The 42156-nt window shown below is 50.1% G+C and carries 40 protein-coding genes, 2 tRNA genes and 3 pseudogenes; 16 read left to right on the forward strand and 29 right to left on the reverse strand.

What is annotated here, in order from left to right; genetic code table 11:
• The first annotated feature begins 62 nt into the window (after window positions 1–62).
• Both F4Z13_04035 and F4Z13_04040 read left to right on the forward strand, forming a co-directional pair.
• Window positions 63–959: a carbon-nitrogen hydrolase gene (locus F4Z13_04035; protein ID MXZ48410.1), complete on the forward strand. Its 897-nt coding sequence runs from the start codon at window positions 63–65 to the stop codon at window positions 957–959.
• A gap of 2 nt (window positions 960–961) precedes the next feature.
• Window positions 962–2017, forward strand: coding sequence for an agmatine deiminase family protein (locus F4Z13_04040; protein MXZ48411.1), 1056 nt, complete (start codon window positions 962–964; stop codon window positions 2015–2017).
• A 24-nt stretch (window positions 2018–2041) separates the two neighbouring features.
• Here the strand turns inward: F4Z13_04040 and F4Z13_04045 are convergent, their stop codons facing one another.
• Complete coding sequence (locus F4Z13_04045; GenBank protein MXZ48412.1) at window positions 2042–2671, reverse strand: methylated-DNA--[protein]-cysteine S-methyltransferase; 630 nt, start codon at window positions 2669–2671, stop codon at window positions 2042–2044.
• A 7-nt stretch (window positions 2672–2678) separates the two neighbouring features.
• On the reverse strand, window positions 2679–3893 hold the full coding sequence (locus F4Z13_04050; GenBank protein MXZ48413.1) for an acyl-CoA dehydrogenase: 1215 nt from the start codon (window positions 3891–3893) through the stop codon (window positions 2679–2681).
• Window positions 3894–4074: 181 nt separating this feature from the next.
• Between F4Z13_04050 and F4Z13_04055 the strand changes: the two genes are divergently transcribed.
• Window positions 4075–5079, forward strand: coding sequence for an LLM class flavin-dependent oxidoreductase (locus F4Z13_04055; protein MXZ48414.1), 1005 nt, complete (start codon window positions 4075–4077; stop codon window positions 5077–5079).
• Between the two features lie 65 nt (window positions 5080–5144).
• Complete coding sequence (locus F4Z13_04060; GenBank protein ID MXZ48415.1) at window positions 5145–5990, forward strand: addiction module toxin RelE; 846 nt, start codon at window positions 5145–5147, stop codon at window positions 5988–5990.
• 6 nt (window positions 5991–5996) lie between these two features.
• Here the strand turns inward: F4Z13_04060 and F4Z13_04065 are convergent, their stop codons facing one another.
• The 5 genes from F4Z13_04065 to F4Z13_04085 form a co-directional block, all read right to left on the reverse strand.
• Window positions 5997–7796 (reverse strand): M3 family oligoendopeptidase, encoded by a 1800-nt coding sequence (locus tag F4Z13_04065; protein MXZ48416.1) that lies wholly within the window; start codon window positions 7794–7796, stop codon window positions 5997–5999.
• A 39-nt stretch (window positions 7797–7835) separates the two neighbouring features.
• Window positions 7836–8381: a hypoxanthine phosphoribosyltransferase gene (gene hpt / locus F4Z13_04070; protein ID MXZ48417.1), complete on the reverse strand. Its 546-nt coding sequence runs from the start codon at window positions 8379–8381 to the stop codon at window positions 7836–7838.
• Window positions 8371–8781: a 2-amino-4-hydroxy-6-hydroxymethyldihydropteridine diphosphokinase gene (folK, locus tag F4Z13_04075; GenBank protein MXZ48418.1), complete on the reverse strand. Its 411-nt coding sequence runs from the start codon at window positions 8779–8781 to the stop codon at window positions 8371–8373. Before folK ends, hpt begins: the two co-directional genes overlap by 11 nt.
• Window positions 8782–8986: 205 nt before the next feature.
• On the reverse strand, window positions 8987–9334 hold the full coding sequence (folB, locus tag F4Z13_04080) for a dihydroneopterin aldolase (protein ID MXZ48419.1): 348 nt from the start codon (window positions 9332–9334) through the stop codon (window positions 8987–8989).
• A gap of 4 nt (window positions 9335–9338) precedes the next feature.
• Complete coding sequence (locus F4Z13_04085) at window positions 9339–10193, reverse strand: SDR family oxidoreductase (protein ID MXZ48420.1); 855 nt, start codon at window positions 10191–10193, stop codon at window positions 9339–9341.
• A gap of 32 nt (window positions 10194–10225) precedes the next feature.
• Here F4Z13_04085 and tkt point away from each other — a divergent pair, with 32 nt between their 5' ends.
• The 3 genes from tkt to F4Z13_04100 all read left to right on the forward strand — a co-directional run bounded on the left by tkt (window position 10226) and on the right by F4Z13_04100 (window position 16768).
• The gene (gene tkt / locus F4Z13_04090) at window positions 10226–12256 is read left to right on the forward strand and encodes a transketolase (GenBank protein MXZ48421.1); all 2031 of its coding nucleotides are present in this window, start codon (window positions 10226–10228) and stop codon (window positions 12254–12256) included.
• A 4-nt stretch (window positions 12257–12260) separates the two neighbouring features.
• Window positions 12261–13976, forward strand: coding sequence for a hypothetical protein (locus tag F4Z13_04095; GenBank protein MXZ48422.1), 1716 nt, complete (start codon window positions 12261–12263; stop codon window positions 13974–13976).
• A 236-nt stretch (window positions 13977–14212) separates the two neighbouring features.
• The gene (locus tag F4Z13_04100) at window positions 14213–16768 is read left to right on the forward strand and encodes a hypothetical protein (GenBank protein ID MXZ48423.1); all 2556 of its coding nucleotides are present in this window, start codon (window positions 14213–14215) and stop codon (window positions 16766–16768) included.
• 67 nt (window positions 16769–16835) lie between these two features.
• Here the strand turns inward: F4Z13_04100 and rpiA are convergent, their stop codons facing one another.
• Window positions 16836–17531, reverse strand: coding sequence for a ribose-5-phosphate isomerase RpiA (gene rpiA, locus F4Z13_04105; protein MXZ48424.1), 696 nt, complete (start codon window positions 17529–17531; stop codon window positions 16836–16838).
• A gap of 243 nt (window positions 17532–17774) precedes the next feature.
• Between rpiA and F4Z13_04110 the strand changes: the two genes are divergently transcribed.
• Complete coding sequence (locus F4Z13_04110; protein ID MXZ48425.1) at window positions 17775–18209, forward strand: CBS domain-containing protein; 435 nt, start codon at window positions 17775–17777, stop codon at window positions 18207–18209.
• Between the two features lie 14 nt (window positions 18210–18223).
• Here the strand turns inward: F4Z13_04110 and F4Z13_04115 are convergent, their stop codons facing one another.
• From F4Z13_04115 to F4Z13_04125, 3 genes are all read right to left on the reverse strand, one after another.
• The gene (locus F4Z13_04115) at window positions 18224–20350 is read right to left on the reverse strand and encodes a nitrite reductase (protein MXZ48426.1); all 2127 of its coding nucleotides are present in this window, start codon (window positions 20348–20350) and stop codon (window positions 18224–18226) included.
• Between the two features lie 73 nt (window positions 20351–20423).
• Complete coding sequence (locus F4Z13_04120; protein MXZ48427.1) at window positions 20424–20810, reverse strand: DUF4186 domain-containing protein; 387 nt, start codon at window positions 20808–20810, stop codon at window positions 20424–20426.
• Between the two features lie 9 nt (window positions 20811–20819).
• Window positions 20820–23324, reverse strand: coding sequence for a helicase (locus tag F4Z13_04125; protein MXZ48428.1), 2505 nt, complete (start codon window positions 23322–23324; stop codon window positions 20820–20822).
• 95 nt (window positions 23325–23419) lie between these two features.
• On the opposite strand from F4Z13_04125, the gene F4Z13_04130 reads away from it, so the two are divergent.
• A tRNA-Ser gene (locus F4Z13_04130) sits at window positions 23420–23510 on the forward strand.
• Between the two features lie 239 nt (window positions 23511–23749).
• Here the strand turns inward: F4Z13_04130 and F4Z13_04135 are convergent.
• The gene (locus tag F4Z13_04135) at window positions 23750–24046 is read right to left on the reverse strand and encodes a hypothetical protein (protein MXZ48429.1); all 297 of its coding nucleotides are present in this window, start codon (window positions 24044–24046) and stop codon (window positions 23750–23752) included.
• Window positions 24047–24659: 613 nt separating this feature from the next.
• On the opposite strand from F4Z13_04135, the gene F4Z13_04140 reads away from it, so the two are divergent.
• Window positions 24660–25769, forward strand: coding sequence for a Fic family protein (locus F4Z13_04140; GenBank protein ID MXZ48430.1), 1110 nt, complete (start codon window positions 24660–24662; stop codon window positions 25767–25769).
• Between the two features lie 9 nt (window positions 25770–25778).
• Here F4Z13_04140 and F4Z13_04145 read toward each other — a convergent pair whose 3' ends face one another.
• The gene (locus F4Z13_04145; protein ID MXZ48431.1) at window positions 25779–27731 is read right to left on the reverse strand and encodes a VacB/RNase II family 3'-5' exoribonuclease; all 1953 of its coding nucleotides are present in this window, start codon (window positions 27729–27731) and stop codon (window positions 25779–25781) included.
• A 114-nt stretch (window positions 27732–27845) separates the two neighbouring features.
• Between F4Z13_04145 and F4Z13_04150 the strand changes: the two genes are divergently transcribed.
• Window positions 27846–28028 carry a hypothetical protein gene (locus tag F4Z13_04150; protein ID MXZ48432.1) on the forward strand — a complete coding sequence of 61 codons (183 nt, stop codon included), beginning with the start codon at window positions 27846–27848 and terminating at the stop codon, window positions 28026–28028.
• Between the two features lie 38 nt (window positions 28029–28066).
• Here F4Z13_04150 and pilM read toward each other — a convergent pair whose 3' ends face one another.
• From pilM to amt, 8 genes are all read right to left on the reverse strand, one after another.
• Complete coding sequence (pilM, locus tag F4Z13_04155; protein ID MXZ48433.1) at window positions 28067–29074, reverse strand: type IV pilus assembly protein PilM; 1008 nt, start codon at window positions 29072–29074, stop codon at window positions 28067–28069.
• A gap of 93 nt (window positions 29075–29167) precedes the next feature.
• Complete coding sequence (locus F4Z13_04160) at window positions 29168–29533, reverse strand: hypothetical protein (GenBank protein MXZ48434.1); 366 nt, start codon at window positions 29531–29533, stop codon at window positions 29168–29170.
• Window positions 29530–30291, reverse strand: coding sequence for a hypothetical protein (locus F4Z13_04165; GenBank protein MXZ48435.1), 762 nt, complete (start codon window positions 30289–30291; stop codon window positions 29530–29532). The genes F4Z13_04160 and F4Z13_04165 overlap by 4 nt, the downstream gene beginning before the upstream one ends.
• Window positions 30282–30695: a helix-turn-helix domain-containing protein gene (locus F4Z13_04170; GenBank protein ID MXZ48436.1), complete on the reverse strand. Its 414-nt coding sequence runs from the start codon at window positions 30693–30695 to the stop codon at window positions 30282–30284. The genes F4Z13_04165 and F4Z13_04170 overlap by 10 nt, the downstream gene beginning before the upstream one ends.
• A gap of 131 nt (window positions 30696–30826) precedes the next feature.
• A complete protein-coding gene (locus F4Z13_04175) occupies window positions 30827–31270 on the reverse strand; it encodes a DUF3574 domain-containing protein (protein ID MXZ48437.1) in 444 nt (147 codons plus the stop codon).
• A gap of 38 nt (window positions 31271–31308) precedes the next feature.
• Window positions 31309–31381, reverse strand: a tRNA-Phe gene (locus F4Z13_04180).
• A gap of 182 nt (window positions 31382–31563) precedes the next feature.
• Window positions 31564–32658, reverse strand: coding sequence for an outer membrane beta-barrel protein (locus F4Z13_04185; GenBank protein ID MXZ48438.1), 1095 nt, complete (start codon window positions 32656–32658; stop codon window positions 31564–31566).
• A 51-nt stretch (window positions 32659–32709) separates the two neighbouring features.
• Window positions 32710–34056: an ammonium transporter gene (gene amt, locus F4Z13_04190; GenBank protein MXZ48439.1), complete on the reverse strand. Its 1347-nt coding sequence runs from the start codon at window positions 34054–34056 to the stop codon at window positions 32710–32712.
• A gap of 279 nt (window positions 34057–34335) precedes the next feature.
• On the opposite strand from amt, the gene F4Z13_04195 reads away from it, so the two are divergent.
• The gene (locus F4Z13_04195; protein MXZ48440.1) at window positions 34336–35289 is read left to right on the forward strand and encodes a methionyl-tRNA formyltransferase; all 954 of its coding nucleotides are present in this window, start codon (window positions 34336–34338) and stop codon (window positions 35287–35289) included.
• On the opposite strand, the gene F4Z13_04200 is transcribed toward F4Z13_04195, so the two are convergent.
• The 3 genes and pseudogenes from F4Z13_04200 to F4Z13_04210 form a co-directional block, all read right to left on the reverse strand.
• Entirely contained in the window at window positions 35275–35643 is a 369-nt protein-coding gene (locus tag F4Z13_04200) for a hypothetical protein (GenBank protein MXZ48441.1), read from the reverse strand. The two genes, F4Z13_04195 and F4Z13_04200, sit on opposite strands and share 15 nt — an antisense overlap.
• Entirely contained in the window at window positions 35627–36493 is an 867-nt protein-coding gene (locus F4Z13_04205) for an NAD(+)/NADH kinase (GenBank protein ID MXZ48442.1), read from the reverse strand. Before F4Z13_04205 ends, F4Z13_04200 begins: the two co-directional genes overlap by 17 nt.
• Window positions 36490–37612, reverse strand: a pseudogene (locus F4Z13_04210) (peptide chain release factor 2). The gene F4Z13_04205 and the pseudogene F4Z13_04210 overlap by 4 nt, the downstream one beginning before the upstream one ends.
• A gap of 76 nt (window positions 37613–37688) precedes the next feature.
• Here F4Z13_04210 and F4Z13_04215 point away from each other — a divergent pair.
• From F4Z13_04215 to F4Z13_04230, 4 genes and pseudogenes are all read left to right on the forward strand, one after another.
• Window positions 37689–37945 (forward strand): annotated as a pseudogene (locus tag F4Z13_04215) (type II toxin-antitoxin system RelE/ParE family toxin).
• Between the two features lie 17 nt (window positions 37946–37962).
• Entirely contained in the window at window positions 37963–38280 is a 318-nt protein-coding gene (locus tag F4Z13_04220) for a transcriptional regulator (GenBank protein MXZ48443.1), read from the forward strand.
• A gap of 127 nt (window positions 38281–38407) precedes the next feature.
• On the forward strand, window positions 38408–39547 hold the full coding sequence (locus F4Z13_04225) for an alanine--glyoxylate aminotransferase family protein (GenBank protein MXZ48444.1): 1140 nt from the start codon (window positions 38408–38410) through the stop codon (window positions 39545–39547).
• A 57-nt stretch (window positions 39548–39604) separates the two neighbouring features.
• On the forward strand, window positions 39605–40282 hold the full coding sequence (locus F4Z13_04230; GenBank protein MXZ48445.1) for a DUF2461 domain-containing protein: 678 nt from the start codon (window positions 39605–39607) through the stop codon (window positions 40280–40282).
• A 23-nt stretch (window positions 40283–40305) separates the two neighbouring features.
• Here F4Z13_04230 and F4Z13_04235 read toward each other — a convergent pair.
• The 5 genes and pseudogenes from F4Z13_04235 to F4Z13_04255 all read right to left on the reverse strand — a co-directional run.
• A pseudogene (locus F4Z13_04235) lies at window positions 40306–40629 on the reverse strand (helix-turn-helix transcriptional regulator).
• 4 nt (window positions 40630–40633) lie between these two features.
• Window positions 40634–41041 (reverse strand): MAPEG family protein, encoded by a 408-nt coding sequence (locus F4Z13_04240; protein MXZ48446.1) that lies wholly within the window; start codon window positions 41039–41041, stop codon window positions 40634–40636.
• 17 nt (window positions 41042–41058) lie between these two features.
• Window positions 41059–41340 (reverse strand): hypothetical protein, encoded by a 282-nt coding sequence (locus F4Z13_04245; protein MXZ48447.1) that lies wholly within the window; start codon window positions 41338–41340, stop codon window positions 41059–41061.
• A 14-nt stretch (window positions 41341–41354) separates the two neighbouring features.
• Window positions 41355–41699, reverse strand: coding sequence for a hypothetical protein (locus F4Z13_04250; protein ID MXZ48448.1), 345 nt, complete (start codon window positions 41697–41699; stop codon window positions 41355–41357).
• A 10-nt stretch (window positions 41700–41709) separates the two neighbouring features.
• A partial coding sequence (locus tag F4Z13_04255; GenBank protein MXZ48449.1) for a chorismate synthase occupies window positions 41710–42156 on the reverse strand: 447 nt, incomplete at its 5' end.

Below are 42156 nucleotides of genomic sequence, written 5' to 3' on the forward strand. Positions count from 1 at the left end.
GTCATAGACAGAAGCCGTTCCATCTTCTTTTATTCTCCGCCTTTGGGAGTTATCGTATTCGCATGAACAGCTTTAAAATCGCCCTTGTTCAGAACCGGGTGCACAAAGACAAAGACGAAAACCTGAAAAAAGCCATATTAAACGTAGAGAAAGCTTCTGCGCTCGGAGCGAACATAGTCTGTCTTCCCGAGCTTTTTCTCACCAGGTACTTCTGTCAATCTGAGGACACAGGCTGTTTTGATCTCGCCGAACCCATCCCCGGACCCACAACGGACAGATTCTGCGGGGAAGCGGAAAAAAGAGGAGTTTTCATCGTGTGCCCGCTTTTTGAGAAAAGGGCGTCCGGCGTGTATCACAACTCCCTTGTCCTTATCGATCCCTCGGGAGAGATTTCCGGCATTTACAGAAAGATGCACATACCGGATGACCCGGGCTATTTCGAGAAGTTCTACTTTGCTCCCGGAGACACGGGGTTTTCCTGTTTTGAAACCGCTTTTGCGAAGATAGGCACACTTATTTGCTGGGACCAGTGGTATCCCGAAGCGGCACGCATAGTATCGCTCAAGGGGGCGGACATTATCTTCTACCCGACCGCCATAGGGTGGCGCACGGACGAGGATGAACACTCGAAAAATACCCAGCTTGAGGCATGGAAAACTGTTCAGCGCGCCCACGCGGTCTCAAATGGAATCTATGTCGCAGCCGTGAACAGGGTGGGCTTCGAGGAATCGGGAGAAACCGGTGAAGGAATAAATTTCTGGGGAAATTCCTTTGTGTGTGACCCCCAGGGAACGGTGATCTGCGAGGCTTCCGGCGAGAGAGACGAGATCATACTGGCCGACATCGACCTTAGGAAGCTTGAGGAGACCAGAAGGAACTGGCCCTTTCTTCGGGACCGAAGAATTGACTCCTACTCCGAGCTTCGGCAAAGATTTATCGACAATGATTCCGGTACCTGAAATTGAGTGATTCTTCAGCGGTTCGTTACAGACTTCCAGCTGAATGGGAACCTCACGACGCCACCTGGCTTGTGTGGCCGCAGAACGTAAGCGATTGGCCGGGAAAATTCTCGGGGATCGAGAGGGTATACCGCGAGATCGTAAGCCACCTGTCAGAATCAGAGAAGGTGAGAATAATAGTTGACCCCGGAGGAACACAGAAGCGGGCCGAGGGGTTTCTCAGGGAAGAATCAACTGATCTTGGCAACGTGGAGTTCTACGAGTGCTCCACGGACAGATCCTGGATACGGGATTCCGGCCCCTTCTTCGCAAGAGACGGTTCCGGGGGGCTGAGCGTGCTTGATTTCGGGTTTAACGGATGGGCCAAGTACCCGGACTGGGAAAATGACGACATGATTCCAGGGTTCGTGGCCAAGACCCTTCGTCTTGACTCAGAAACCCCTGCATGTGTTGGAAAGAAAATCATTCTTGAGGGCGGAAGCATTGACGTAAACGGAGAGGGCTCCCTGATAACAACTAGGCAGTGTCTTCTGAGTACCGAGAAACAGGTAAGGAATCCTTCTTTCGGGAAAAACGACTACAAGGCGGTGTTCTCTGAGTATTTCGGCGCAACGAACGTTCTCTGGCTTAACGAAGGCATAGAGGGAGATGATACAAACGGCCACGTTGACGATATATGCAGGTTTACGGGTCCCAGCACGGTTGTCTTATGCCTTGAGAACAGCTCCCGGGACCCGAATTACCGCCCGCTTCGCGAAAACCTTGAGATACTCCAGGGCCTAGAGCTTGAGGATGGGGGAAAGATTGAAATCGTCCCCCTCCCGATGCCATCGCCGCTTTTTTTCGACGGAGAAAGACTTCCGGCAACTTATGCTAATTTCTACGTCTCAAACGAAAAAATTCTCGTCCCCGTCTATAACGATCCGAAAGACCGTGAGGCGCTCGGCGTACTGTCGGAACTTTTTCCCGCAAGACATGTGGTTGGAATTGACTGCATCGACCTTGTGTGGGGATTCGGAGCTATCCACTGCATGACAAAGGAAGAGCCTCTTCGCTGACCGTGCAAACTCAGACCGAGTTAATCACCGCGAGACCAGGTTAACCCCTTCGTACTCAAGAATCGCCCTTTTCACGTCAAGCCCCCAGCGGTAGCCGTGAAGATCCCCCGCCTTCCCTATAATACGGTGGCAAGGCACCAGATAAGCAATCGGATTTCCCGCCACGGCATTTGAGACGGCCCTTACGGCAGTAGGCACTCCTGCCGACTCCGCGAGTTCTGAATAGGACAAGGTCTCACCCTCCCGGACCTGCATCAGCTTTTCCCATACCTTGAGCTGAAACCGTGTTCCTAGGAGCAGTATCTCCGGAGGCCGTCTTCCCGGGGAAAACAGCAATTTCCGCAATACCTCGGCCGTCTTTTCGTCATCCCTTCGGTTCTTCGGGTTCGGCCATACCTTCCTGAATTCTTCCAAGTGGGTTTTAGGATCGGTGCGGAAAAAACTCATATGACATATAACTTCTTCGCAGATTCCGATAAGACATTTTCCAAACGGGCTACCGTGAATTCCGTAGATAAGGCGCATCCCGGACCTGGCTTCTTTCTTTTTCCCGGAAGAAATCTCTTTTGTGTTAACCACAATATCCCGCCATAAGTGATTCGGGAAGCTTTCCAAGACTTCATTATCGTGGGTTTTCACATTCATCGACTGCAAAACAAAACTACCTCTTTCCGAAAATCGATCTCGCTATTATCATCTTGTGTATCTCGTTTGTGCCTTCGTATATCTCCCCGACCTTGGAATCTCTGTAGATCTCCTCGACCTTGTAGGTGGAAGAGTCATGGGCAAGTTCCACCATAAGCCCGAGACCCCCGAATATCTGAACGGCGTCGCGGGCCATGGTAACGCTTATCTCCGAGCCGTAGTACTTGGCGGCGGATGTCTCGAAAGTCGGGAAAGGATCCCTGTTGTCAAGGCAGATCGCGGCCTTCAAATACAGGTTCCTAGCGTTTTCTATCTCAACGGCCCTCTGCGCCAGCAAAAACTGCCAGTACTGAAAATCGGCTATCTTTTTTCCGAAAGCCTCCCTCTCGTTCATGAACTCCACGCATTCATCGAACGCCGACTGCGCCATCCCCACCCCACTTGCCCCGATTCCCGTTCTTCCGTAAAGAAGGGAATTAACGGCGACCCGAAGGCCCTCTCCTTCCTTCCCTATTAGGTTTTCCCGGGGCACCTCCACATCCTTAAGATATATGTCGTAGGTAAGTTCTCCCCTGTTTCCGAGTTTTTTATCCGGGGCGCTCACAGAACAGCCCGGCGAATCAAGATCAACCACTATCATTATGGATTTGTCCCCCGCTGAGGCTAGCAGAGTAACGAAATCAGCCACCCCGGCGTTGGTTATATAGCGCTTGCGGCCGTTTACAATGTATTTTTTACCCTTCTTGCGGGCTTTCGTTACAAGAGACTCGGTCCTTACGTCAGAACCCGACTGGGGCTCCGTCATCGCAAATGACGCCACCGAGGTTCCATCAAGAGCCGCAGCGAGATATTTTTCCTTTATGTGAGGGGACCCCATAGCCAAGGTTTTTCCGGAAAGCAAAAAGTGGGCATTTATCGTTCCCGCGACGCTCGCGCTTATGTAGGCGAGTTCCTCCGCCATAACCGCTACTGCGCACGCCGGGTAGGAAAGACCCAGTCCCCCGTCCTTTTTTGAATACGGAATCCGGAAAAACCCCTCTGCGGCCATTTTCCTGAAAAGGTCACGGGGAAAATTCTCGTTTTTCTCGCTTTTCTCTCCTATGTCCCTAGCAATCGGAAGAACCTCTTTTTCGGCAAAATCCCTTACTTTCTTCCTGATTTCTCTCGTCTCCTCGGGAAAAAGATGCTCCTTGTAGAGCTTTGTCTGCATTCTTTGGGGTAACTTGCGCATTCCGCTAACTCCCGTAGTTAAAGATTGTACTTCTGCAAAGACAGGCTGGCATATGTCTTCCAAATAGTTTAACCAACTTATCAGATGAACGTTAAAAACATCTCAGGAGAACCGAGATCCGGAAGCAAAAATAAGAACCCTAGGTGCTTCCCGCTTCTCACTATCCTTGCTCTCAAGTAAAATGAATCTGAGCAAATCCGCACTTGGGAGGAACCAGTTGTCTCTTACCGGAATTGTCGTACCGTACTGGGCCGACGTAAAAAAAGATGATCTCACCTATTTTTCGAAACTGGCAGAAGACTTAGGCTACCACTCCATCTGGGTTCCCGAAATGTGGGGACGGGACGCATTTTCCTTAATATCCCACATGGCTTCGGTCACAGAAAGGATAAATCTGGCCACCGGTATCATCTCCGTTTACAGCAGGTCTCCGGCACTCATAGCGCAGACGGCGGCCACCGTGGATGAGTACTGCGGGGAAAGATTCATCCTTGGACTCGGGATAAGCAGCGTTTACCTCAACGAATACTGGCACGGCACGAAATTCGAGCGGCCCCTGAGACGGACACTTGAGTGCGTCGAGATAATAAGGACGACACTTGCAGGAAAGAGAGTCGACTATGAGGGGGAGATTTTCAGGCTTAAAAACTTCAGGCTTCTTTTTAAGCCCCGACGAAGCGAGATCCCCATATATATCGCATCCATGGGACCGAAAAACATCGAGCTTACCTCCCAGGTCGCTGACGGCTGGATTCCCTATCTCTGCCCCGTGGGCCTTATTAACGAAAGAAAAAAGGTGCTCGCTTCCAGCGGAAGAAAAATAACCGTGGCCCCGTTTATTCCGGCGATGGTTTCCGAGGACCGAAGCGAATCAAGAGAAATCGTAAGGGAATTCGTGGCCCTTTATGTATGCTCCATGGGAGATTATTACAATAAGCTCGTAAGCAGCTATGGATTCGGGGAAGAAGCGGACAGGGCGAGAAAACTCTGGCGGGAAAACAGAGCGGAGGCTATAAAAAGCATAAGCGACGAACTGCTTGATCTTGTTTCCGTAAGCGGTTCCCCGGAGGAGGGAAGAGCAAAGCTCGCGGAGTTCGCCGAGAGCTCCGATCTCCCCATTCTCATGTTTCCCTACAACGCTTCAAGAGAGCAGACAGCTTTTGCAATGAAGGCGCTTGCCTCTTGAGAGAACAGTCCGGGCTTAAGGGTCAGGTCTTGACATAATTTCCTGTCTTCATTATAATCCCTTCTATGGCAAGGCCGCTAAGACCGGAATACGCAGGGGCCGTCTATTACGTCTCCTCAGTCGGGAACAGAGGGCAGAGCGTCTTTCAGAACTCAGCCGACGGCAACACTTGGATAGAAGTCCTCGAGGGGGTATGCGGAAGGTTCGGATGCCTCTGCTTTGGCTACTGTCTCATGTCCGACGGGTACCATCTGGTCATTGAGACCCCAAAGCCCAACCTCTCAAAAGCCATAAGACAGCTAAACGGCGTTTACACTCAGCGTTCAAACAGGCTGCACGATACAGACGGTCATGTTTTCCGGGGAAGATATAAATCCATAGCTGTCCAGAGGGAGAAATATCTTCTACCCCTTATGGCCCATATCTTTCTTCTCCCCCTTCGAGCCGGGTTCGTACAACATCCCAACCAGTTCAAATGGAGCAGTTGCAGGTACCTTTACGGAAAGGATGAAGCGCCAGGATACATAGACCTCGAGTGGTTCTCAGAAGGATTCTCTTCGGATATAAACGCTTTTGATGAGTTTCTCGAAGAGAATAGTTCGCGCGACGTGATCTCGGAAGCCCGAAAGCAGGTATATCTCGGCGATGATGGATTCATAGAGCTTGTGCAGGAAAAAACGAAGAGGGATTCGCGGTCAAAAGATATTCCCAAGTATCAGCTCACAAAACCCCTACCGGGCATGATAGACGGCTTCATGCGAAGCGGACACTCAAGAGAGGAAGCGATAGCTAAAACCTACCTTACGGGGGACTACACACTGAGAGAAGTTGCCGACGCGGTCTCAGTTCACTACTCGGTTGTGAGCAAGATCGTAAGCGAATACGAGAAAACCTCTTCTCTTTCTCGGTAAAAATCCTCAGTCGACTCCGGACTGCTCTGCGAGTTCCTCAACCTCGTCCACCATCGCACCTATCACGTCAAGTCCCGTCTGCCAGAAACCGGGGTTGTTTATATCTACCCCCACTCCAGAGAGGAGCTCTGCGGGCGAGGCGCTTCCCCCGGACCGAAGAAGCTCCATGTAATCGGGCACAAAAGACCTTCCCCGCTCCAAGAACATTCCGTAAAGAGCTAGGGTGAGCAGCTCACCGAATGAATATGCGTAGCAGTAAAAGGGAGAGTGTATGAAATGGGGGATGTAAAGCCACCAGTAAGCGTAGTTTTCGGTCAGGGTAACAGAATCTCCAAACATCTCACGGTTAGCCTCGATCCAGAGTTCGCTTATTCTCGGGGTCGTAAGCTCCCCCTGATCTCTTCTTTCGCTGTGCAGGTTCTGCTCGAACCTTGTAAGTACCGCCTGTCTGAAGACCGTGGCCATTATATCCTCGAGTTTTTCCGCTACCAGAACCAGCCTGCCTTCCCTTCGCGTTTCTTCCTCCTTGAGGCGGTGAAACACGAGCATTTCCGCAAAGACGCTTGCGGTCTCAGCAGTGGTAAGAGGCGTGTGGGCCTGAAAATAACCCTGTCGTCTCGAAAGATACTGGTGCACGCCGTGGCCAAGCTCGTGAGCCAGAATCATCACGTCTCTCGGTTTCCCGGTGTAGTTCATAAAAACATAGGGGTGTACGCCGGGAACCGTACCGTGGCTGAAAGCGCCTCCTCTTTTCCCGTCCCGAAGCTCGGCGTCTATCCAGTTTTTCTCGAAAAACGAAGACGCGGTCTTTTTCATCTCGGATGAGAATTCACCGAACGAAGAAAGCACGATTTCCTCTGCCTTGTCCCATGGAACCTGCTCCCTCTCCGAACCCAGGGGAGCGTAGCGGTCGTAGTCGTAGAATCTTCGGTACCCGAGAAGTTTTCCCTTGAGTCCATAGTAGCGTTTTACGAATCCGAAGCTTTGCTCGCACGATTCAAGCAGGGCTTCCACGGCACTGTGGGATATCTCGTTGCTAAGGTGACGCGCCGACATGGGATCCTCGTAGCTCCTAAGCCTGTCGTTTATTGAGTGGTCGTTTACAAGAGTGTTGAATATGTAGGTAAGTACATGGGAGTTCTCTTTAAGCCCCCTTGTGAGACCGGACCAGGCTGCCTTTCTTTTCCTTCTGTCCGGGTCGTAAAGAAGCGAGAGGGTCCGGGACTGGTTCAGCCTTTCGGTCTTGCCCGAGAGCCTCACACGAAACTGGATATTGTTCACGACCTCGTCAAAAAGTCTTGAAAACGCCTTCTGCCCGGTGTTTGACTTCTCCTGAAGTATCTTTTCCTCGGCCTCTGAGAGAGTGTGGTTTCTGTACTGTCTTTCCTGCTCGAGAAAATGCCTGTATTCCGAAAGTTCCGGGTTATTAAGAAGTTTCTTCGCTCTTTTCTTCGGAACCGAAACCCATTCAACGTAAAAGAAAATGAGCTTTTTCTGAACTTCCGTCGCCTTCTGCTGCATTGACGAACGAAAGGCGCCGTTTTTGGGGTCCCGGGTGTCGGCTGCAAAAACAAGGTGAGCGAAGGAAAGTATCTTTCCGATTCTTTCCGACAAGCGCTCAAGCTCCTTCACCGCTCCCGCGAGCTTCCCAGCGGTAAGTGAAGGAGACTTTATCTTCCCCCTGTACTTCTTTTCAAATCTGCTCGCACGCGCCGATATCCTCTCGAAATCCTTCTCCACGCGTGGGTCGGAAATTCCTCCGTAAAGGTCCGAGAGATCCCAACTTATGCCTTCTGCTTTCGCCATGTCCGTCTCCGTAGCTCCTTGTCGGGAGCAAAAATTAAGTTATTCCCGAAGCAGGTATATATCCTCAAGCGATCTTCCCTTTTCCATGTAGTCCATTCCGTAGCCTACGAGGAACCCTTCATCCACTTGGAAACCCGTGTAATCAGGCTCTGGATCCATCGCGCCCTTTCCTCTTTTGTCTATGAGTGCGCATATCCGAAGCGAACCCGGGTTTTTAGACTCTATGTGCTGCAGGATAAACTTCGCCGTCTCCGAAGTGTCAATTATATCTTCAATTATTATAACGTCCCTGCCCTCCACTTCGCATTCAATATCCCTTAAGAGCTTGAGGCGTCTAGGCCGCGTTCCCTCTCTGTAACTTGAAACCCTGAGAAACTGCCTTTCGACCATTACGGTTACCCGCACCAGAAGATCTTCAAAGAAAGGACGCGCTCCTTTAAGAACGCAGACCGCGACGGGAGTTTTTCCCTCGTAGTCCCCCGAAATTTGCTCGGCGAGCCTCGAAACGGCGGTTTTTATATCGTCTTTTAAGAGAAATTTTTTAAGCGCGACACCTTCTAGGATTTCAGTTTCTTCAGACAGCACCTCGCCCCTCCTTCAAAGTTTTTTCAAGTTCAGGACAAAGTTCGATCACGGAGCGGCGAAGAAACCCCCGCTCGTAAACGTCGGGATCGACAATCTCTCCGTTCCACACGAGTATATCCAGGTCCATTTTTCTCGGGCCGTAGCGATCCTCCCCGACACCTCTCCCGAGGGAAACCTCTACTCCCTTGAGCAGGGTTTTCAGTTGCTTGCAGCCAAGACGGGTTTCTATCAGCAAGGAACCGTTTAGAAAATCCTGCTGCTCACGGGATCCTATGGGCTTGGTTCTCACGAACTTCGATTCTCCGAGAACCCTGAGTTTCTCCCCGAGCATTCGTTTGGCGACGCTTACGTTTCTCTCGGCGTCTATGTTTGAACCGACCCCGATAATAACCGTATTCATACCCTGATACCTTCTCCTTGCGCCGACAAAACGGTCTCCAGACCACAAAACCAAATTTCACTCAGCCACCTAAGCCGGCATCCGCGCCTAATCGGAACCGTATTTTACATCTAGCCTGCTGAATGTTAAGTATGGTTTAAAAAACCGCGGAAAAGTCTTCCGCGTTGCGTCTCCGAGAAAACCGGCAAGACGGCACCTGTCCTGCTTACCTTTCCCTCGCTTCGGTCACAGAAACGGAATCAGCAAAACGGAGCGCCCCGGGCTTCTCCACCTTCACCGACGCCCACCTCACCGCCGGATCCTCAAAAACTATATCGCATATACCTCCGGCGACTCTCTCAAGCAGGTTAAAATCGTTTGTCTCCACAAAGCTTATGATCTTTTTGTTTATGGCCTTGTAGTCCAAAGTATCATCTATGTCGTCGCTCTCGGCGGCCTTGCGTCCGTCAAAATCGATGGTGACGTTTATGATCAGGTCCTGGCGGTTCTCCTTCTCCCAGTCATAAACCCCTATTATAGTACGAAGCCTCAGGTTTTCGATCTTTATTATCATCTGATCAGGTAAGACTCATGCCTCCGTCAACGAAAAGACACTCTCCGGTGACGTAATTATTCTCCAAAAGATAGTTAAACGCGTTAATTATATCCTCAACAGAGCCTGGACGCTTCATCGGAGCTCCCCGCGCCATCTTGTGAAGATAGTCATCCCCGAACCCCGGGGGAGCGAGAACGGCCCCTGGGCACACGGCGTTTACCCGAAAATCGGGAGCGAGTTCCCTTGCAAGCATTTTCGTCAAGTGATAAAGGCATTTCTTGCTCAGGTTGTAGCAAAAATGCTCAACGGGATTTTTTCTGATTCTCGTGTCAAGGAAATTAACGATAAGCCCCCCGCTTGCCTCAGTGGAAAAAGACTGGGAGAGGAAAAAAGGTGCCTTGAAGTTTATAGCCATATCGGTTTCAAGAAATTCGGGGGTCATGTCACGGAATCCGACGTTCTCGAAAATTGAGGCGTTGTTAACAAGAACACACAGCCCCCCGAAACTTTCCATGACTCTCGGGATAAGCTCCTTTGCGTCATCAGGTGATGAAAGGTCGCACCTGAAAAGCTCGCATTCGACGCCGGTCCCGAGAATAAGTTCCCTTGTAGCCAGGGCCTCTTTTTCGGAGGAATTGTAGTGAAGGGCGAGATAGTAGCCCTTCCGGGCGAGATTCAGGGATATCTCCTTTCCTATTCTCACCGCCCCGCCTGTAACCAAAGCTGCCTTTTTCATTTCACACGGGAAACAACGGTTTTCATGTAGCACACGCTGCAAAAACCGCCTCTGGGTATATATTGATATATTATTCCCATTGTTTATTATAAGTAAATTTAAAAACGGCCCGCGAAAGCGAAACCCCGGCCGTCGTTTCATATGAATCCGACGCGCGCTGCCGCGGATCTTTAATGTTTGCGTACGGATTTCTCCCCGAGGATGAAGAATTGGAGAACCTTGTAATCAACTGTATAAGAACGCTCGCGATGGACGCCGTGGAAAAAGCGAAGTCCGGCCATCCGGGAACCCCGATGGCTCTCGCTCCCACGGCTTTCGTACTTTTCGACAAGTTCTTAAGGCACAATCCCAAGAACCCGAGTTGGCCCAACCGCGACCGCTTCATCCTTTCCGCCGGTCACGCTTCCATGCTTCTCTACGCCGCCCTTTACGTAAACGGATACGACATCCCGATTGACGAGATAAAGAAATTCCGAAGCCTCCACAGCCGCTGTCCCGGTCACCCCGAAGTGGGAATCACGGCTGGAGTCGAGACCACTACAGGGCCTCTGGGGCAGGGAGTATCGAATTCGGTTGGAATGGCCATAGCAAGCAAATGGCTTTCGGAGCACTTTAACCGTCCCGGCTACGACATAATAAATCATCATGTGTATTCAATCTGCAGCGACGGGGACATGATGGAAGGAATTTCCTCAGAAGCCGCATCCATAGCAGGACATCTGGGGCTCGGAAACCTGATCTGGATATACGACAGCAACAGCATAACTATCGAGGGCAGCACCTCGCTTGCGTATTCCGAGGACACGGAAATGCGGTTTGGTTCCTACAACTGGCACGTGGAGAAAGTCTCGGATGCAAACAATCTTGAGGAAATTGAAAAAGCCCTAGATCGCGCACGATCCGAAACCAAAAGGCCTTCCATTGTAATATTGAAAAGCCAAATAGCCTACGGAAGCCCCAACAAGCAGAACACGTGTGAGGCCCACGGATCGCCACTTGGGGAGGAGGAAGTCAGACTGGCGAAGGAATTTTACGGATGGGACGCCCCGGGAAACTTTCACGTTCCCGAAGAGATTCTCTCCTACATGAAAGAAGCAGTCGCCAGAGGAAACGATGCCGAAGCGGCCTGGAAGGAGAATTTCAGGAAGTATTCAAACGAATATCCGGAACTTGCTCACGACTTTGAGATGCTTGATAAAAGGAAGCTGCCTGAAGGATGGGACAGCGACATCCCGTCTTTTCCCTATCCCGCAGATCCGGTTGCTACCCGTTCCGCGAACTCAAGCATAATTAACTCCATAGGGGAAAAAGTGCCATGGTTCATGGGCGGCGCCGCGGATGTAGGCTCCTCAACTAAAACCTATATTAAGTGTACAACGAGCTTTTCCGCCGAGGACCGCGAGGGAAGAAACTTTCATTTCGGAGTCAGGGAACATTCAATGGCCGCGATAGCAAGCGGCATGTGTCTCAGCGGACTCAGGGCATACGCCTCGACCTACTTTGTGTTTGCCGACTACATGAAACCCTCGATAAGACTTGCAGCCCTGATGAAACTTCCCGTAATCTACATTTTCACTCATGACAGCATAGGAGTTGGCGAGGACGGACCCACTCATCAACCCATAGAGCATCTGGCGGCCCTCAGAGTCACACCCAATATCGATGTCATCCGTCCCTGCGACGCAAACGAGCTTGCGATTCTTTGGAAACACGTGATGGGGCTTTCTGACCGTCCCGCCGCATTCGTTCTCACAAGACAGAACGTTCCGATAATAGACAGGGACCGCTACGCCGCGGCCGATGGAGCCCTCGCGGGGGGTTATGTACTTGCGGACTCAGACGGCACACCTGACATCATACTGATATCCACGGGTTCTGAGGTTCACATCTGTCTCGAAGTTTATGAAAAGCTGCGCGAGATGGAGAAAAATCCGAGAGTTGTGAGTCTCCCGTGCTGGAGTCTTTTCGAAGCTCAGTCCCAGAAGTACAAAGACAGCGTCCTGCCGCCTTCTGTAGGCACGAGGCTAAGTGTCGAGGCCGGAGCAACGTTCGGATGGGAAAAATTCACGGGATCGGGCCCCGCTGCCAAGGTCTACGGAATAGACTGCTTTGGAGAGTCCGCGCCATACCAAGACGTGATGAACAACTTCGGTTTTAACGCGGACACCATCCTAAAGGAATGCCTCAAGCTGCTTGGTAACTAGTACCGTGTCCACTGAAAACAAAGCCGGTTCGGAGTCACCAAACTACACCGAATACGCGGGCGATTACGGAAGCATAATCCAATCCCAACTCCTCGAACTTGAGAAAAACCGCTTTGCCGAAAGATTCTTCGAATACGATCATCTGCTCTGGGCAGATAATCCTTCCGAGATCACGAATCGCCTCGGTTGGGTCCATCTTCCAAAGCAGATGCTCGCGGTAATAAATGAAATAGACAACTTCTCAGAATCGATAAGGAAAAAAGGGTTTACCGAAGTTGTTGTTTTAGGCATGGGGGGCTCAAGTCTCTCCTCCGAGGTGTTCAGAAATATATTCACCCTCCGCGACGGCTTTTTGCGCCTCACTCTTCTTGACACTACGGACCCCGATTTCATTCTTAAGACCCGGGAGAGCGTAGACCTTCTTAGAACTCTCTTCGTAGTCTCCTCAAAATCAGGTTCGACCGTGGAAACCGTTTCCCTCATGAAATACTTTTACGGCGAACTCGAGAGAAAAACCGGGGCCCCGGGAGAACATTTCATCTGCATAACGGATCCTGGCTCAGAACTGATCAAAACGGCTGACAAACATGGTTTTAGCAGGGTGTTCATCAACGATCCGAACGTCGGCGGGAGGTTCAGCGCGCTTTCCTACTTCGGCCTCGTTCCCGCATCTCTTGCGGGAGTCGATATACGCAAGATACTTCAATCGGCCTTTTCCGTGCTGCTTGAACTTGAAAACTCAGTCGGAGGAAAATGCCACGAGAGTCCCTCCTTTCGTCTGGGGACATTTCTCGGGGTCATGGCCGAGCAGGGAAGAGACAAGATGGGCTTTATCTTTTCCGAAAAGCTTTTTCCTTTCGGCTGCTGGGTGGAACAACTGATCGCCGAAAGCACCGGGAAAAACGGAACGGGCATCCTTCCACTGCTTGACGAAGAGGTCCCGGACTGCCCACGGCCGGGAGACGACAGGGCATACATTCTCCTTTCCCTGAGGGAGGACGGAACTGTGGATACGGCCGCCTCGCGCATCAGGAACTCCAAGATTCCCTTCGTGAAAATAGTAGTTGACAGTCCCGACCAGATAGCCGCGGAACTCTTCCGCTTCGAGTTTGCCGTGGCGCTTGCCGGAAGCATAATGGGAATAAATCCCTTTGACCAGCCCGACGTCGAATCCGCGAAGGCCTTCGCAAGAAGTTTTCTCGGACTCTACAGGGAAACGGGCGAACTTGAGCCAGAAGAGCCCGATTTTTCCAGAAACGGTCTTGCTTTCTCAAGTAACAGGAACATAGAATCCCCGGAGCAGCTAAAAGATATCATCTCTTCAAAGAAAAAAGGGTACGTATCGATTCAGGCTTACGTAGACCCCGCAGAAGAAAATTCAAAAGAGCTTCTTTCCCTTCGCGCACAGATTGAAAGCATATCACCCGTACCCGTAACCTTGGGGTTCGGCCCGAGATTCCTTCACTCAACAGGTCAGCTTCACAAAGGAGACTCGGGAGAAGGATTCTTCATTCAAATCGTAAGCGATAATGAAAACGATCTGCCCATACCTGATGACGTCGGTTCTGCGGAATCGGCATTCTCTTTCCAAGTACTCAAAACAGCCCAGGCCACCGGAGACTTCAGGTCTCTTGACGAAACGGGAAGGGGGATTGCAAGAATCAGGATACCGTCTGACATCCCGCAAGGCGTACGGAAAATCGCCCGGATTTTCGCCTGACCCGTCCCACGCGCGGCCGAAAAGACGCAGGGGTCTGCGGCAGAAACAACAGCAAGTCAAGCAATCCGCCTGCACAGGGCACTTTATCAGGTTGAAATTATTGCTCCAAAATGGGATAATCACATTTATGTCGTTGGGATTCAGGTTGCAAAGCCAAGCTGATTCTAGGTGGCGGGTTCGACCTGAAGACTAACGTGAGGTAACTATCTATGTAAAACACGCAAAGGGGGTTGAAGATGAGTGCTGTACTCTTACGAAAACCGGGAAGTTCCATTAATTCCAGTGCCGTTATAAAGATACAAAATCCGGTCTTCTTTCTCTGCATGTTGGCACTGCTTGTCTTCTTTTCCCACGCGGGTCCGCTTCAGGCCCATGAAATCCCTGGTATCCCGAGCCGCGCAGGCACAGAAGACAACCACAGCCCCGACAGCATAACAGCAAAAGACGTCAGAGCCGGGAACATGGAAGACATGAAAGCCTTCATGCTGCACGCAATGGCTCACATGGAGCAGCTAATAGACTACAACACCGGCCTCGCGCCCTTTCTGCAGCTCATTGAAGAGGAGGGAGGTGACTGGCGCAAAGACAGCATATATATCTTCCGGACGAGCAAAGATGGTGTAATACAGCAACCCCACCCCTATTATCCTCCCGCCCAAGGCGGAATCCTGTCACACAAAAATCCCGTTATGAAAGGGCTCATGGACGAGTTACAAGAAAAAGAAGATGGAGTGGCTTGTCGCAATTACACTTTCAGGAATGAAGAGAGAGCGGCATGTGCCGTTAAATTTAACCTGCACCTCGACAGTCTTTCGTTTCCGCTTCCGACCATCCTGGTCGGCGGGCTTCACCATAATTTCTCAGATGTGTCCTTTTCCAATCTGAAATGCCCTCATTATGTTCCCGAAACAAGCGCCGTCGACGTGGTGGACAGGGATACGCTCAAGAAGTTTGTAGACGAGTTCGCTCAATTCTATGTTGAGTGGCGGGAAAGGGTAGGCCTGCTTGAGCTTATCAACTCGGTGAGTTGTTTCAGGGTCTTGCCATGGAAAAACGATTCCATCTACCTTTTCGCAATGGCTGCAAATAACCGGTTAGTTGTTCTAAACGGCAACACGCCCAGCCTTGAGAACAAAAGCCTGAATGTTGAAGACGACAACGGAACCAATGTCGGGGATCTGCTGGTAGAAGCCGTAAAGGATTTGCCGCATTTACCTTCCGGCGAAGGAGCGTTTGTTGAGTATCTCTGGGACGACCCGACTACGCCTGATGACGATATACGCGACGCCGAAGGAAATCTGATACCCGGCAGGGCTCCCGGCAATTCTCCCAAGATAACCTATGTCACGTCGATTCCGTCAACCGATGGGCAGGGTCAGATCATCTGGGGTTCCGGCATCTATCCCGAAACAGGTGACGACAATGGCTGCGCTATCGCGGAAGGAGCGGACGCACCCGGAAGCGTCCTGCTCAACTTCTTCATGACAGTTCTGTTTTTGCTCCCTGCGGTTTTCCTTAAAAAACGCTCAGGAATAAAGAAAGCCTTTGCGCAAAGCGGACCGGCGGCCTTCGTTGTCTGTGCGTTGGCGACACTTGTTTTTCTCTCGGGTCCCGACACAGCTGTGGCCCATGAGGGCGAACACAACCATAGCATAATTGCCGGAGGTGTAGATGCTTCGGACCAGGATGATATGCTCGAATTCGTTCTGCACGCGAAAGTTCACTGGGAAGCCATAGACGATCCGAACGAAAACATAAGATTCGAGAAAAGCCTGACCGTTGACGGAGGGGACTGGAAAAACGGCACCATATACCTCATGGTGATAGATGAAGACGGAACGATCTATACTCACGCGCACGACCCTGAGGCGCAGAACGGAACCTTGAATGCTACGGAACTCATAGCAAAAGCCGATGAAGGCGGTTGCGTTGATTATGTCCTGAACGGCGAAAACAGGGTGGCCTGTGCCGTCAAGTTTGAGCATCCGGTCTGGAAAAGCGAGCTCATACTCATCGGCGGGCTTCACCATGAGTCTGGTGACGTAAGTTTTTACAACATAAGATGTCCTTATTTCATAAGTGAGATCATTGATGAAGAACCCTATTTCAAGCAGGGGATAACTGCCAACAAGGTTACAGACAGCGACACGCTGAAGAATTTTGTGAAAGAATTCAAAAAGCATTTCACGGAGCAGGTAGAACAAGCCGGGCAGACTCCCGCCAGTCTGGCTTCTGTGCGCAACTGCTGGAGAGCGCTTCCGTGGAAACACGGGGCCGTATACCTGTTTGTGATGACGGAGAGCGACCAGCTTGTGTTTTTTAACGGGAATTCCCCGGCGCTTGAAAACGGGACTCTTGATGTTGTGGACGACAACGGATGTAATGTAGGCGACGAAGTGGTAAGGGTAGTGAATAATGAGCCGAGGCAGTGCAGGGACCTGGGGCTGCTGCCCGGGGATGCAGAGGGTTTTGTTGAGTACCTTTGGGATGATCCGACTGATTCCGCTCCTGCTCTCCCGGGAGAAGGCACAGCCCCGGGTGATGTGCCGAAGCTTAGCTACGTGGAACGGGTAAGTTTCCCCGGGTTTCTCGGTGGCCAGCCACTTATAGTCGGTTCCGGATATCATCCTGGAACAAGCAACGACGATGGAGGGTGTGCGGTCGCCGCAACTTCCGCCAGGGGGGGAGCTTTGTTTAACTCGCTTCTTATAGTTTCCGTGTTGTTCTCCGCGGCTTTGTGGAAAAGACGCCCAATGGGAAAACAGACTGTATCCGACTCTCGGGAACGCTAGTCTTTACCTGAAATTTTGTACATAACTGCGGTCTGCATTTTCAAAGCCGAGAAGTATTTAATCCAGTTTATTCGCCCGGGATAAAATGTTTCACCCCTCGCGAAAACCCTATTACTACATCAGTTGCGGTTCCCACAAAAATGCCATGCTCAATTATTCCCGCTCTCTCCGACAGCCGGTTCGCAAAACAGGACGGGTCTTCAATCTCTCCGCAACTCCAGTCAACTATAAAGTTGCGCTGGTCAGTCAGGAAAGGAGAACCGTCTTGTGCAAGTCGCAGTTCCGTTTCTCCGCCGAGTGTCTCAAGGTAGTTTTTTTCAGCTTCAAGGGCAAATTGAAGCACTTCTACGGGAACGGGGAAATGGGTGCCAAGACGCTGAGAGAGCTTTGATTCGTCTGCGACGACTATGTTTCTCCTGCTGTTTTGGGCAAGCACCTTCTCCCTGAGAAGCGCTCCTCCTCCCCCCTTTATAAGGTTGAAATCGGAGTCGATTTCATCCGCTCCGTCAATGGTCACGTCAATCATCTTCCCCATATCGAGTTCAACAAGATCAAGACCCAGAGACTCTGCAAAACTCCTTGTTCTTTCGGAACTTGGAACGCAGGATATGCCCGAAAGCCGGCCGTCTCTTGCACGCCTTGAGAGCTCTTTGATGGCAAACTCCGCAGTCGACCCGGTGCCGAGTCCGACAAGCATGCCCGCACGCACGAAGTCAACGGCTTTTACGCCCGCGGCTTTTTTAAGTTCTTCGGTCTTGTCCATTTCGAAAAAGAATCAGTAAAGTCATTCCGCATACCCGGACAATTAACACAGATATAATATTATACGAGCAATTCCCAAAGAGATGAAATATCCTGAAGGCAGCCGCGGAAAGCAAGTGCCAGTTCCCGATATCCTGAGCCCGCTTCGCCGCCCCCACCTTCGGGACATATGCCGTTTGTTTTGCCGCGAAAAACTTATATACTTGATAACAGGGGTCGCGAAACGTAAGAGACAGAGTGCATCATGGAAAATCTAAGACACATACTTAAACACAAGGGCTCAAGCGTGTGGTCGATAGGGCCGGACGAGACGGTGTACAGCGCTCTCCAGATGATGGCGGAAAAGGAGATAGGCGCTCTGCTCGTGCTTGAGGGGGAAAAGGTCGTCGGAATATTCTCCGAGCGAGACTACGCGAGGAAGGTTATTCTTCAGGGAAGATCTTCTGCGAACACGAAAATAAGCGAACTCATGATCAGAGATGTGATCTACGGTTCGCCCGACGACCCGATTCAGGAAAGCATGGCCGTTATGACGGCGAACAAGATAAGACACCTTCCGGTAATAGAGGACGGCAAGCTTTGCGGGATGGTGACAAGCGGCGACATCATAAACCACATTATCTCCCGTCAGAAATTCGAGATCGAGGCGCTCAAGAAATATATAACCGGAGGTTATTGAGTCTTTTCCGGCCCCTACGCAATCAGTTGCTCCTGAACCCTCTCGCAGTCGGAGTGAAAACTCTTGGCAATTTCAAGGAACTCTATGGCTTTTGACGCTGACGCCTCTCCATTCCTATATTCGCCCAGCCTGCTCGAGACGTCAAACCATTTCTCATCGGTTTCCCCGGTTCTCACGATAAGGTTCTCAAACTCCCAGATCGTCTGCTCCGGAGTGAACGGGTCGACAAGCTTGGTGTAGAGAGGTACATGGGCACTCTCGGAACACGCAAGGTAAAGCTCGTTTATGCATGCCTCGTAGTCGCCGTGCAGGAAAAGGGCCTGGGCCCGCTCAAGACGCCTTTCTGCGTCTGAGAAAACCGGGATCTTCTCCTCGACGGTAACCCCCGCGCACTCTCCTCTCACTCCCTGCTGAACGGCAAATTTCTTCTCTTCGTGTCCCCAGTCGGTGTAAAAATCGGGATCATCCTCGTACGAGGGAATCTCGTTGAACTCGGAGACCGCTTCCTTGATGTACTTGGCGCCGAGCCTTTTCATCGTGAGGTCAAAATGCTCGCCATCCTCTTTTTCCCTCTCGTATACCTCAAGCAGTCTCTGGACAACCTTGGGAGCGTTTCTGGTCGGAATCTTGGTGACTGGCATAGCAAGGCGCGAGTCGTCTCCGTATAATCCTCCGCCGAGGAAAAGCATTTCGGCAGGAACGCTTCTACCTTCTCTGGTTATGGACGCCCCCTGGAACCCTATGCTGGCCGAAACATGCTGAGCGCAAGCGTTGGGGCAACCGGATATCTTGATCCTGAGATCCCCAAGAGTCTCCTTGTATTTTCCAAGACCGTTATCCATCATGCTGGTAAGCTTCGTCGCAAGGCCCTTGGCCGAAGTGATACCCAGACGGCAGGTATCGGCACCCGGGCAGGCGGTTACATCTTCGAAAGTGTCCGCGCCCGAATCAGAAATGCCCGCCTCTTTAAGGTCGGCATAAAGCGAGGGGATGGACTGATCGGGAACCCATCTAACCACGAAATTCTGCTGAATAGTTATCCGTATGGAACCGTCTGCATGGGTGTCTATCATGTCCGCAAGCGCTCTTGCGGTATCGGCCGGAACGTCTCCCAGAAGCACTCTCACGTTAACGATTGAATATCCCTCGACCCCCGCCGGGGAAACGTTTTTTCGCCGCCACTCCGCAAAATCCGGGTCATCCTCCACCCAGCCAGGAGCGTCCGGAAGGTCGTGTCCGTTCGGCTTGGGAGTTTCGTGCTCCCAGTCAATTGCCTCAAGATAGTCGTTCCACGAAGGATCGACCTCAAGCGAAGTCCTTTCCTGCTCGACTACCTCTCTGAACTTCTCAAAGCCAAGTTTCCTCACAAGAAACTTCATTCTGGCTTTCATCCTAACCTTTCTCTCGCCGTACCTGTCAAAGATCCTGACCACCGAAGCCGAAAAAGGTATCATCTCCTCAACCGGCATGAACTCCGTCCAGAGATGTCCGAGCGAAGGCGAAGCGCCGAGCCCCCCGCCGACGTAGACCTGAAAGCCGTGCTTTCCATCCTCTTCCCTTACCCTGGCGCGAAAACCCAGATCATGGATGCGGATTCCCGCGTTGTCTATATCCGGATTACTCTCAAAGCAGACCTTGAATTTCCTTCCCATGTTCTGGCATATGGGATTTCGGAGCATAAACTGCTTAAACGCCTCCGCGTAAGGAGTCACGTCAAAGGTTTCCGTAGGTGAAGCCCCGGTTATCGGGGAAGCCGTGACGTTCCTTATTGTGTTGCCGCAGGCTTCACGGGTTGTGATCCCCGCACTTGCAAGATCCCTCATCATGTCGGGAACCGTTTCAAGGTTGACGTAGTAAAGCTGAGCGTCCTGGCGGGTCGTAAGGTGAAAGAAGCCACTTGCGTACTTGTCCGAAACGTCTGCAAGTTTTCTCAGTTGAGCAGAACTCAGTTTCCCGCAGGGAATCTTTATCCTCTGCATCTGGACTCCTTCCTGGCGCTGTGCGTACACCCCCAGCTGGAGTCTTATCTTCTGGAATTTCACCTCGCTTATCTTCCCGTTCATGTAGTCGGAGACCTGCTGTTCGAACTCGTCGATCTCACCCGCTACAAGTTTGGGCAGAGTTGGCGCTTCTTCATCCATGGTTTCTAGCTCCGTAACATAAAATCTTTTATATCTCCCGATATTCTAACATAAAACAATTTTTTTTTGGAAATCACTCCTGCGGACCGCTCTGAGCCGAAAGCCACATCTCAATTACCAGGAGAATATAATCAATTTCCTGTTCCGTAAGCTTCCTTTTCTTAGGGATGCCGTGCCACTTTAGTAGGCAGCTCCGACAACATGTGGCTGTGGCATGCTGGGCGCGAAACACGGGATGTCCGCCCCATGGAGTCTGCTTCCCGTCGTTAGGGGGCAAAGCGGGGGCAAGCCTTTTTTCAAGAAAATCCCTTCCGTGCGAAAGCACTTCGGGGAGCCCTTTTTGCCTGAGATAAGATGTCTCCTTGGCATTCAGCCTGACCCCAGAACGGAACCGGGATCCGTTTAGTCTTCTGAAAACATTCTCCAGCCGTTCCTTTTCGCCGTTTTTCGCTCTATACATGTAAGAAATTCAGTGCTCTCGCTCCTCAGAGAAAAAATCCCGCATCCGTCCGAGTATCTGTTCCGTCTTCGCGCAGAAAAAGCCGCTGCCCGCAACGGAGTTGATAAAGAATTTCCCGTAGTATTTCGACACGATGCGCCTGTCAAGAACCATAACAACACCACGGTCCGTCTTGGTGCGTATGAGTCTCCCGAAGCCCTGTTTGAACCTGAGTACCGCATGGGGAAGTATGTATTCGCGGAACGAATCCATATCCTGTTTTTCCATGTACTCGATTTTCGCCTCCGTAACCGGATCCGTGGGAACCTTGAAGGGAAGTCTGCATATAACGACCATCTTTAGAGAATCCCCGGGAATGTCTACTCCTTCCCAGAAGCTGTCGGTCGCGAAAAGCACCGAGTTCCCAAGCGTTTTGAATTTTTCAAGCAGCAGGCCCCTAGGCATTTCCCCCTGCTTGAAAAGACTGACCGGAACGGTCCCGATGCTCTCAAGAATTTTTCCCGTCTTTTCATAAACCCTGTTAAGCGAGGAATAAGAGGTGAAAAGTACCAGGGCGTTTCCGTTCGTTACGGAGATCGAGCCTGAGAGTATCTGCGCAAGGGAATCTTCATAGTCCTCGCGTCCGGGCTCGGGCATATCCGACGGGACCAGCAGCAGGGACTGCGTTCGGAAATCAAACGGTGAATCAACAATAAGCCCCCTGAATCTTTCATTATCCGAAAGTCCGATGTTTTTCCTCTGAAAATCGAAATTCTTATCCACGGCAAGCGACGCAGAAGTCATAACGACGGTTTTGGTCTTCGAGTAGAGCTTTTCCGAAAGCTCCTTGGATACATCGAGCGGGGAGAGGTTGATGGAGCAGAAAATCGCCGCCCTTCTGCGGTTCCCTTCAAACCATCTTATATAGCTCTCGTCCTGCTCGCCAAAGAACCTTCCTATGGCTTCGCGGAAAGCAAGGGATCTCTTAGCGATGCCTCCGAGCTCAGCGGTGAGTTTTATGTGGGAATCCGCGTGCGGTGAGCCCTCGACTACTCTCAGCAGGTGGGCAATCTCGTTTTCAAGCGAAAAAAGGGATTTTTCAAGCGCCCCGAAACGCTCCTCAACGGCAGGCCATTTCTCGTGCCGCATAACCTCTTCTGTGAGCCTCAGGCTTATCGCTGTCTCACCCGATAGCTCCACCCCAAAACCGTAAAGCGAATTAAAGACCTCTTCGCTTACGGCCTCTATGCGCTCAACGGCCCTCGCAAGCCCGCCGCCCGAGCGCTCGAAAACCTCCCTGAGGGTGGAGTCTTTTTCTTTCTGCGCAAGGTGCGAGATGTAGGATACAAGTCCCTTGTCCCTGTTTTTCCGAGAACGAAGCTTTGAAAGCGTCTTCGCAATCCCGTGCTTGCTAAGTTTCAAACTGAAATGCGAAGTGGCCGCCTCGGCGATATTGTGCGCCTCGTCAAAAACGACCTTCGCGTAGCGGGGAATTATCCCGAAATCCGAATCGGGTCCCGCAGTCCCTTTTATCGCAATATCAGAGAAAAGCATGTGGTGGTTGGCAACAAGCACCGAAGCCCTCGAGAGCTCCCTCCGCGACTTGAAGAAAAAGCAGCTTGAATAGTGGGGACACTTGGTCCCCGGGCAGCTTTCGCTTTCCGCAGACACCCTGTCCCACACATCGTCAGGGGGTGTAAACGCAAGATCGGAAAGTGAGCCGTCCGAGGTGGTCTTGGCCCACTCAAGCACATCCTTCATGGAACCTCTTTCCCCGTCGTCTATAAAATCGAAAAGATCCTGCCCAACGGCTTCGCCGCGGAGAAGACAGAAGTAGTTTCTCATTCCCTTAACAAGAGCGTAATCAAACTTCCTCGGGAAAAGATCCCGAAGAAGGGGAAGGTCTTTGTTTATCAACTGTTCCTGAAGATTGATGGTGTTTGTTGAGACCAGAACCCTCTCACTGTTGCTAATTGACCAGAGAATGGAAGGTATGAGGTAGGAAAGAGTTTTTCCGGTGCCCGTGCCGGCCTCTATCATTGAAAGGTGTTCGTCATTGAATGCGTCAATCACGTTTGAGAGGACTTCCAGTTGCTCATCCCTGTGCTCGTATTTCTCTCCCAAGACACGGGACACGGGACCTGCAGGCAGAAGATATTCCCTCGCGGATTCATTGTCAACACGTACCGTTTCCCCCGGAACAAAAGGCTCAACAACTACGTACACCTTCTCGACCTCGCTGTCCACTATGTAGAAACCGACGCCCTTGTTTCCGAAAGCCGAAGCGACTGCCACGTCCTGAGGTGAAGGTTCGAGGTTGCCTGAGGGATGGTTATGCACGACAACGTTCCCCGTTTTCGCCGCGTCAAGGATGGCCGGAACCGCCTGGCGGTTGCCGCGTGCAAGGACTTTTAGATCACAAACCAGAGAGTTTTCATTTACCTTGCCGACGAAAAAAACCTCGTTTCCATAGGCCTCTGTTATTGCCTCCCTGATAAACTCTACAGCTTCGGGAGTAAAGTAGCTTTCAATCATATCCGCTTAAGTTTACACAGAGGCTCTAATAACTAAACTTCCCGACAGATGTTGCCTTGCCCTTCGGGCTTCGGTAGCCTGTTTTGCGTGTCGGGGGAGGGATGGCCGAGCGGTTTAAGGCGCTGGTCTCGAAAACCAGTGGGGTCTTTTTGGCCCTCGTGGGTTCGAATCCCACTCCCTCCGCCACATTCTTTTGGTATGTGCCTGCAAATAAAGATTTTCGCAATAAGTAATTAGGGGCTTGTTCTATTTTCTTCTCTTTTCTTGCCAATCCGTAATATACTGAAGCAACTTGATTATTACCTCGAAAACAACCCAAATTACAACACCTGCAAGTACAAGGTAAGGAAATAAACTCCATACGGTGGCTCTTACTATCCCCCAAAACTCAAACCAACCTAGAATTAAATCTATCATGGGTTCAATCACGGGAGCAAAGGCATTTGCCGGTCTCTTTTCCCCTGGGGGAAGGGAGTAACAAATCTTTTCCCATCTAATATCTCTTGGACTGTGAGCATTTGCATTCTCGGAAACTTCGCTCCGAATATCTCAAGGTCTCCCGCCTCTCCCATCATCTTATGAAAATTCCTCGCCTTCCGTTCACTCAAAGGTTCCATAATGATTAGTCCTGCCATTTCTGCCTCGTCTCTTTCCATAACGCTGTGTAATGCCCTTAGATCGGCAATAGCGACATTCCGCCCGCCCTTCACTTCAAGCACCATGCTTTGAAGCTCCTTTTCCCGAGTATCGAAATAAAGGGTTATTTGTCCTTTCTCTTCCTGATTCTTTCTACCATCTCCATACCCTCGGCCGTAACGCTTTGAAAGAAGGAATACTCTTCATCTTCACTCCATCTGTCCGCAACAGCCCTCACTACAGTTGAAAGGTTTGTGGTTCCTCCAAGCAACTCACTTCCGGTTATATCTCTTACCATCACATTCCCTTTTTTGTCAGTAATCCTATATTAATAACCCATAATCAATTCCCTCCTATAAACACGTCTTAAAATGCTTTTCTTTGCCAAGCCTTGTTTTCATTCACCTTTTTTTGCCCGTTCACTGAAAGAATCCAGAAGATTTGCCCTTGCTTCTTGATACTCCTTTTCCATCTCCGGCCCGAATTTCTCTAAGTGCTTTCTAGCTTTTCTCTCATTCATGCTAACACCTCCATAACTCTATTATACAAAGTAGCTTCAATTCCTGTCTCTTCCCCTACGGTCCTGTCCTTTCCCTCTCTTGCCTTTTGGTGGTGAATAACAATCTATTCACCGCATATTTTACGGCGATTTTCTTGCTTATGTGATAAATAAAAGGTACAAACAATGCGGTGAATGATATGTGGATACATGAGCATCATAACTGGCCGGACTTCACTTGGGATCTCAAAAAACTCGCTTCCAAGCTTGTCAATATTCGACACCGTCAGGGTCGTCTGCTAGGCAGAATGGAAGGATTAGGTTTCGAACTCAAGCAAGAAGCAAGTCTCGGAACACTGACAAGCGATGTCGTTAAATCATCAGCCATCGAGGGAGAAAATCTGAACCCGCAAGAGGTTCGCTCATCAATCGCTCGCCGACTAGGGATTGATATCGCCGGCATTACGTCAGTGAACCAAGATATTGAGGGTATTGTTGAAATGATGCTGGATGCGACCCAGCAATCTATCAAACCTTTAACAAAAGACAGATTGTTTGACTGGCATGCGGCACTGTTTCCAACAGGTCGCAGCGGCATGCGTCGCATCACAGTTGGTGGCTGGCGCTCCGTCGAATCCGGTCCCATGCAAGTGGTTTCAGGTCCTATAGGACGTGAAAAAGTTCATTTCGAGGCTCCAAACGCAGAGCACCTTGAACATGAGATGACGGGGTTTCTGGTATGGTTTGAGAGCAAGGATGATACTGACCCCGTGCTCAGAGCCGGTATTGCCCATCTGTGGTTTGTGACAATTCATCCATTTGAAGACGGTAATGGACGTATTGCAAGAGCGATTACCGATATGGCCCTGGCGCGTGCTGACGGCATGGGAGACCGCTTTTACAGCCTTTCATCGCAATTTGAATCTGAGCGCAAAGATTATTATGACCAGTTGGAAAAACAGCAACGCGGCACGCCGGAGGTAACAGGTTGGTTTGAATGGTTTCTGGATTGCCTTGGTCGTGCAATTGCCAGAGCCGAAGACACACTGAGCACCGTGTTATTTAAAGCACAGCTGTGGGAAAAGATTAATCGGCAACCTGTCAATAAACGTCAGCGTCTGATTATTAATCGTATGCTGGAGCATGATTTTAGAGGGCATATGAGCACCTCAAAGTATGCAAAACTGGCCAAGTGCTCCACAGATACAGCATTACGGGACATTCAGCACTTAAAGTCACTCGGCATTTTTATTCAGAACCCTGGCGGCGGACGAAGCACAAGCTACCGCTTGCCGGATACCATTAACTGAAAAAAACGGTCAGGATGCTAGATTGAAAGTAAGCCTTCTTCTCTCCATGTCCGCTGATACAAGCTTCACGCGAACTTCCTCTCCGAGGTTGAACCACTTTCTTTTCCTGCCCTTGATCTTGTAAAAATGCTCGGGGATGAGTCCCTCGACGAAGTGTTCTTCTATTTCTATGAAAACCCCGAAGGGGTGTATGCTCAGTATTTTCCCGTGGAATACGTCACCCACGCGGCTTTTCATGAAATTTGCCGTCTCAAGGTTCATAAACTGGCGCTCCGCATCCTCGGCTGTTCTCTCCAGAATCGAGCAGCGTTCGGCTATCCGCTTGAGACGGGCGGAGTCGTAGGAAGGTGTTCTTTTCTGCAGTATTTCATCGATAATCCTGTGAACAACAAGGTCAGGATACCTCCTTATGGGGGAAGTGAAGTGGGTGTAATCGTCTATAGCAAGACCGAAGTGGGGAACATGCTTTGTTGAGTAAACGGCTTTTTTGAGCGCGCGCAGAATCATAAAGTTTATCTGCTCCCGATCCTTTCTCCCCGAAGCAGCTTTTATCACCGCCTGGATGTCCTGCTGCTTGATCTGTCCTCCGAAGTTTGCCTTGATGCCTATCTTGAGAAGGTTTTCACGCAGTTGCTCTATGGAATCCGGGTCCGGGGATTCGTGAATCCTGTAAATCGATTCGAAACCGTTTCTGAAAATAAACTCCGCGACAACGGAGTTGGCCATGATCATGAACTCCTCTATTATCTCATGGGCAACATTCCGTTTAAGCCTGTCGACGTCGCTTACCTCTCCCTTGGAATCGCGAAGCAGCACGGCCTCGGGAAAATCAAAGTCAAGGCCTCCTTTGCCAATCCTAAGCTCCTTGAGCTTGCAGTAAAGCTCTCTCATCAAAAGCAGGGAAATAACGATGTTTTTGCCACGGGAGGATGAAGCAGTGCCGTTCCCTTCCAAAATGGCCGCGGCTTCGGAGTACGTAAGCCTCGCACAGCTTTTTATCACGCTGTTGTATATCCTCGAGTCCTTGAGTCTTCCCGAGGAATCGAAATCCATCTCGACCGTCTTGGTAAGCCGTCTTCTTCTGGGGCGCAGGCTGCAAAGATCGTTTGAGAGTCTCTTGGGAAGCATGGGAATCACCCTGTCTGAAAGGTAGGTGCTGGTGGCCCTGCGGGCAGCCTCCTCATCACACGCGCTTCCGCAAGCCACGTAATGAGAAACGTCCGCGATACTTACCCGGAGTCTGTACCCCTTGCGGATTTTCATTACGCCTACCGCATCGTCAAAATCCTTCGCGTCATCCCCGTCTATGGTGAAAATAGTCTCTTTTTCAAGATTCACTCTCGAGGAAAGGTTCCCGTTTGATAACTCCGCGCTTAGACCCGCGACTTCTTTTGTCACGTTGCGCGAAAAACCCTTCGCAAGACCATATTCGGAGATAATCCCTTTTTTTTCAGTTTCAATTTCTCCGGATATCCCTAGGCGCTCGGTCACTCTTGCTGACTGTCTCCCCGGCTTAATCTCTATGACCACGAGTTCCCCGTCGGAAAAACTCTTTTTCCACCCTCTGGTTTCAACCTCATACTCGAAGAGTTCCGCTTTTCTGGGACAGGCAACAAATCCCCTCGGGGTTTTTCTCAAATCGGCCAGAACCCTCAGGGAGTTACCATTTGAGAGGCTGGTTGGAACGATTTTCTTGCGGTTCCCATTAAGAAGAGATACAGGGAAATCCAGGTGCCGACTGTCTTTCGCAGCACTCTTTTTCCAACGTTTTCGAAGACGGTAACGACCCTTGGAAGTTCTTTTAAGCTTCCCCTCGAAGGCCATACTCTTCAGCGTAGCCCGGAGCTTCTCTCTTTTTCTCTCGGGCATATCAAGCCCCCTGAGAATATTGCCCTCGGAGAGACTTTCCCCCTTGTTTTCGCTGAGCAGTTTTAGAATCTGCAATTCCCTTTTGCTTGACATGATATAAACCCGGCTTTTCAGCCGCAGGAACTTCCCTGTTTTAAGAATTGAAATTTATGGGGTCTTGTATACAATAGTGCCGTTTTTTATTAATTCTGCTTTCTGGAGTTTTTTATGCTTAGAACAAACATTCTCGGAGGGATTCTCATAACCGCGCTTGTTCTTTTTATAGTAGGTTTCGGAATTTCCCTCAAATTCTCACTCGACTGGTCTTTTTACTTTAAGGTTCTCTCGGTAGTCGGCGCGGTCGCGCTTGCAGTTTCCCTGATAGTCCACCTTATACCTTCAAGAAACTAATCCGGTACGCGGAATTTCTTACCAGTTTTTTCTTCTATTCACAAACCCCTAAGCGCAAGTCCCACCGCAACTGCCATCTTCGGGGCCAGATGTTCAATGTATTCAGGATCAAAACGCGAATCCGAAACAGTGATGTTTTGAAAAGGATTTGAAATCTCGACCTGAACCCCAGTGGCCTCTCCAAGTACATCGGCGAGAGTTGCTATTCTTGAAGATCCCCCGGAAAGAATTATTCGGTCGATTACGTCTCCCGCTTCATCAAGAACCGTCTTTATCTCATCAGTGGCACGAGCAACGAAATCAGTAAAAACATTTTCTATTTCGTCATATCTGCCATAACCTTTAAGGCTGAACTTTATTCTCTCCGCCTCTTCGTAGGTAATTTTGAATTCCTCCATCAAACGAAACGTAATCCATTGTCCCCCAAGCGAAATATCCTTCAGCACAAAGGGCACTGTACCATCCAAAACGCTCAAGTTAGTCCCTGACGCTCCGATATTCACAAGCGCCACCTTTTGACCGCGACCGCGGCAAAAAACTGTATAGCAGTTTGAAAGGGCCATGGCGTCAACATCAATTGCTTGGGCGCGGAGTCCCGCCGAGAAAAGCGAACTTTTATACTCCTGCGCCGTTTTTTTCGAAACTGCCGCAACCAGCACCTGGGTCTCCTCGGATTTCCCGTTGCGGCGGAAAAGCGAAGTGTAGCTGTAATTAACTCCGCTAACGTCTTTGCGAAGACTGGTTCTCACAAGGTCCGGAACAAGTTTTTCCATGTCCTCTCTGAGGAAAATTCTGGGAACATTTACGACTTCTAAAGCAACGGCTTCGCCGGAAACTCCTATAACCGCCTTTTTCGTTCTCACGCCGAGCTTAGAAACGAGACTTGATACAACCCCCGAAACTATGTCGCCCCTTGAAATCGACTTGCGGACTATTGCATCTCTAGGAAGCATAGCCTCTCCCATATTCTCAAGCCGGTAGGTTCCACCCCCGTAGGAAAGTTCCACAATCTTGACAGAACTTGAACCTATATCTATTCCAACCATGGCATCTTTCCCCTCAAGGAGGGAATCTGGGCGACGAAGTTTACCGAAAGCCAACTTTTTAAAAGGAGAAATCAACGAACCGGGGATTGGAAACTACTCTTCCACAAGATCGTAATATATTTGCACTTCCTTGGAATGGGCTTCCGGGGGAAAGCTATCGAAACTGGCTGTGAAGAAAAAGCTTTCCGTCGGACCAAGTCTTTCCCCTTCCTCGACAAGCGCGGAGGTCGCGGCAAGGGCGTTTCCATCCGAATCCTTTACAAATATAACGACGTAAACTGACTGTACCGGGAAACTCGCCGTGTTCACCACGGCGCCGTTAAAATCCACGCTTCCGTCAAAGTTCTCGGTCTGGAGAACCGGCCCGTCGAGTTCAACGGCGGACTCCTCCGCGGTGCAGGCCGTAAGAATAAAGGCCGCGAGGACAAATAATGAGGTAATCAGAAAGCTTTTTTTCATTTTTCCGGTTTAGTACCCACGTTTGAAATCGAAATTACGTTCGCTGGATCCGCAGTTTTCTTCTCCGCGGTCTTTTTATCTTCAGAAGCGTGATCCTCTATTATGTCTCCAAGCACCTTGTGCATCAGCTTAAGTGCGCTTATGGAGTGTTCCTTGAGATAACCCTCGCTGAAGGGAATCTCCTCCTTTCTCCTTCTTAAGAACAGATGAAGAATAAAGGCCTGATTGTTCAGTACCACTAAAATAGCTACGTAAAGCAGAAAGTTGTCGGCGAAAACCTTTTTCATCAATGTTTTCGTGTCGGAATCGATCTTAACTATGCCGAGCGGCCCATCGGCCTGCGGGGAAAGAAACGGAACGGAAACGGAGATCTTTCCTGCGTATTTTTCAACCGAGTACCCCTCGGGCGGATAAGTGTTTTCCAGAAAGTGCCCAGAAGCCATTTCGTCTTCCGGCTGTTTCATAAAAGTAACGCTGAAAAATTTGGGAGAGATCCCGAAAGTGTTAAACAGCTTCTCCCTGCCCAGCTTCTGGTCAAGAAAAAGATAGAACTCGTCACTTGTAGACCCCTCTCCGTGATCCTGATAGAAACTGGTCGCCTGGTCTCCTATGGTCTCGGCTATGGCTTTGGTTCTGGTGACAAAGTCTTTTTTTGCGTTATCAAACTGAAAATAGAACACCACTCCTATAAGGGCTATGATGCCCAGCTCAACCATTGATATTTTGAACAGCAGTCCAAATTTCTGGTTCAGGCGCATTTTACAAACTCTTCAAGTATCTTGCGTAGATTTTTGTCCTGTGAATGTCGGAGAAGCATGAACACCATTCCGGCAAAATCTTTTTTTATTTCTCCGTCAAGACTTCTGTAAAGCTTAAGGAGCATCTTCTCCTCGTTTGTGAGAACCTCGAGCTCCTGTTCTGATATGGCCTCTTTTTCGATAAATCTTTTGAGTCTTTCCGTCCTTGAGACGCTCCAGATTTCCTCAACCTTGACCCCCAAGATTGAAGATATTTGCTGGCAGCGGTCAAAAGAAGGTGCATCAACCTTTCCGGTTTCAAGCTGATGTATGTACACGCTCGAAACCTCAAGAGATCGAGCAAGGTTCTCCTGGGTAATCTTTCTTCTCTTCCTTATCCTCTTTAGATAATCTCCAAACTTCATTTAAAATCCCTCCGAGAATAAAATAGTCCTATATATGCCAAGTCTAACCTAATGTACATAACAAAACAATCCAGTCAGACCAACCTTAGATACAGAAGTTAAAACATAAGGAAAGAAGATGAGGGGTAAGGTCAGAACGATGCGCAGGTGGGATTGATTTCGCGCAGGACACCCTGTTGAGCAAATCTGCTTTTGTATCCTTCAATAATCCTGTCTATTCCGGGAGCAGAATCGGCATTTGGCGGAACAAGGATTATAAGTACCTTAGTGTCCTCTTTTATCAGATTTTCAGCGGCATCCGTGTACTGCCCATAGGCATCCAGAATGGTAAGACCGTCAGGAAACTCAACAGTTATGGTGTCTTCGAGAAACTCTTCCCATTGCTGATCACTCACGACTTGCCGATTGTCCGCATTCCCACGCCCGAAAAAAAGTCTATATTCGGTATAAGAATCGGTGCCGTCCGGACACGGGTTTGTCTGTGCCTCGGAAGAACATGAAAGGATAAAAGCACAAGCAGCAAGAGCCACAACAGTAGCTAGTGCATCAACCGTTTGATTAAGGGTCTTCAGCATAAACTCCCTCGTTTAAGTGGAGAGATGCAAAAATTGTGTGCCCGGAGGCGGAATCGAACCACCGACACGAGGATTTTCAGTCCTCTGCTCTACCAACTGAGCTATCCGGGCAGAAATAAACGGGCTTTAATTCTACCCGAAGAAAATATTTTGTTTCAAGGAACGAAACTTCTTCGTTCATAAACAAAGGGGCCTCGGCCCTTTTCTAAAGAACCGAGGCCCCCCTGAACACAGAAAAAAGAGGTATGGAGAGATGGTTTTTTTTCTTCTGCGTTGTGTTTGGTTTTCTCTATCTATACGTCAAGCCAGTAAAGAAGCTGTACGGCAAATCCGTGCTGATTATCTTCGCCGGCAAAATAAGCGTCGTCGCCGTCCGCCATGTCATACCTGTACTCAAGCCTCGTCTCGAAATTTCCCACGGACTCGAAAGGAGTCAATATGAGAGTCGAGGTGAACTCGGAAAGCTCAAGATCCGGAGTATCGACTCTTTCCGACTCATCAACGTACTCACCCCTGAGAGCAAGTGACATGGAGTCCGCAAGGCTTACTATCGCATAACCTGCAAAACCCCAACGGTCTCCCCCCGCATCATGCGACGTGTACTCGAAATCGGCTATCAAGGTGATCTTCTCCATGAGGGTCACGGTCCCAACAACCGTGACAAGGGTTCTGGTATCGCCATCAGTATCGCCGAAGTACCCGGTAACACCAAGCCAGCCGTCGTTCGCGAAATTAAGCGCAATCTGCGATTCAAATGTCTTGCCGTCATCCACATCATCAACCGCGTCCCAGTCGTTGCTTAAGCCGAGAGCGAAATCAAGTGATCCGGCACTGAAGGTGGCCCGAACACCGCTGTGCGCAAACGGAATCCTGTAAAAAAGCAGGGATCTCGTTATGTTGGTGTTGTCCTTGGCCTCTATAAGTTCCCAGCCCGCAAGCGTGGTGAACTGACCGGCGTAGATGTTAAGACCACCGGCACCCGATGGAACAAGTACGTTTATGTAAGCCTGATAGGGACTTACCGCGCCGTCACCGTCGGTGTTAAAACCGAAGCCGAGACGTTCAGCCTGTTCGCCGAAAAGAACATCTGCCCTGAAACCCACCAAGTCCATTGCTCCATCGCCGGCAGTTGGAACCTTTTCAAGCGAAAGAGTGAAGGCGTCTATCGAAAAATCGTTGTGTTCGGGATAAAGACCCCTCTCAGCGATACCCTCCCCGACTTCCCCGTTCGAAACATACTGGTAAGTCGTATCAAGCGAAAAGCCGAGTCCAATCGACTCAAGATTTCCGAGATCGAGAGCGTTTGCCCTCGAGGCCCCGAACTGGGTCCCGAGCAGCAAAGCCGCCGCAATCATCATCAATGAAAGTTTAGAAACTATACTTCTCATTTTTCTCCTCCTATAAGAGTTGTTATTTTCTTTTTTCCTGTTCTCATGCTGTCAAACCTGCGTTGCGGACTGAAAATCCGGATAGGACTCCATTCCGTGCTCGGTTATATCCAGCCCTCTTCTCTCTTCTTCCTCGCTCACTCTTATGCCCATAGCCATCTTTATGGCGTAGAAGATGATGAAGGCACAGACGACCGTGAAGACACCGTATGCCAGAACCCCGATAAGCTGAACCATAAAACTGAAATCGGGTCCTCCGAAAATTCCCACGGCAAGCGTTCCCCATATACCGCAGACCAAGTGAACGGAAATCGCTCCCACCGGATCGTCTATCCTTATCTTGTCGAAGAAACTGACCGCGAAAACCACTATTATTCCGGCCACAAGCCCTATGATGACCGCCTCTCCCGGAGAGACCACATCGGCTCCGGCCGTGATTCCCACAAGACCCGCAAGCACACCGTTTAAAGCCATGGAAAGGTCAGGATACTTAAAGGTTCCCCACGACGTGAAGGCCGCTCCTAAAGCACCCGCAGCCGCCGCAAGCGAAGTCGTGACTATGACCAGTGAAATCAGTTCCGGATCCGCGCTCAGCACCGAACCGCCGTTAAAACCGAACCATCCCATCCAGAGCAAGAACACACCGATTGCAAGAAGCGGAAGAGAGTGACCCGGAATCGGCCTCATTGCTCCCGAGGCGAGATATTTCCCTATGCGCGGGCCAAGAAGATAGGCTCCGACAAGTCCTCCCCATCCTCCTACGCTGTGAACGAGCGTGGAACCGGCGAAATCGTAAAAACCCATCTGATCAAGCCATCCGCCGCCCCACTTCCAGGATCCAGCTATGGGATACACTATGGCGACGAATATGGTTGCGAAAATAAGGAAGCTTGAGAGCTTTATACGCTCGGCAACCGCTCCGGAGACAATCGTGGCCGCCGTTGCGGCAAACATTGCCTGGAATATGAAATCGGTGTAGTAGGTGTAGCCACCGTCTGCATACTCTATGAGCCCCTCAGCCCCGGCCGGTGCTGAAATACCGAAACCGGCAAACCCAAAGATGCCACCACCTATGAAATCCCCTGGGTACATAAGGTTAAAACCCATAAGGGCGTAAGTGAGAATGCCCGCCGAGATGATAAACGTGTTTTTAAACAGTATGTTTACCGTGTTCTTCGATCTGGTAAGTCCGGTCTCGAGACTGGCAAATCCGAGATGCATTATAAAGACAAGAAAAGTCGCAAGCAGCATCCACACGTTGTTCGCCACGAAAACAGAATGGGCCGCACCTTCTGACGCAAAAGCTGAATAGCCCCCCAGAACAACAAAAGCAAAAACCGAAAGAAACAGCACGCGGCTGCATCCGAAGGGTTTTCTTAAAAAATCTGCGATATTCATAACCAACTCCTCCATGTTTGGACAATTTTCTTCTCAATACCTTTTGCAATTAAGGGGCCATAAGACCAACAGACAGGAAGCACCCACTCTAACTCTCTGAAATAATTGGGGAAAAATAAATCCCCAACGGCTCGGGATTTTCAAGTAGACTTAGAGCCTGCAAACCATGCCTAAAAAATGTGCACAGTGTGCACCGAAAAAAACCGTTTAGAACAAAAATCGCTTGCAGGCGCAAAAAATGGAGACCGAAGTGATCACTTCCTTTAAAAACACAGAAAAATGAGAATCCTTTTCGCCGGAACACCAGAATTCGCCGTACCATCACTCGAGGTGCTTTGCGATTCTTCCCACGAGGTAATCGGGCTTCTCTCGAAGCCGGATAGGCCAAGGGGGAGAAGTCGAAAACCCGTGTGGCCGGAAACAAAAAAAATTGCCGCGGAGCGCGGAGTGCCTGTTTTTCAGCCCCAAGACTTAAAGACACCCGAGTTCGAAGAGACGCTAAAGGCCCTTTCCCCCGATCTCATAGCGGTTGTGGCCTACGGAAAGATGCTCCCCACCGCCATGCTTGACGCACCCCCCTTTGGCTGCGTAAACGTTCACGCATCGCTGCTTCCCAGTTACAGGGGAGCAGCCCCAATTAACTGGGCCATAGCAAAGGGAGAGAAAAAAACGGGAGTTACAATCATGCAGATTGACGAGGAAATGGACACGGGAGACATTCTCGTTCAAAAGAAGGTGCAGATAGGGGATGAGGAAACCGCCGAAGAACTTTCGAAAAGACTTTCGCTTGAAGGAGCACAGCTTCTTTTGCAAACGATCGACAGCATTGCAAAAGATGAAATATCTCCCGTAAAGCAGGACCCGGCCGCGGCCACCTACGCACCTCTTATTTCGAGAAAAGACGGCCGGGTGAACTGGAGCCGGAACGCAGAGGAGATAAAAAACCTAGTAAGAGCAATGACTCCGTGGCCGTGCGCCCACACCACGCTCGGAGGGAAAAACCTCAAGATATTAAGGGCGCTTTCGGGCCCGGGGGAAGGAAGACCCGGAGAAATAGTATCGCTCAGGGGAGAAAGCTTGGATGTCGCAACGGGTAATGGGATCTTGCAGATACTCTCTCTTCAGATTGAAGGCGGGAGAAAAATGGACGCCCCTGAATTCAAACGGGGCAAAAAAGATCTTCGGGAAGGACAGTTCATGGGAACATCCGGAAGCTCTCTATATCCTGATTGAGACCTCGAAAGTTCCTATTTTCACTTTGCCGGCAAGCCCACATTTCCAGCAAAGATCTGTAGCGTGAGTCTTTGACTTTGCGGGAACAAGCAGAATGAGCTGGACCGAAAGCTCCGAGAGAGTTTTCCAGTACTCGCTTCTTTTTTCGTCGATAGTGGCTTCGGTCTCAACCTCAATAATCTGCACGACTTGCCCGTATGAACCGAGAATTACGTCGGGGAAAAGACCCTCGAACTCACAGAGTTGCTCTTTGCCGGGGTTGGTACGTATCTCATTATAAAGCGAGGAGTACTTCTGCTCCACCTGCCTTATTACCCAGCCATGAATCAACTTCTCCTCACTCGGAATTTTCATATCTCCCGCTCCACATAAGCTTTGTCTTCAAAATGTTGAAATAATCCCTAAAAGGAGATTTTATGATATTCACGTAACTCTCCGAACCTTCAAGAACAACTTCGTCGCCGAGATAAAGAGGTACTCCCACCTGCCCATCAAGTGTAAGATAGGTGTTCTGTATGTCGGTAAGCACCCTCGTCCTTATCTTTTTTGTGTAGGGCACCACGATAGGCCTGTTGGTAAGAATATGCGGACATATTGGAGTGACGGTTATCACGGGCAGCGTCGGATAAATTATCGGCCCGCCCGCAGAAAGAGAGTAGGCGGTTGAGCCGGTAGGGGTCGCAAAGATAATTCCGTCAGCCTTAAAGGTCGTAACGTATTTTTCGTTTATATATATGGAGAGATCCACAACCTTGGAAATTGGACCGTTGTTTATAACTACGTCGTTTAGTACCGTGAATTCTTCCCGCTCTCCGTCCTTTCTGTCTACGCAGCACGATATCATGTCCCTCTTTTCTATCTCGTAGTCTCCGGCGAGTATTCTCTCCATCATCGGAAAAAACTCATCCACCGTGAACTCAGTGAGAAACCCGAGTCCACCGAGATTGCAGCCCAGTATTGAGACGTCATGTCCCTGCACCATTCGTGAAACCCAGATAAAGGAACCGTCACCCCCGAACACAACTATTATGTCGACGGCCGCAGCCAGGTCACGCTCCGCAAGCACATTCTCAGCGTCTATGTTGCGTCCAAGGTTCTCCTCAACGAAGAACTCTATGTCTCTTTCACGAAGCCACCCGCACAGCCCCCTAGCAATCTCATAGACTTGCGCGCTGTCCTTCTTGCCCGTTATGCCGAACTTCAAGTCGCTTCCTCCCTTGAGTTTCCAGTTGAGTCATGCAGAAGATACGATTCTATAAAACCATCTATCTCCCCGTCAAGTATCGCATCAACGCCTGAGGACTCGAAATTGGTACGGTGGTCCTTCACCATGCGATAGGGATGCATGACATACGATCTTATCTGGCTTCCCCAGCCGATTTCCTTTTTCGAGGAATTGAGTTCCTCTTCTTTTTGTTTTTCCTCCATCCTGCGCAGTTCGTAGAGCCTCGCCTTGAGTATCTTCATGGCGCTCTCCCTGTTCTGGCGCTGCGACCTCTCGTTCTGGCAGCTGACCGCAACCCCGGTGGGAAGATGCGTGATGCGGACCGCGGAATCCGTCTTGTTAACATGCTGTCCGCCCGCTCCGCTCGCGCGGTAAGTATCGACCCGCAGATCCTTTTCCTCTATGTTCACCTCTATTGAATCATCTATCTCGGGAGAAACGAAAACCGATGCGAAAGAAGTGTGCCTCCTTTTGTTCGAGTCAAACGGGGATATCCTCACCAGCCTGTGAACCCCTGTCTCCGCCTTCAGGTAACCGAAGGCGAACTTCCCATGAGCAAGAATTGTGGCGCTTTTTATGCCGGCTTCCTCTCCGTCCTGAGTCTCAAGCAGTTTCGCTGAAAATCCCTTCCTCTCCGCGTACCGAAGGTACATGCGAAGAAGCATCGCGGCCCAGTCCTGGGCTTCGGTTCCCCCCGCCCCGGCGTTTACCGATACTATGGCGTTTCGAGCGTCGTCAGGGCCGCCGAGAATCCGGGTGAACTCAAGTTCGTTGACTTTGGCTTCTAAGGACGCAAGCATGGCACCCGCCTCTTCAATCGAATCCTGATCGTCTTCACCGACCGCGAGTTCGAGAAGACACGCCGCGTCCTCCATGTCGGAACGGAGCTTCTCGAATCCCGAAACGGAGTCTTTGATTTCGGACTGTTCCTGAAGCGTTTTGCGGGCTAGCCCGGAATTATCCCAGAAATCCGGAGCCGCTGTAATTTTTTCAAACTCTTTTAACCTTTCAGTCTTGGAAGGCAGGTCAAAGATAGTCTCCCATTTTCTGAATTCTTTCTCCGAGGCTTTCCATCAGGGCAGTGAGTTCCTCTTTCATCCAAGATTCCTCCTTAGAACGCGTTAGAAGATAGTACGCAAATAACCTGTGAATTCAAAAACACGGACGATCCCAAATAAAAACATTAGAATACGAACGCGAAGATGGAACTAAACCGTTTAAGCAATGGTTCGATTCTCTTAGCTCCGTTATTGGCTGAAAATCAGAACTGCTGTAGCTCGAATGAAAAATGGGAATTTTTCAAAAGACGGTGACAATCTGATCATTCTCCTAGGCGGTGGGACGAAGAAACGTCAGCAAAGTGACATTAACGAGGCGAAGAGATATTGGAAAGACTACAAAGACAGAAAAAATTCGCATGGAATAATATAAAAGACAGGAGGAACATAGTGGCATTAACACGCGACTTTAGAGATACCGTAATGGAACGGGCTAGGAAAGATCCGGAATTCCGCATCGGTCTTCTGACCGAAGCAATTGAGTGTGTTATCAATGATGAAATTAACGTAGCCAAGGAGTTGTTGCGAGACTACGTTAACGCGACTATCGGTTTTCAGGAACTTGGAACCCTTACGAAAAAAGATCCGAAAAGTCTAATGCGCATGCTCGGCCCGAAAGGGAATCCAAGTCTTAAAAACATCTCTTCCCTTCTAGCATCCTTAAAGGAAAGCGAGGGCGTAAAACTTCATGTGCAAGCCTTGGGATAACACCTGTTATCAAGTACGAAGACCCTCTTGGCACCAATACCGTTAACTCTCAATTGAAACGGCTTACATTTGTGGGTATTTTACCCGCTTTGATTCAATCCCCTAATAACACGAGGAGAAACACCAAATGAAAAGATTGCTGCTGACCCCCGGCCCCGTGGCGGTCCCAAGCGAAATAATGGTTGAGATGGCAAGACCGCTCATTCATCACAGGACCAAGGAATTTGAAGCCGTGTTCGCTCAGGCAAGAGAAGGTCTGAAACAGGTTTTTCAGACAGAAAACGAAGTTTTCATACTGGCGGCTTCGGGAACCGGCGCCATGGAAGGAGCCGTGGTAAACACCCTTCGCGCGGGCGACAAGGTGATCACGGTAAACGGCGGAAAGTTCGGAGAGAGGTGGGGGAAGATAGCGAGAGCCTACGGACTGGAAGTGGATGAAATAGAGGTTACGTGGGGCGAGGCCGTTTCCCCGGCAGTAATAGAGGAAAAACTCGAGAGCGACCCCTCGATAAGGGCGATTCTGATGCAGGCAAGCGAGACCTCCACCGGAGTCAAGCATCCAACCGACCAGGTCGCGGCGATTACATCAAAAAGAGACGACGTGCTGCTCATAGTTGACGGCATAACCGCCGTCGGGGTGTTCCCCCTCCCGTTTGACGAACTGGGAATCGATGTTCTCGTGGGCGGTTCGCAGAAAGCTTTCATGCTTCCTCCGGGACTTTCATTCGCGTCTATGAGCGAGAAGGCCTGGGAGTTCAACAAGACCTCGGACCTCCCGAAGTTCTATCTCAATTTTGCCGACTACCAAAAAAGCGCCCAGAAAAACACGACGCCATGGACTCCCGCCGTCACGCTGATAATCGGCCTCGGCAAGGTTATAGAAGGGTTTATGGAAGAGGGGATGGACAATATTTACAGAAAACGCGAACTGATGTCGCTTGCGACCCGCGAGGCACTCCGAGCGATCAACATAGATCTTTTCACCACTGACGCGGCAAGCCCGGCTCTTACCGTGGGAGTAGCTCCCGAAGAGATAGGGGCGGGGAGGATCATCTCCGAGCTTCAGGCAAAATTCGGTATGACCGTCGCGGGCGGACAGGACCACGCCAAGGGAAAAATCTTCAGAGTATCCCACATAGGAGATGTCGACCGAAACGATATGGTGGCGTTTATTTCAGCCCTCGAATCTATTCTGGGATCTTTGGAACATGATTTTATAAGCGGAGCCGGAGTTTCCAAGGTATCGGAAATGCTGGGAACGGCATAGACACCATTATTATATGACGCCCGCAAGCTAAGGGGACTGAAGCCAGATAACACCGCCATGAAACACTTTTCTTTAGAAACCTTCCGTTTTCTAAAGGATCTCAGCATTCCACGCGACAAGACGTGGTTTGAGGAAAATCGCGAGTGCTACGAGAAGAAGCTGCTTGGCCCGCTACGCCAAGCTGTTACAGACATAGGTCCCAGTCTCCGCGAAGTGATCAAAGACTGCGAGACCCGCCCCGCCATTAATAAAACGATTACCCGGATAAACCGGGACATGCGTTTTGCCAAAGGGCGAAGTCCTTACAAAGACAACATGCTCGCTCTTTTTTACAGAGAGGGGCGCAAAAGACTTGATGCTCAATTGTTTCTGGGTTTTCAGCCGGAAGGCGTATGGCGGGGACTCTACGTACCCACTCCGCTGCTCTCCCCCAACGCCCCGATGGCCGAAGAAATTGAAAACGATTCACGGGCCGTCGTCAACCTCGCGCAAGACATTGGCCTTGGATCTGACATCGATCTGGTCGCGTGCAAAAAGTATGGTGAAATTGACCGGACGCTTGACCCCGCAAAAGCAGAGAGCTTCCTTGAAGGACCTCATCTTTGCGCCTTGCAGACATGTGAGCCAGACGAGGTCGCAAACAGCCTCGTCCCTTTTATCCGTGAAACACGAGACTTGTTAGTGCGACTCGTTCCTCTCTGGAAACTCTACTCAGGAGCGACAGGACAAACTTAGCTTGTTTACCATTTCGGTTGTTACTATTCTGCTTTGTTCGCAGGATAGATCGTTACAGGCGTTTCTTGCTTGATTACTTCAAAACTGATTTTGAGCCGTGTACCGGTTGCCTGCGCAATCTTCTTTAGCGTACTTATGGAAGGATGAATTCTTCCACCCTCGAATCTGGCCACAGCAGACCGTGTTGTTTGAATTCTCTCGGCTAATTGTGCTTGAGTCAGTCCTGCCTTAGTGCGAGCCCCAATAAGCAAGCGTGCGATTTAAAATTCCGGTCTAAGCTCGTCATACGCAGACCTATACTCCGGACCCTTGCTCCATTTCTTGTGTAATTCGCTTACCTTGCCCATTCAGCTAAAACACGGAACCCAGGTTGATCACCACGACGATACCGTAGCCCAGAAACGTCAGGACCATCCCTCCAACTCTCATGAACATGCTTCGCTGTTTCATGAAACTGAAAAGAATTCCATGCATGAGTCTGCCGATCAGAAAAGCTATACCCGCAAAGTGCAAGTATGCTGAGGACAGATGATTAAGTTCCGCGACAAGCATCAGAATCAGAAACAGCGGTGCGTATTCGATTAAATTTCCATGTCCCCTTACAGCTCTGTTAAGAGTTTCCTGCGAAATCGTTTCGCCCTTCTTACGCAGAAAATCGGTAAACGGACTGCCCCTCAGGTATATGACTCTCACGCTCAGAATTATAAGAAATATCGCCAGAAGGCATGAGTAAAGAAGTGTTATTTCGATTGGCGGCATTCTAATTCCTTGGAAAATCAGGAAAAGTGCTTTGAAACAAGCGGATCATTGTCTATTTCCGAGATCAGGTAGCCGATCCCGTAATAGTCGCCCGAGTTGTGGTAGAGCTTTACTCCCTGGGGGGTCGTAAGGTAGTTTCCCGTCTTTACGGTCTGCTCAGGAAGATCGACCTCGTACACCGTGTAGCCGACCGTTCCACTTCCTATGTTAACCTTTTTCCGCTCTTCCCTTAGCCTCTTAACGCTTTTCGCGATCTCCCAGGCCTTTGGATATATGTGTCCTTTAACAAGAAATTTCATAACTGCCCGAGAAACTAAAGAATCTCCATCTCCACGCGGTCTATCAAACCGATGCACATCATTATCTTGTCTATGCCCGGGTCCCTTTTGTGAACGAAAATTTCCGAGAACTCTCCGCCGCAGTCCCCGCATACGCCCTCTTCGTCGGATTCCTTCTCGCAATCTCCGCAGTAATATGTCTTCAGGTTATACCAATGTAAAGAGGAATAAAGAAGTTCCCTGAAACCGCTTTTGCTAAGACACTCCCCCCACTCGGAAATCGCTTCGACCAGATTGCTGCGGTAGTAATCCGGTATGTCCGCCAGATGTCCCGAGTATATCTCTTCCTCCCCTACGTAAATTCTGAACAGTTCCGACATGGCAGTTAAATCAGATGGTCGACAGCTTTGAGATCAGCAGGTGATCGAGCAGAACAAGATTGACCATGGCCTCCGCTATTGGAACAGCCCTGGGGCAAAGACATGGATCGTGCCTCCCCTTTACCCGCAGCTGGGTTTTTTCTCCCTCTTTATCCACGGTGTCCTGTACCTGGGATATGGAAGAAGTGGGTTTTATGGCAATTCTCACTACCAGATCCGCCCCGCTTGTTATTCCGCCCAGAAGGCCGCCCGAGTTGTTCGTCCTGAAGCCCAGGGTGCCGTCTTCCTTTTTATACATGAGATCGTTTACCTGCGAACCTTTCCTCTCGACGACCCCGAAACCCCAACCCAACGCCAAACCCCAAAAAAACCCCAAGCAAATAAAAACGAGCCGCGGCTCCGCCGGAAACGGGCGGTACAAGGGGAAGCAGAGAACCCTAGGGAAGCACCCCGGGCC

Source organism: Candidatus Dadabacteria bacterium, assembly GCA_009837205.1.
Classification (GTDB): Bacteria; Desulfobacterota_D; UBA1144; order Nemesobacterales; family Nemesobacteraceae; genus Nemesobacter.

What these genes read in the sequence shown, in the direction of transcription:
- F4Z13_04035 (MXZ48410.1), top strand. Translation starts at nt 63, where the DNA reads ATGAACAGCTTTAAAATCGCCCTTGTTCAGAACCGGGTGCACAAAGAC.
- F4Z13_04050 (MXZ48413.1), bottom strand. Translation starts at nt 3,893, where the DNA reads ATGCGCAAGTTACCCCAAAGAATGCAGACAAAGCTCTACAAGGAGCAT.
- F4Z13_04055 (MXZ48414.1), top strand. Translation starts at nt 4,075, where the DNA reads ATGAATCTGAGCAAATCCGCACTTGGGAGGAACCAGTTGTCTCTTACC.
- F4Z13_04060 (MXZ48415.1), top strand. Translation starts at nt 5,145, where the DNA reads ATGGCAAGGCCGCTAAGACCGGAATACGCAGGGGCCGTCTATTACGTC.
- F4Z13_04065 (MXZ48416.1), bottom strand. Translation starts at nt 7,796, where the DNA reads ATGGCGAAAGCAGAAGGCATAAGTTGGGATCTCTCGGACCTTTACGGA.
- folK (MXZ48418.1), bottom strand. Translation starts at nt 8,781, where the DNA reads ATGAATACGGTTATTATCGGGGTCGGTTCAAACATAGACGCCGAGAGA.
- folB (MXZ48419.1), bottom strand. Translation starts at nt 9,334, where the DNA reads ATGATAATAAAGATCGAAAACCTGAGGCTTCGTACTATAATAGGGGTT.
- F4Z13_04085 (MXZ48420.1), bottom strand. Translation starts at nt 10,193, where the DNA reads ATGAAACGACGGCCGGGGTTTCGCTTTCGCGGGCCGTTTTTAAATTTA.
- tkt (MXZ48421.1), top strand. Translation starts at nt 10,226, where the DNA reads ATGTTTGCGTACGGATTTCTCCCCGAGGATGAAGAATTGGAGAACCTT.
- F4Z13_04100 (MXZ48423.1), top strand. Translation starts at nt 14,213, where the DNA reads ATGAGTGCTGTACTCTTACGAAAACCGGGAAGTTCCATTAATTCCAGT.
- rpiA (MXZ48424.1), bottom strand. Translation starts at nt 17,531, where the DNA reads ATGGACAAGACCGAAGAACTTAAAAAAGCCGCGGGCGTAAAAGCCGTT.
- F4Z13_04110 (MXZ48425.1), top strand. Translation starts at nt 17,775, where the DNA reads ATGGAAAATCTAAGACACATACTTAAACACAAGGGCTCAAGCGTGTGG.
- F4Z13_04115 (MXZ48426.1), bottom strand. Translation starts at nt 20,350, where the DNA reads ATGGATGAAGAAGCGCCAACTCTGCCCAAACTTGTAGCGGGTGAGATC.
- F4Z13_04120 (MXZ48427.1), bottom strand. Translation starts at nt 20,810, where the DNA reads ATGTATAGAGCGAAAAACGGCGAAAAGGAACGGCTGGAGAATGTTTTC.
- F4Z13_04125 (MXZ48428.1), bottom strand. Translation starts at nt 23,324, where the DNA reads ATGATTGAAAGCTACTTTACTCCCGAAGCTGTAGAGTTTATCAGGGAG.
- F4Z13_04135 (MXZ48429.1), bottom strand. Translation starts at nt 24,046, where the DNA reads ATGGTGCTTGAAGTGAAGGGCGGGCGGAATGTCGCTATTGCCGATCTA.
- F4Z13_04140 (MXZ48430.1), top strand. Translation starts at nt 24,660, where the DNA reads ATGTGGATACATGAGCATCATAACTGGCCGGACTTCACTTGGGATCTC.
- F4Z13_04145 (MXZ48431.1), bottom strand. Translation starts at nt 27,731, where the DNA reads ATGTCAAGCAAAAGGGAATTGCAGATTCTAAAACTGCTCAGCGAAAAC.
- F4Z13_04150 (MXZ48432.1), top strand. Translation starts at nt 27,846, where the DNA reads ATGCTTAGAACAAACATTCTCGGAGGGATTCTCATAACCGCGCTTGTT.
- pilM (MXZ48433.1), bottom strand. Translation starts at nt 29,074, where the DNA reads ATGGTTGGAATAGATATAGGTTCAAGTTCTGTCAAGATTGTGGAACTT.
- F4Z13_04160 (MXZ48434.1), bottom strand. Translation starts at nt 29,533, where the DNA reads ATGAAAAAAAGCTTTCTGATTACCTCATTATTTGTCCTCGCGGCCTTT.
- F4Z13_04165 (MXZ48435.1), bottom strand. Translation starts at nt 30,291, where the DNA reads ATGCGCCTGAACCAGAAATTTGGACTGCTGTTCAAAATATCAATGGTT.
- F4Z13_04170 (MXZ48436.1), bottom strand. Translation starts at nt 30,695, where the DNA reads ATGAAGTTTGGAGATTATCTAAAGAGGATAAGGAAGAGAAGAAAGATT.
- F4Z13_04175 (MXZ48437.1), bottom strand. Translation starts at nt 31,270, where the DNA reads ATGCTGAAGACCCTTAATCAAACGGTTGATGCACTAGCTACTGTTGTG.
- F4Z13_04185 (MXZ48438.1), bottom strand. Translation starts at nt 32,658, where the DNA reads ATGAGAAGTATAGTTTCTAAACTTTCATTGATGATGATTGCGGCGGCT.
- amt (MXZ48439.1), bottom strand. Translation starts at nt 34,056, where the DNA reads ATGAATATCGCAGATTTTTTAAGAAAACCCTTCGGATGCAGCCGCGTG.
- F4Z13_04195 (MXZ48440.1), top strand. Translation starts at nt 34,336, where the DNA reads ATGAGAATCCTTTTCGCCGGAACACCAGAATTCGCCGTACCATCACTC.
- F4Z13_04200 (MXZ48441.1), bottom strand. Translation starts at nt 35,643, where the DNA reads ATGAAAATTCCGAGTGAGGAGAAGTTGATTCATGGCTGGGTAATAAGG.
- F4Z13_04225 (MXZ48444.1), top strand. Translation starts at nt 38,408, where the DNA reads ATGAAAAGATTGCTGCTGACCCCCGGCCCCGTGGCGGTCCCAAGCGAA.
- F4Z13_04230 (MXZ48445.1), top strand. Translation starts at nt 39,605, where the DNA reads ATGAAACACTTTTCTTTAGAAACCTTCCGTTTTCTAAAGGATCTCAGC.
- F4Z13_04240 (MXZ48446.1), bottom strand. Translation starts at nt 41,041, where the DNA reads ATGCCGCCAATCGAAATAACACTTCTTTACTCATGCCTTCTGGCGATA.
- F4Z13_04245 (MXZ48447.1), bottom strand. Translation starts at nt 41,340, where the DNA reads ATGAAATTTCTTGTTAAAGGACACATATATCCAAAGGCCTGGGAGATC.
- F4Z13_04250 (MXZ48448.1), bottom strand. Translation starts at nt 41,699, where the DNA reads ATGTCGGAACTGTTCAGAATTTACGTAGGGGAGGAAGAGATATACTCG.